We start from the raw sequence: 56,959 nt of genomic DNA, 5'->3' as shown, positions 1-56,959 counted from the left end.
GTACCGCTCAGGACTGCTTGTGCTCGATCTCGACCCGCTCGATCACCACGTCCTGGATCGGCCGGTCGCTCGGACCGGTCGGGGTGTTGGCGATCGAGTCGACCACCTTCACCGACTGCTCGTCGGCCACCTGACCGAAGATGGTGTGCCGGTTGTTCAGGTGTGGCGTGGGCGACACCGTGATGAAGAACTGGGAACCGTTGGTGCCCGGCCCGGCGTTCGCCATCGCCAGCAGATACGGCCGGTCGAAGCGCAGCTCCGGGTGGAACTCGTCGGCGAACTTGTAGCCCGGGCCACCGCGGCCGGTGCCGGTCGGGTCGCCCATCTGAATCATGAAACCGCTGATCACGCGGTGCGAGACGGTGCCGTCGTAGTACGGCCCGCTGCCCGGCTGACCGGTACGCGGATCGATGTACTCCCGGGTGCCCTCGGCCAGCTCCACGAAGTTGCGGACGGTCTTCGGCGCGTGGTTCGGGAAGAGCTCCAGCCGGATCGGGCCGGCGTTGGTGTGCAAGGTGGCGTAGACAGCCTCGGCCACGGGTACTCCTCACTCGTAGTTCAGTTCCTTGCGGATCCTCCCATGTGCCCGATCTGGCCATGCGGAGGCATTCGAAGGTGGAGGATGACGAAGGAACAACTCCCAGGAGGTGGGACCGTGTTTGGAATCGGGCGGCGAAAGACCCAGGGCCAGCTCGCCAAGGTCGAGCTGAACCAGGGCATCGGTCACCTGAGGCAGGCCGCCACGCACGCGGCGAAGGGTGCCGGCGCCACTGTCGGCCCGCGGGTCCAGGCAGCCCGGGTCGCCGTCGCGCCGACCGCGGTCCTGGTCCGGGACCGCGCCTCCAGTGGGTTCGCGTCGACCGCCGCGGCGGTCGCGCCGGTGCTGCTGGCCGTGCGCAACGCCCGGGTCGAGGCCGCCGGCAAGGCGTCGAGCGGCCGCAAGGTGATGGCCGCGAAGCAGTCCGCGATGACGAAGAAGGCGAAGAACATGAAGGCCGGAAAGAAGAAGCAGCGCAGGTCGCGGGGCATGACCGCGGGCCTGCTGGTGGCCGGCACCGTCGCCGGTCTGGCCGGTGCGATGGCCATGCGCCGCCGCCGCGAGCAGCAGGAGTGGGCCGAGTACGACCCGACCGGCACGCTCGGCGCGACGGGCACGCTCGGCGCGACGGGCACGCTCGGCGCGACCGGTCGCGACAAGCTGGAGCCGATGCGGGAGGACGTGGACACGATCGTGGTGGAGACCCCGGACGCGAGCGCGAAGGTGACGCAGGCCGGTCCGACCGGCGCCGGTTCCTCGGCGGTGGCCAAGGGCAGCAGCGCGTCGACCGCCACCTCCGGCAGCCAGCCGGTGATCCACCCGAACGACCAGGTCCCCTCCGTCGCCGAGGGCGCCCGGGACGTCTCCGGCCGCCCGGCCGACGACATCACCAAGGCTGTGCAGGCCGGCAAGAACGCCGCGAAGGCCAGCGGTCGCCGCTGACCTCGTACCGTCGGATCAGCGCCGGCACGCGGGACACCCCGCGTGGCCGGCGCTTCCGCGTGTACCGGGCGGCGGGTCCGCGGCGGCCCGCAGTGGCGCGGCGGTTACAGCCAGCCGTTGCGGCGGAACAGACGGTAGAGCGTGAAGGACGCCGCGAGCATCAGCGCCCAGACGCCGGGATAGCCGTACGTCCACTTCAGCTCGGGCATGTTGTCGAAGTTCATGCCGTAGATGCCGGCGATCGCCGTCCACACCGCACCGATCGCGGCCCAGGCGGCGATCTTGCGCATGTCGTTGTTCTGGTCGACGGTGACCTGGGCCAGCCGGGCCTGGAGGATCGAGTTGAGCAGGTCGTCGTAGGAGTTCACCTGCTCGACCGTGCGGCTGAGGTGGTCCTGCACGTCGCGGAAGTAGCGCCGCACCTCCTGCGGCACCGCGCGGTTGACCTGCGAGGTGAGCGTCATCAGCGGGCGCTGCAACGGCGCCACCGCCCGCTTGAACTCGACCAGCTCCCGCTTCATCTGGTAGATCCGCTGGATCCGGCCGCTGCTCTGCCGGTCGAAGACGTCCGCCTCCAGCACGTCGAGGTCGTCCTCCAGCCGGTCGGCCACCTCCAGGTAGAGGTCCACCACGCGGTCGGTGATCGCGTACGCCACCGCCCAGGGGCCCTGCCGCAGCAGGTCCCGCTTCGCCTCCAGGTCGGCGCGCACCGGCGCCAGCCGGCAGGCGTCACCGTGCCGGACGCTGATCACGAAGTGCGGCCCGATGAAGAGCATCACCTGGCCGGTCTCCACCACCTCGGAGTTCTCGGTCAGCTCGGCGTGCTCGCAGTAGCGGGCGGTGCGCAGCACCAGGAAGACGATCTCGCCGAAGTGCTCCAGCTTCGGACGCTGCTGGGCCTTGACCGCGTCCTCCACGGCCAGCTCGTGCAGGCCGAACGTGGCGGCGATCTCGGTCATCTCGGCCAGATCCGGCTCGTGCAGGCCGAGCCAGACGAAGCCGTCCTGCTCCTGCCGGGCGGCGGCCAGGGCCTCGGCGTACTGGGGGTGCCCGGGGCGGCGCTCGCCGTCGACGTACAGCCCGCAGTCGACGATCCCGCTGCGCTCCGGACCGGCCGGCTGGGCCGTACGCGGGGAGCCGTCGGCGTTGAGGATGCGGGACATCGCGCGTACCGGGGCCGACCAGGCGCGGGGGCGCAGTGCCCGGCTGCCGTCGGTGCCGGCGGTTCGGTCGCGTGCCACCCGGTCCGTCATCTCTCGCCCCCTTCCCCTAGAGCTGCGGCTTGCAGGTTACGCCGACCGGCGGGAAGCGCAGCGCGGGCGCGGGTGCGGGGTACTGGCGGTTGCGACGGGCGTCACGCGGCGGCGCCGGGCGGGCCGGGCCGCGTCAGGGGGGTGAGGGGCGACACGGCCCACCCGGCACCCCTTGGGGGCGGGAGTGATGCTGGGCGTGCCGCCGGCCCGGCCGGGGCGGCCGGCGGCCACCCGGGCGTACGGGCCGGTCACCGACAAAAGGTGAGCGGCACTCGCAGCATTGTGGGCTGCCGGCCGGTTCAGCGGGAGAGCCGAACCGGCCAGCAGGGCGCTTTTGTCAGAAACCCGACAGAAAATCAGCCGCGTACGGCGGCCATCGCCTCGGCCAGACGCCGCACGCCCTCGTCGATCCGGTCCGCGGTCACCGCCGAGTACGCCAGGCGCAGCGCGTGCCGGCCGCCGTCGACCATGAAGTCGCTGCCCTTCACCACGGCTACGCCGCGCTCGGCGGCGGCCGGGGCGAGCCGGTCGACCTCGACGTCCTCGGGCAGCTCCACCCAGAGGAAGTAGCCGCCGTCCGGCTCCACGAACCGGGCCTCCGGAATGTGCCGGCGCAGCGACTCGGCCAGCACCGCCGACCGCTCGCCGAGCGCCGAACGGACCGTCCGGATCGACTCGTCGATCGCGCCGGAGACGCAGAACTGGTGCACGATCGCCTGGGCCACCATGCCGGGTGAGATGTAGAGGTTGGTCGCCCGCTTCGCGATCGCCGCGATCAGCTCGGCCGGGCCGACCAGGTAGCCGACCCGCACGCCCGGGCAGACCGTCTTGGTGAAGCTGGAGGCGTGCACCACCACGCCCCGGGTGTCCATCGACAGCATCGAGGGCAGCGGCTCGCCCCGGAACCGGATGTCCGCGTACGGGTCGTCCTCGAAGATCGTGAAGTCGTACTCGGCGGCCAGGTCCAGCAGCTCACGACGCTTCTCCAGGGAGAGGGTCACGCCCGCCGGGTTCTGGTAGTTGGGGATCACGTGCGCCAGCCGCGGCCGCACCCCGGACTCCAGCAACTTGCGCAGCTCGGCGGTGTCCAGGCCGTCCGGCTGGATCGTCACGCCGTGCACCTCGCCGCCCATCTGCTTGAGGTTGAGCAGCGTACGGTCGTACGTCGGGCGCTCGACCACCACCGCGTCGCCCCGGCGGACCAGGTGGTCGAAGAGGAAGGCGTCGGCCTGCAACGAGCCGTTGGTGATCAGCACCTGGTCCGCCTCGACACCGTGCTTCTCGGCGATCCACTTCCGCAAGGGCGGGTAGCCGACGGAGGTGCCGTACGCGGTGACCCCGGCGGGGTCGGCGTCGAAGGCGCGGACGGCGGCGGCCTTGAGCCCCTCGACATCGACGATGTCCAGCGAAGGCGCGCCACGGGCGAACGAGATCAGCTGCTCGGCGGTCATGCGCAGAGCCTAGGGCCTGGCCCGGCGGGTCCGACCGCGATACACGCGAAGTTCAACATGCGGGCGGCCGGCCGGGGCACTGGTGCGTCCGGGGGATCCGAGACCACCTCGCGACTGTCTACGATCCGACGGACGCTGGCGCCGGTCCGACCGGACGCCGAAGGATGACGGGTCGCGGCAGACCCGGAGAACAAGGGATGGGGCTCGTGACCGAGGACGAGGCGGGACGGCTCGACGACCAGCGGTTCGCGCAGTGGCTGGCGACCGAGGCCGGCAGGGCGCTCACCGCGCTGCGGGACCGGCAGGGCTTCGCCGACCCGAAGGCGCTCAAGGACGCCGGCGACCGCGCGTCGCACGAGCTGATGACTGCGGCGCTGGCCCGGCTGCGGCCGGCCGACGCGGTGCTCTCCGAGGAGGAGGCCGACTCACGTCGCGCCTGGGCGGACGGCGAGCGCGCACCCCGGCACGAGGCGGACCGGGTCTGGATCATCGACCCGCTGGACGGCACGCGCGAGTTCTCCGAGGAGGGGCGGGACGACTGGGCGGTGCACGTGGCGCTCTGGCAGCGCTCCGCCGCCCCCGACGGCGCCCTGGTCGCCGGCGCGGTGGGCATGCCGGCCCGGACCACGGTGGACGGTACGCCGCTCGTGCTCGGCACCACCTGCCCGCAGCCGAAGCCGTCCGACGGCGCGATCCGGATCGCGGTGAGCCGCAGCCGCCCGCCCGCGTTCGTCGGCGAGCTGGTCGAGATGCTGGGCGCCACCGCCGTGCCGATGGGTTCCGCCGGTGTGAAGGTGTGCGCGGTGGTGACCGGTGAGGTCGACGCGTACGTCCACGCGGGCGGTCAGTACGAGTGGGACAGCGCCGCCCCGGTCGCCGTGGCGCTGGGCGCGGGCATGCACGCGTCCCGGATCGACGGTTCGCCGCTGCGCTACAACCGCGCCGACCCGCGCCTGCCCGATCTGCTGGTCTGCCGGCCCGAACTGGCCGACCAGTTGCTCGACGCGATCGCCCGGACCGGGGTCGAGATGCCCGCTTCGACCGTCACCGACAACCAGGGTGAGGCGTTCGGCTGAGTGTCAGGGTACATACGGCCAGGTGGATGAGGGTTATCGTCAGACAGGAATGCGTGGCGATCTGAGCCCCGACCACGGGCCGCCGACAGCCAGGGAGGGTCATGCCGGCCGACCGAGAGCCGCACAATGCCTTCGGGCAGCCGACCGGCCTGTGGCCGGGTCAGGACATTCCGCGCCAGATGGGCGGCCCTTCGCTGCCCTGGCCGGAGGCCGAGAGCACGCCGCCAGCACCGGCCCGGCCGGGCGGTGACCTGCCCTGGCCCGAGCGCGACCGGCACGACGCCGGTCACCACGACGGGCCAGGGCACGACCCGGCCGGCTGGGACGCCGCGCCCGGCACGACGAACGGCTGGGCGCCGCAGCAGGACGGAGCCTGGCCGCAGGGTGAGCCGCACGACGACTGGGCCACGCAGGCCGGCCCGGCGGCGGGCGGCCACACCGCCTGGAGTCCGCACGACGGATCCGGCCGGACCGGACCGGCCGGCGACACTGGTCGGGGCGCACCGGCGGGCGAGGCGGGCTGGGGGGCGGGCACCACGGCGACCGCCACCCTGACCGGACCGCCCCCGGTGGACGTTCCGCACGGACCGGCCACCGGTGGGCCGGGCCGGCCGCCCACGCCGCCGCTCGCCCCGGTGCCCGCACCGTCACCCGGCGGCTCCCGGCGGCGCTGGCGCGTCGCCATCGCCGCGGCCGTGGTCGTGGCCGTGACCGGCAGCGGGGTCGCGGTGGCCGCGCTGCGACCCGACTCGACGGACCGGCAGGCAGGCGGGACGCCGGGCTCGGTCGGGCCGGCGACCTCGATGGGCCCGGGCACGCCGGCCACCTCCGGCCCGGCGTCCCCGGGCGCCGACCAGGGCCTCGGTGGCAAGCCCTCGGCGCGTCCGTCGGCCTCCGCGGCCGCCGGCCCGGGCTTCACCGGTACGCGACTGACGCTGCCCGGCGCCTCCATCGGCGTGCAGAACGGGGAGACCTTCGGCCAGGCGCTGGCCCGGTCCGACCGGACCTTCGGCAAGCTGCGGATGGCCCGGATCTTCTTCCCCGGCCTGCCGCCGGCCTGGTCCGGCAGCCGGGCCGACGTGGTGGACCGGACCGTGGTGGTGTCGTTCAAGGCGTCACCGCAGGAGGTCAACACCGGCAAGTTCGACTCCCGTCTGACGTCCTGGTTCGCCTCGATCCCGCGCGAGCACAACGTCTACTGGTCGTACTTCCACGAGCCGGAGGACGACGTCGAGCGCGGCGCGTTCAGCACGGCGGCGTACCGGACGGCGTGGAAGCGGATCGCCGGCCTGGCCGACCGGACGGGCAACCCCAAGCTGATCAACACGCTGATCCTGATGTGCTGGACGCTCGACCCGAAGTCCGGGCGCAGCTTCGACGCCTTCTACCCCGGCGGCGACGTGATCGAGGCGCTCGGCTGGGACTGCTACAACTGGGGCGCCAAGTGGAAGCGGTACGCCCCGCCGCAGGAGATCTACGGCGCGATGATCAGCAAGTCCAAGGCGCTCGGCAAGCCGTGGGGCGTCGCGGAGACCGGCAGCGACCTGGTCCCGGGTGACTCGGGCACCGGCCGGGCGGCCTGGATCCGGTCGATGACCGGCTTCCTCAACGGCCAGCGGCCGGAGTTCGTGGCGTACTACAACCAGACGGTCAGCCAGGGCGACTTCCGGCTGCTCGACCAGCCGAGCATCCAGGCGTGGAAGTCCTTCTGCACGGCCTGACCCCGGCGACGGAACGGCAACGGGCGGGCGACCTCGGTCGCCCGCCCGTTTCGCGTACGGCTCAGATGCCCCGGCCGCGCTTGTGCAGCGTGCGCAGCACCCGGTCGGCCTGCACCGCCCGGCTCGCCACCGCCAGCGCCAGGTAGGCGCGCGGTTCCCTCGGGTTGCGGGCCAGCGTGCGCCGGGCCCAGCGGACCGCGTCCCGCCGGTTGCCCATGGCCGCCTGCGCGAAGGCGATCTGCCCGGCCACCCGCGCCTCGCCGTGCGGCACCGTGGCGAACTCCGGATAGCGGCGCAGCAGCCACTGCAGCGCGGTCGAGATGGTCTCCCAGCGCTGCGCGAAGTAGGACCGCTTGTGCCAGCGGACCAGCACGTACGGGCTCTCCACGTTCACCAGCGGGGCGTAGCGGGCGGCGCGGAGCAGGAACTCGTAGTCCTCGGCGTAGCTGCCCGGGATCTGCTCGTCCACCAGCCCGATCGCGTCGAGCAGCGCGGCCCGGCGGATCAGGAACGTGGACGGGTGCAGCTCGGTGAGCCGGTCGCGCAGCAACGCCTCCAGCGAGATCCGGGCGCGGTCCAGCGAACGGTCCACCGTACGGTCGTCGTAGCTGACCCGGATGCCGCAGCTCACCAGCGCGCCGTCCGGGTGCGCGTCGAGCGCCCCGAACTGGGCGGCCAGCTTGCCGGGCAGCCACTCGTCGTCGTCGTCGCAGAACGCCACCCAGTCGCCGGTGGCCGCCTCGATGCCGGTGTTGCGCGCGCCGGCCAGCCCGGCGGTACGGGTATTCGTGATCACCCGGATCCGGCGGTCACCCCGGTCGGTCTCCAGCGACCGGTCCGGTTCGGACTGGTCGTAGACCACGATCGCCTCGATCAGGCCCGGGTGCGCCTGGCTGAGGATCGCGTCGAGCGCCGCACGCAGCAGCTCCGGACGGTCCCGCGTCGGTACGACGACCGAGATGCTCGGCCCACTCATGCTCTCTCCACGGACTCGTCGGATCCCCGTTGGCCCAGATAGCCGTAGCGGACCCGCAGGGGAAGCGTGGCCAGGCTGACCACGGCACGGCTGCGGCGCGGCAGGCGGTCCCGCCACGCCTCGTCCCGGCGCACCGTCAACGGCCCGCCGCTGAACCGCAGCGGGTTGCCGGCGACGCTGTGCGCGCGGAACGGCGCGGCCGGTTCGGGCGCCGCTGCGGTCTCGTCGGTACCGGACAGGATGCGCAGCGCCGCCGGGTCGTCCGGCAGGCCGGCGAAGTCCCGCACCTGGCGTACGGTGCCGGCCGGGTTCGCGGTGAAGTCCTCGTACCGCAGCCGCAGCACCTTGGCCCGGGAGGCGAGCAGGTGGAACGCGGCGTTCTGCGCGGTCCACAGCTTGCTCACCTCGAACGGCGAGAAGGTCGGCATGAAGTCCTCGCCGTCGACCACCTCGGGGCGGCGCACCTGCTTGCCCCACGAGTACGCCACCGCCCGGCTGTCCCGGACCAGGTGCAGCACCCGCAGGTCGAGCCCCTCGGCCCAGCGCAGGGCGAAGGCGAGCGAGGCGTGCTTGCTGGAGTCCACCACCACCCGTGCGCCGGTCACCGACAGCGCGGCCCGGTAGATCCGGGTGTACAGGTCGGCGTAGCGGCGCACGTCGGCCAGCTGCTCCGGCGGGAGCGCGTCCTTGGCGAGCCGGGGGATGTGCCGGGTCCGGTCGACGCGGTCCTTGAGCGCCAGCACGTCGTCCCGGTCGACCGCGGCCCAGCCGCCGAACGCCTGGTCGCCGACCTGCCGCCAGAACGGGCAGGCGGTGAACCGCTCACCGCAGCCGCAGCGCTCGTCGGCGCCGAGCGCCCGCTCCCACAGGTGCACCACCTCACCGACGGCACACACGTCGGCGCTCTGCGCCAGCAGCAGTTCCAGCAGCGTGGAACCGCTGCGGCCGAGGCCGCCGACGAAGAGGACCCGCGGCGGTGCCGGATCCGGGGCGCTCATCCGCGACGCCCGACGGCTCGTTGCCGTACCCGGCGCGCCACCAGCTCGTCGATCACCGCGCCGACCCGGGCGACCGCCTCGGCGCGCGGGTCCGGGCGGCCCGGGTCGGCGGCCAGGACGAACCGGCTCGGGTCGGCCAGCCCTTCGTCCAGCGCGGCGAGCAGCTCCGCCTCGGACTCGCACAGCCGCACCATGCCGGCCGCGCCCAGGCGGCGGGAGAACAGCTGCTGGTGGTTGTCGACGTGCTCGTCGTGCGACGGGTCGCGGGGCACCACGATCGGCAGGTGGCCGTTGCGCCGGGCCTCGGTGATGGTGGCCGGGCCGCCGTGGCTGACCACGAGCGTCGACTCCGCCATCGCCCGCTGGAGTTCCTCGTGGCCGAGGAACGGGGTGGCCCCGGGCAGGGCCGGGGTGCGGCTGTGGCCGTACTGGAGGACCAGCCGGACCTCGGGCCGGGCCGCGTGCCAGCGCTCCAGCCAACCGACCAGCCGGTCGAAGCGGTGCACGTCGGTGCCGACCACGACGAGCACGTACGGTGCCGCGGAACGCCGGTCCCGCTGCTGCGGAATGTGCGCCATCAGAGCAGATTCCCCACGACGGTGGCCTCCGGGTACATCCGGCGCTGCTCGTCCCACTGCACGAGCATCGCGGAGAGGAAGGGACGGCAGAGCCGGGCGGTGAGCGTCGCGCTGTCGATCCGGTCGTACACCTCGATGTAGACCGTCGGGATCTTGCGCATCCGGGCCGCCACCACGAACGGCAGGGCGACCCCGGCGCCGGTGGTGACCACGGCGTCGACCTGGCGCCGGCGGATCACCTTCAACGCGAGGAACGCGTTGCGTACCAGGTTCTTGACGTTGCGTGTGGTGGGGTGGTGCGCCCAGACCACGTCCTCACCGGCGAGCAGCGAGCGCGCGTCCGGGGTGTCGAAGGTTACCCATGCGCGGCGCCGGTCCCGGTACCACGGTTCCAGGGCCAGGAGCTGGGCCAGGTGCCCGCCACTGGAACCCACCAGCAGGACCTGCCCCGAGTCCTCGGTTGACCCGCTCACCACAAAAGTCCTCCCGTACGCGGATGACGCGTCCGGATTTTTGTGAATGCCCCTCGGACGCGTCCTGACAACCTACTGGCGCGCCCATGGGCAACTGAAGGGGCCATTGGACGGATCCTGGCTCGCCGGTCGGCTCACCTCTCGATTCCCGCCACTGGGATGTGCACCGGCCGGTCACCGTCCAGGTCAGCCCGGTGCGCCCCGGCTGCCGGGCCGGGCCCCCAAGAGAAAGTGAGATGTGTCAGGATTCCGTCACCGCTCCGCACGAGAGCCGCCGGCGACGTCGGCTTATCCGGGGGCAGGTCAGGCCCAACACCGGGAAACCCGCCGAATGGTCAGCGCCGATCGGCCATTTCTACGCGGGCTGCCCACACCCGGGCAGGCTTACCGGAACGTGAGCAGACTTTCCCTCGTCGTTCGGATCGGGGACACTCAAGGCCACGGTCAGGTCCAGCTGTGCCGTGGACTGCCCGGCTCGGTCGAAAGGGAGCGACAGACTCTGATGCCCTCACCCCATTTGGCCGAGAGCGACGCCGACGGTCTTGCCCTGATGGCATACCTGGGCTGGCTGCGCCGCCGCTGGTGGATCCTGCTGCTCGCCGCGGTCCTCGGGCTGGGCGGTGGGCTCGCGCTGAACCAGATCCAGGAGGCGCACTACACCTCGACCACCTCGCTGCTGGTGCGCCCGCTCGGCTCGGGCGCGGAGAGCAACCCCAACGCCAAGGTCAACCTCGACACCGAGGCCCAGGTGGTCCGATCCCTGGTGGTGGCCGAGCGGGCCAAGGCGCTGATGAAGGTCGACACCGGCGCCGACCAGCTCGTCAAGTCGGTGACCGTCAAGGTGCCGCCGAACAGCCAGATCCTCCAGGTGGCGTACGAGGCGAACAGCCCCGAGGGCGCCCAGTCGGGCTCGCACGCGTTCGCCCAGGCCTACCTGGACCTGCGCAAGGCCACCGCGCAGAAGGCGCTGGAGAACGAGACCAACGCGCTCAAGCAGCAGATCGCCGACCTGAACAAGCAGTTGAGCGCGGTCGCCGGGCGCATCGCCGCGGCGCCGTCGAACTCGCCCGAGCGGGAGCGGGCCGAGGCCGAACGGAGCGTCCTGACCAACCAGCTCAACGGCCTGAACAACCGGCTCAGCCCGCTGGTCTCGGCCGGCTCCGACCCCGGCGAGATCATCTCCGACGCTCGCCTGCCGGAGCGGCCCAGCTCGCCGAACCGCACCCTCAACCTCGCCAGCGGCATGGGCGCCGGCCTGCTGCTCGGCATCGTGCTGGCGCTGGTGCTGGACCGGCTCGACACCCGGATCCGGCGCGGACGCGACATCTCCGACCGGGTCGGCCTGCCGCTGCTCGTGGAACTTCCGTCGCGGGTGCCCTCGCTGTCCGTCCTGCCGGCCACCCACCGGGCCTCCCGCGAGTTGGGCCGGCTGCGCAACGTGCTGCTGTCCGCGGTGCCCGAACCGGCACAGGGCGGACGCGGTCGCCAGCTGCTGCTCTGCGACGCGTCGGCCGGCACCGCGGCCGGGTTCGTCGCCGCCAACCTCGCCGCCTCGTACGCCCGCACCGGCCAGCAGGTCGCGCTGATCACCACCAAGCCCGACTCGGCGGTGGGCGCCATCACCGGCGTGGCCGAGGGGCGGCACAGCCTCGCCTCGGTGCTCCGCCGCGACGTGCCCCCGCTCAAGGCGCTGGCGCCGGTGCCGGGGCTCGGTCAGCTCCGGGTGCTGGTGCCGGGCGACCTGGACGCCGATGTCGAACTGCCGGTCGCCGGGCTGCTGGAGATCATGCACGAGCTGTCCGCGCGCTTCGACCACGTGGTGATCGAGACCGCGCAGCCGACGTTCGCCGTGGAGGCCCAGGCCCTGGGTCGGTACGTCGACGCGGTCATCATGGTGGCCGAGGCGGGCAAGACCCGCAGCGGCGAGATCACCGCCGCCCTGCAGCAGTTCGAGCAGGTGAACGCGCCGGTGATCGGCGCCGTGCTGGCCCCGCGCCTGCCCGTCCCGGCCGGCGGTGCCGCCCGTCCGGCAGCGTCGGGCGGTTCCGGCAACTCGGGCAACTCGGGCGGATCGAGCGCGCCCGCGGCCCCGGCCAACCGGCCCAAGCCCCGGCCGAGCCCCGGCCCGTCCGCCGAGTCGACGATGGTGCTGCCGCGTATGCAGTCGTCCCGCCCCGGCCCGGCGAAGCCGGCACCGGGCAAGGCCACCCCGCCGCCGAACCCCGGCAACCAGGGCATGCCGGGCAAGCCGGCGCCGCTCAACGGCACCGGCGGCACGTACCGCTCCCGCGGTGAAGGCGACGGCCGCAGCTACGCCCTCGACTCCGGCGAGGACCTGGGGTGAACCGCCGGCAGATGCTCCGTGCCGCGCTCGCCCCCGCCGTCGTCCTCGGCGTCGGGACGGGATGCAGCGAACCCGAACCCAAGCCCGGAAAGATCCAGGTGGCGGACCCGGGCGACGTCACCGCCTCGCCGTCCTCGGCGGCCCCGACGCAGAACCTGCCCACCGGCCCGCTGACCGGCGCGCCGATCGGCACCCCGGCCGCGGCCACCCGCCAGGCGGTCGCGGTGCCGCTGCGGGTGAGCCCCGCGACCACCCCGGCCGGCCTGGACGCCGCCGACCTGGTCTACGCCGAGTTCGCCGAGTCCGACACGCTGCACCTGACCGCCGTGTTCCACTCCAAGGACGCCGCCAAGATCGGCCCGGTCACCGAGATCCGGCCGGTCGACATCCGGTCGCTCGCGGTGCTGCGCCCGTTCGTCGGCTACGCCGGTGGCCCCACCGGCTTCCTCTCCCAGTTCGAGAACTCCGACCTCGACGGCGTCACGCCGGACGACGACGGCAAGGTCTTCTCCGGCGACTACACCTCGACAGCCGCGCTGCTCAAGGCCGCCCCGAAGGGCGGCCAGCCGCCCTCTCCGCCGATCGACCACGCCGCCGAGGGCGACGCGCTCGCCGCCCGCGACCTCGTCCCCGCCACCGAACTCTCCGTCACAGTGGCCGGCGGGCCGCCGATGGTCTGGCGGTACGACCAGGCGAAGTCCCTCTGGGCCGGCAAGGTCGGCAAGGTCACCGTGACCGCCGCCTCCGTCATCGTGCTGACGATGGAATACCGCACGCTGGATGTGCGCAAGCCGTCCCCGCGCTCACTGCCGTCGGCGAACGTCTTCGGCGAGGGCGCGGTCGTCGCGGTGTCCGGGCCGAACAGCGCGAAGGGCCGGTGGCGCAAGCCCGGCCTGGGCATGGTCTGCACGCTCGCCGACACCGGCGGCGACCTCCTGCATCCCCAGCCCGGCAACGCCTGGGTGATCTACGCACCGACCACCGCCAAGGTCTCCGTGAAATGAGCACCGCCACCCCGCCCCGCACCGCCCGCGGGACGGTCCCGGTCGGGGCGGTGTCGCCGCCGGACGGGAACCGTCTCCGGCCGGTGACGGTGCGGCCGGAGGGCTGGTCGTGGCGGCTGCCGACGGCGTGGCCGCTGATCGGGGTCTTCCTGCTGTACCCGCTGTGGTGGGTGCTCGGGGTGTCGAGCTTCGTCTTCGTCATCTTCGCGGTGCCGATGATCTGGCAGATGCGCAAGCGCGGCCCGGTGCGGGTGCCGCCCGGCTTCGGGATCTGGATGATCCTGCTGCTCTGGGTGTTCCTGTCAGTGGTCACCCTCGACCTCACCGCGCCGAACACGCTGCCGCCCGGCGGCAGCGGCAAGTACATCGGCTGGGGCATCCGGCTCGCCAACTACCTCGCGATGACCGTGACGATGCTCTACGTCTACAACCTGCGCGAGCGGGAGCTGTCCCAGCGCCGGATGGTCCGGCTGTTCGGCTTCATGGGCGTGGTCGTGGTCCTGGGCGGCTGGATCGGTTCGCTCTTCCCGAATCTCAAGTTCGTGGCGCCGCTGCGTTTCGTCCTGCCCCAGTCGATCGCCGGTCACCCGTACGTCACCTCCCTCATGGAGATCAAGTTCGCCCAGGTGCAGCAGGTGATCGAGGGGGAGGCCAGCTCGCCCCGCCCGTCCGCGCCGTTCACCTACACGAACTCGTGGGGCCAGAACACCGCGATCCTGCTGGTCTGGCTGATCGTCGGCTGGGTCGTGCTGGGCAAGCCGCTGCGCCGCACCGCCGGCGTGGCCATCGCCCTGGCGGCGATCTTCCCCATCGTCTACTCGCTGAACCGCGGCCTCTGGATCGGTCTCGGCATCGCCGCCGCCTACGTCGCGCTGCGGCTCGCGCTGCGCGGCCGGATGGTGGTGCTCGGCGGGCTCGCCCTGGCGGTCGGGCTGATCGGGGTGCTGATCGTCGCCACACCGCTCGGCCGCACCTTCGACGAACGCCTCCAGAACGGGCACAGCGACGACATCCGGACCACGCTGTCCCAGGGCGCGGTCGCCGCGGCCAACCACTCGCCGGTCCTCGGGTACGGCGGCAACCGGGCGCTGATCGGCAGCAACCGGTCCATCGCCATCGGCAAGTCCGAGGACTGCAAGCAGTGCGGCAACCGGGAACTGGGCAGCAACGGCCAGGTCTGGGCGCTGCTCGTCGGGCAGGGCTGGGTCGGCGCCATCTGCTACAACGCCTTCTTCATCTACTGCATCTGGCGCTACCGGCGCGACCACAGCGCGATCGGGATCGCCGGCACGCTCGTGCTCATCCTCATGCTGTTCTTCCAGTTCACCTACGGTGCGATGGAAGCGACACTCGCCTACGCCCTGATCACGGTCGCCCTGCTGGCCCGCAACGACCGGATCCGCCGGTCGCTCGGGCCGGCGCCACCCGAGGGCACGATCGCCGGGCTACGGGCCCGACTGGAAAAGACCGGTGACCACTGATGGTGTTCCGCGTACCCCCGGACGGCGACGGCCGCGCCGCGTACCTCGGTGAACTGGCCGGGCTGATCTGGCCCGCGCCGGCCGAGCCCAGCCTTCGCCGCGGCGGCGCCGGCTGGGTGGTGGTGCCCTCGGCGGCCCGCCCCCGGCTGCTCGTGCCGACCGGCTCGGGCCGGGCGGCGGCGAGCGCGGTCCGGCACTCCACCGAGGCGGTCGGCCGCAAGGCCAAGCTGGTCCGGCAAGGGCTGTCCACCGCGTTCCGGCTCGGGCTGGGTCCGCTGGTGTTCCGCGACCGGCTGGTGGTCGACGGCGGCGGGCTGGACGCGCACCTGACCGAGGTGCTCGGTGAGCCGGCGCTGGTGAGCCTGCACATCGGGCCGGCCCGCGCGAACCGCAAGCCGGTGCTGCAACTGCTCGCCCCGGACGGCCGGGCCCTGGGGTACGCCAAGCTCGGCGTCGACCCGCTGACCCGCGCGCTGGTGCACGCGGAGGCGGACGCGCTGCGCCGCCTCGCCGAGGTGCCGCTCGGCCCGGTGGTGCTGGCCGGGGTACGCCATCACGGCGACTGGCACGGCCACGCGCTGCTCGTGCAGGAGGCGCTGCCGGTGCGGCTGCCCCGGGCCGCCCCGGCCGCCGCCGAAGCGGCCGAGCGCGCGGCCATGGTGGCGGTCGCCGGCTGTCTCGGCGTACGCCGGCAGTCGTGGGCGGGCAGCGGGCACGCGGCCCGGCTCACCGAGGCGGTGGACGCGCTCGGACCCCGGCCGGAGGCCGGGCGGCTGCGCGCGGCGCTGAAGTCCGTCGCGGACGCCGACCCGGTGGTGGCCCTCGGCGCCTGGCACGGGGACTGGAACGGCGGCAACAGCGCGGTGCTGGCCGACGGCCGGGTGCTGGTCTGGGACTGGGAGCGGTTCGAGGCGGACGTGCCGGCCGGGTACGACGCGCTGCACCTGGCGGTGCAGGGCGCGATGAGCCACGACGGGGTGGAACCGGTCGAGGCGGCCCGGGCGCTGATCGCCGACGCCGGCCGCACCCTGGCGCCGTTCGACCAGACCGGCGGGGGCGCCGATCTGGTCGCCGTGCTCTACCTGGTGGAGCTGGCGGCGCGCTACCTGCGGGACCGGCAGGCGGAGGCGGGTGCGCGACTGGGGCACGTCGACACCTGGCTGCTGCCCGCCGTCGAGGAACACCTGGCCCGCCGGGCCGGGTGAGAGTGAGGAGTGGGGACGTGACGCTGGCCAAGGAGCAGGCGCTCCGCGCGGTGAAGTCGGTGAGCCGGACGGTCGGCCGCTTGACCGCCGGTTCGCGGATGGTGCCGGGATTCCTGATCGTGGGGGCGCAGCGCTGCGGCACCACCTCGCTGTTCAAGACGCTCTCGCAGCATCCCGGTGTGCTGCCGCCCGCGTACCACAAGGGCGTGCACTACTTCGACATGGACTACCACCGGGGGATGAGCTGGTACCTCGGGCACTTCCCCACCACCGGCAAGGCCGAGGCGGTGAAGGCCCAGATCGGGGTACGCGGGATCACCGGCGAGTCCAGCCCGTACTACATGTTCCACCCGCTGGCCGGGCAGCGCATCGCCCGGGACCTGCCCTCGGTGAAGCTGCTGGTGCTGCTGCGTGACCCGGTGGAGCGGGCCTACTCCGCGCACTCGCACGAGCTGGCCCGCGGCTACGAGAGCGAGCCGGACTTCGAGCGCGCGCTCGCGCTGGAGGAGTCGCGGACGGCGGGCGAACGGGAGCGGATGATCAGCTCCGCGTCGTACGCCAGCGAGCACCTCCAGCACAACGCGTACCTGGCCCGGGGCCGCTACATCGAGCAGCTGGAGCGCCTGGAGGCGCTCGTCGGCCGGGACCGCATGCACGTCATCGACAGCGACGACTTCTTCGCCGACCCGCGTCCCTCCTTCGACGCGGTCTGCGACTTCCTCGGGCTGCCCCGCTGGGCGGACATCGCCTTCGGCAAGCACAACTCGCGCTCCCGTTCGCCCATGTCGTCGGAGCTGCGGACCCGGCTGGAGGACCACTTCGCCCCGTACGACGAGCGGCTGGCGGCGTGGTGGGGACGCGTGCCGTCGTGGCGGCGGTGACCCGGGCGGACGCCGGCGGCACCCCGACGCTCACCGCACCACCCCCCGGGCCGGGCGCAGGGCTGGGCGGCGCGGCCCGGCAGGGCTTCGCCAACCTCGTCGGGGTCGGGTTGGCCGCGGTGGCCGGCTTCGGTCTGAACATCGTCATCGCCCGGGGCTGGTCGGTCCGCGAGGCGGGCATGTTCTTCGCGGCCACCAGCGCGTTCATGATCGCCGCGTCGGCGGCGCGGCTCGGCACCGACGTCGGCACCGTCTACTTCGTCAGCCGCCAGCGCACGCTCGACCGCCGCGACCAGATCCGGGGCACGATCCTGGTCGGGTTGCTGCCGGTGCTGGTGGTCGGCACCCTGCTCGGGCTGGCCGGCTGGCTGGCCGCACCGGCGCTGGCCCGGGCCACCATGCCGGAGGCCGGGCCGGAGGCGGTGACCGCGCTGCGCATCCTGCTGGCGTTCGTGCCGCTGGCCGCGCTCAACGACTACGCGCTCGCCGCCTGCCGGGGCTTCGGTCAGATGCGCCCGCTGCTGACCGTGGAGCGGCTCGGCCGCACGCTGGTGCAGTTCCTGGCCGTTGCGGTGGCCGCCTGGCTCGGGCTGTCCGCCACCGTCGCGCTGCCGCTGGCCTGGGTGGTGCCGTACCTGATCGCCGCGGTGGTCGCGCTGTTCTGGCTGAGCCGGCTGGTCGGCCGGGCCGGCCGGCAGGTGGTCCGGCCGGTGCCGGCGCGTGAGCTGGCCGGACCGTTCTGGCGCTTCACCGGGCCGCGTGCGGTCAGCAGTCTGGCCGCGATCGTGGTGCAGCGGCTGGACATCGTGCTGCTCAGTGCGTTGCGCGGGCCGGCCGAGGCGGCCATCTACACGGCGGCGACCCGGTTCCTGGCGCTGGGTCAGCTCTCCAGCGTCGCGCTGTCCAGCTCGGTGCAGCACCGGCTGGCCGCCGCGTTCGCCCGCAACGACCGGGCCGAGGCGGGCCAGCTCTACCAGGTCGCCACCGGCTGGCTCGTGATCCTCTCCTGGCCCGCGTACCTGATCTTCGCGGCGTTCGCCACGCCGATGCTGGCGCTGTTCGGAGGCGACTACGCCGACGGCCGCCGGGTCGTGGTGCTGCTGGCACTGACCATGCTGCTGGCCACCGGCTGCGGCATGGTCGACATGGTGCTCAACATGGCCGGGCGCACCGCGTGGACCTTCTACAACGCGATGACCGGCACCGTGCTCAACGTGGTCGGCAACGTGGTGCTCATCCCGCGTTACGGCATCCTCGGCGCGGCCCTGGCCTGGACCGTCTCCATCCTGGTCACCAACCTGGTGCCGCTGACCCAGCTCTGGTGGTCGATGCGGCTGCACCCGTTCGGCGCCGGCACCCGCACCGCGATGGCGCTCGCCGTCGTGACGCTGGGCCTGCCGCTCGGCGTGGCGACCCTGCTCGGCGTCGCGCCGCTGGTGCTCGCGCTGGTGACCGCCGCCGGCCTGGCCGCGTACGCGGCGGGTGTCTGGCGCTGGCGGCGCACCCTGAACCTCGACGCGCTGCGCGCCCTGCGCCGTGGCCGTAACCGGGCCGGGGCGGACCCGGCCGCCCAGTCCTGACCGATCCTGCGCACCGATGGGACCTTCGATGACAAGCGACTCCCCCCTCGCCCCGCACTCCGGCCTGTCCACGGTGAAGGCCGCGAAGCTCGCCGCGGTAGGCCTGCTGGCGGACCGCAAGGAACGGCGCGAGCTGGAACGGCCGGTGGAGGGGGGCAGCCGCCGGCTCACCCTGAAGGTGGAGCGGCCGATCTTCATCCTCGGCGCCCCGCGCTCCGGCACCACGTTCCTCGGCAGTTGCGTCGGCGCGCTGCCGGACGTGTCGTACCACTTCGAACCGCGCCTGACCAAGGCCGTCGCCCGCTGTGTCTACGAGGGAAGCTGGACGCCGCAGCGGGCCGCGCGCTACTTCCGCGGCTACTACGGCGCGCTGCTCGCCGCCTCCGGACACGGCGGCCTGCGGTTCGCCGAGAAGGACCCGGAGAACTGCTTCATCGTGCCGTTCCTGACCGAGGTCTTCCCGGACGCGGTCTTCCTGCACGTCTACCGGGACGGGCGGGACGTGGCGGTGTCGCACGCCGAGCAGCCCTGGCTGAACGCCGCGTCCACGGGCACCGGTCGCAGTGGGCGGGGCGGTACGCCGTGGGGCGCCGCGCCCCGGTTCTGGGTGGAGCCGGAGCGGCGCGACGAGTTCACGCAGGTCTCCGACCTGGGCCGGTCGGCCTGGATGTGGCGGCGGTTCACCAGCAGCGCGCTCACCCAGCTCGCCGAGCTGCCCGCGGAGCGGGTGCGGCACCTGCGATACGAGGATGTCGTCACCCGCCCCGCCGAGGCGGCCGAGGTCGTGGCCGACTTCCTGGAGGTCGGTGACCCGGCCGGGCGGGAGGCGCTGCACGCCCGCTTCGCCAAGGCGCGGCCGGGCTCGGTGGGGCGCTGGCGGAAGCGACTGACCGAAAAGGATCTGGCCGACGTGATGGCTCAGGCCGGGCCGCTGCTGACGCAACTCGGCTACCCCACCTGAGCGCCGCGTCACAGGTAGAGTGCCAGGGGTCGCCCGCCCGGCCCGGCGTGCCTCTCCGCCCACGCGGATTCGTCAGGGCCCCATACCGTGGCCGGCGACCGTCCTGGGGAGAGGTTGCGGTGGTACGACGGTTACGACTGACGATGGCTGCCGTGCTGGGCCTGGCCTTGCTGGCACCGGCGGTGGCGGCCTGTGACATCGGCTCCGAACGGTCCGGCGAGGAGACGACTGCCGCGCCGGCCCCGCCGACGGTGACGCCGCGGACCGCTCCGGTCCGCACCACCGGACGCGGGCCGGAGCCGCCCGAGAAGGGGGCCTGGCTCGGCACCTGGGTCAAGCCGCGGTTCCACAACGCCAGCGGGCGGGCCACGGCGTTCGACGATTTCAACCGGGCGGCCGGCGGCCAGCTCGCCATCGCGCACATGTTCCACGAGTGGAACGAGCCGTTCCCGGGCGCCACCGAACGGGCGTTCCAGGCGCAGGGCAAGCTCCAGATGATCTCGTGGCAGGGCACCGACACCCGGTCCACTGTCAGCGGCGTCTACGACTCGCTGATCCGGGAGCGCGCGAAGGACGTCAAGGAGTTCGGCGTCCCGGTGCTGCTGCGCTACCGGTGGGAGATGGACCGGCCGAACCTGGCCGCGAGCATGCACTCGCCGGAGGACTACGTCGCCGCCTGGAAGCACGTCCGCGGCATCTTCACCGAGATGGGCGTCACCAACGCGGGCTGGGTGTGGTGCCCGCACGCCGACGGGTTCGCCGAGCCGCAGCGGCGGGCCGCCGACTACTACCCCGGCGACGACCAGGTCGACTGGCTCTGCGCGGACGTCTATCCCAGCCCGGAGTGGAACAGCTTCTCCAACCGGATGGACCACTTCATGGCGTTCGCCAAGAAGCATCCCCGGCCGGTCATCATCGGTGAGTACGGCCTGACCCAGGACGGGCGGCCGGGCCAGCGGGCCGAGTGGATGCGCGAGGTCGGGCCGTACCTGAAGAAGCACCCGCAGATCAAGGCGGCCGTCTACTTCGCCGCCCGGCAGACGGAGAAACCGATCTACGACAGCACGTTCGGCAACGACCCGGAGAGCGAGCAGGTCTTCCGGGAGATGGCGACCGATCCGTACTTCCAGCCGCCGATGCCCGACCTGAGTGTTCCCGGAGGAACACCCTCCGTGTCCCCCAGGTGATCGTCGCTCGTCTTTTCGTGTGACCCGGGGCGTTTCCTCGGCCAAAAAGGCCGAACCCGGGTGGACGGGCGACGGCCGAATGCGAGAAGGTATTGCTCTCACGTCTGCGGTCGGTCGAGTGACGCCCCGCCTCACGTCGGCACCGACCACGATCGCAGCGCCTCCGACGTTTCCCCCCGGAGTAGCCTGTGGCTTCCTCGATCCTGAGACACCGCTCGGTGTCCGCCTTCGGCGCTGCCGTTCTCGGCATCGCCACCTTGTTCACACCGGTGCCGGCGCTCGCCGCGCCGGCCACGGCGCCCGCGCCCGACCACAGCACGATGGTCGGCGAGGTGCCCTCGGACAAGACGCCGAACATCAACGACGGCAATGTCGTGGCCATCCACGACGCCGGCAGCAAGGTGATCGTCGGCGGCTCGTTCACCAACGCGCAGAACCGGGGTTCCTCACCCACCCCGGTCGACCGCCGCGGACTGCTCGCCTTCGACAAGGCGACCGGCAAGATCGACAACGCGTTCGCGCCGGTGCTGGACAACGACGTCACCGCGATCATCGCCGGGCCGACCCCCGGCACGGTTTACGTCGCCGGCAAGTTCAACAAGGTCGGCGACAAGAACTTCCGTAAGCTGGCGCTGCTGAACGTCGCCGACGGCACCCCCGTCGAGGGGTTCAAGGGCCCGGCGTTCAACGGCACGGTGAACGACATCGCGCTCGTCGACGGTCACCTGCTGGTCGGCGGCATCTTCACCACGGCGACCGCGACGATCAACCGCAACGGGCTGGCCTCGCTGAACCCGACCACCGGCGCGGTGGACGACTACCTCACCGTGTCGCTCACCGAGAACCACAACTGGACCCCGACCAACAACGGGGCCTCGGCCGGTGTCGGCGTGGAGAAGCTCTCCGTCTCCCCCGACGGCAAGCACCTCGTGGTGATCGGCAACTTCAAGAAGGCCGACGGCGTCGTGCACGACCAGATCGTGCGGATCAACCTCGGTGAGAACTCCGCGACCATCGCCGACTGGAACACCGACGGCTACTCCGCGGCCTGCAAGTACACCGCGTTCGACTCGTGGGTGCGCGACGTCCAGTTCTCCCCGGACAGCAAGTACTTCGTGGTGGTCACCACCGGCGCGTCGTACCCGGGCACGCTCTGCGACTCCGCGGCCCGCTGGGAGACCTCCGCCACGGGCGGCGGACAGAAGCCGACCTGGACGAACTTCAGCGGCGGCGACACGTTCCTCTCCGTCGGCATCAGCGAGAAGGCCATCTACGTCGGCGGCCACTTCCGCTGGTCGAACAACCCGCTCGCCCGCGACAAGGCCGGACCGGGCGCGGTGCCGCGGGCCAGCATCGCGGCGCTCGACCCGGTGAGCGGCCTGCCGCTGTCCTGGAACCCGGGCCGCCACCCGCGCGGCTACGGCGTCACCGAGATGCTGGTGACCCAGGAGGGCCTCTGGCTGGGCAGCGACCAGGAGTACATCGGCAACTTCGACTACCAGCGCAAGCGGATCGCCTTCTTCCCGCTGGACGGGGGCAGCACCCCGCACTCGACCAGCACCAAGGGCCTTCCCGGCAACGTCTACCAGGCCGGCCGCGCGGCGCAGACCGAGGTGCTCTACCGGGTCAACGCCGGTGGTCCGGCCATCCCGGCCACCGACGGCGGGCCGGACTGGGCCGCCGACAGCGCCACCGAGCCCAGCCCGTACCACAACACGGGCAACCAGGTCACCAGCTACACCACGAACGCGACGTTCGACCCCACCGTGCCGGCGAGCACGCCGGCCACGCTGTTCAACACCGAGCGGTGGGACGAGGCGACCGCGCCGGACATGCAGTGGGACATCCCGGTCGCGGCCGGCACCCGGGTCGACGTCCGGATCTACATGGGCAACCGCTGGTCCGGCACGAGCAAGCCGGGCGCCCGCAAGTTCGACGTCAGCGTCGACGGCGTGCTCAAGCTGAACGACTTCGACCCGGTGGTTGCGGCCGGCGGGACCGACCGCGGCACCATGCAGTCCATCTCGGTGGTTAGCGACGGCGTGGTCGACATCGACTTCGGCCGGGTGCTCCAGAACCCGCTGCTGCACGGCATCGAGATCGTCAAGACCGCGCCCACGCCGGACGCCTCGGACGTGCTCTACCGGGTCAACGCGGGTGGCGACCAGCTGGCGGCACCGAGCGGCCCGGCCTGGGCCGCGGACACCGCCGCCGCGCCGAGCACCTACCACAACGCCGGCAACCAGGTGACCAGCTACACCACGAACGCCTCGCTCGACGGCACGGTGCCGTCGGGCACGCCGGTCGAGCTGTTCAACGCGGAGCGGTGGGACGAGTCGCCCGCACCGGACATGCAGTGGGACTTCCCGGTCCCGGCCGGCACGCCGGTGCAGGTGCGTCTCTACCTGGCGAACCGCTGGGCCGGCACCGCCACCGCCGGCAAGCGCAAGTTCAACGTGACCATCGACGGTGTGGTCAAGCTGAGCAACTTCGACCCGATCGCCGCGATCGGCGCCACCAACCGGGGCACCATGCGCGCGTTCCCGATCACCAGTGACGGCAACATCGACATCGACTTCGGTCGCGTCCTGGAGAACCCGCTGGTGCAGGGCATCGAGATCGTCAAGCTGCCCCCGGTGCCGCCGGCCACCACCGTCGACAGCATCACCAAGCGCACGTACGACGGTGCGACCTCGGCCGGCAACGCGATGTCGGTGCCGAACGCGGACAACACCCGCTGGTCGGGCGTCAAGGGCGCGTTCTGGGTCGGTGGTGACCTGTTCTACGGCGTCGGCGGCGACCTCTACAAGCGCTCGTTCGACGGCAGCGAGTTCGGCACCACCAAGAAGATCGACCCGTACCACGACGCCAAGTGGGACACGGTCGTCACCGGCTCCGCGCCGGAGGGCTCCACGTACGCCGGCATGACCGGCAACTTCTCCGCGGAGCTGCCGAACGTGACCGCGATGTTCTACAAGAGCGGCCGGATCTACTACTCGCTGGCCGGTCAGAGCACGCTGTTCTGGCGCGGCTTCGCGCCGGACACCGGCACCGTCGGCGCCGAGCGCAGCACGGTCACCGGCACCACCGCCTTCGCCGACGCGGGCGGCCTGTTCCTGGACGGCGACACGCTCTACGTCGTCTCCCGGAGCACCGGCAACCTGTCCACGATGGCGTGGTCGGACGGCGTGCCGGCCGGCTCTGCCACGGTGCGCAGCGGTCCGGGCGTCGACGACGTGGACTGGCGCGGCACCTCGGTCTTCGTCGGCCCCTGACGGGCGGGCACGACCGAAGCGGAACACAGAAGACGATGGCCCGGCCGATATCGGCCGGGCCATCGCCCTTTCTCCGGCGCCGGTCGCGCCGGACCGGATCAGGTCCGGGTCGGCGCGTGCTGCCCCGCCCAGACCCGCATCAGGTCCCGTACCGAGATCACTCCCGCCACCTCCCGCCCGTCGAGCACGACCAGGTGACGGAACCCGCCGCGGGCCATCGCGGCGGCTGCCTCCTCTACCGTCCAGTCCGGGCCGGCGTAGACGACGTCCCAGGTCAGGTGTGCGCCGGTGCGCTCGACATCCGGGTCGAGCCCGGCTCCGATCGCCTTCAGCACATCGCGTTCGGTCATGATCCCGACCCCCTCGGAGTCCGGGTCGATCACGACCGCCGACCCGACACCGCGGGCCGACATCATCCGGGCCGCCTGCCGGAGCGTGTGCTCCGGCCCGACCACGAGTACCTCGCTGGACATCGCTTCCCGTACCTGCATCACACATCACCCCTGTGGGACGGCGACTGAGTACGGACATGGTGGGCCCTCGATGCGTACCGGGACAAGGACGGGCATCGCCGGAGACGGCGCGGATGGCTACTGTCGGAGGGTGCCCACCGAGCCCCTCCGCTGCGCCGGCGCGCTGATCGTCGACGACGACGGCCGCATCTTCATCCAACGCCGGTCCCCCGAGCGGCGCCTCTTTCCGAACTGCTGGGACATCGTCGGCGGCCATCTGGAGCCGGGCGAGGAGATCGACGACGCGCTGCGCCGGGAGGTCACCGAGGAGACCGGCTGGGCCGTGTCGCACGTGCTCGGCCTGGTCGGCGAATACCGGTACACCGCCGACGACGGGCTGACCCGGGTGGAGACCGACTTCCTGATCCGGGTGGACGGCGACCTGAGCCGGCCCCGGCTGGAGGAGGGCAAGCACACCGAGTTCCGCTGGCTGGCCGAACGTGACATCGCCCTGCTCGACGAGCACCGGGACGTCAACGACGGGCTCATCCGGCGGATCGCGGAGGACGGCTTCGCCGCGCTGCGTTCGATCGGGCTGACGGGCTGAACCACTGCGGGCCGGTGGCCGACGATATCCTCGCCGGGTGGAATCGGGTCGAGAAGAGGAGCGTGTCGGCATGATCGGGATGGTGCTCGCCGCGGGTGCGGGGCGCCGGCTGCGGCCGTACACGGACACCCTGCCCAAGGCCCTGGTGCCGGTCGACGGGGAGACCACCATCCTCGACATCTCGCTGCGCAACCTCGCCGAGGTGGGGCTGAACGAGGTCGTGATCGTGGTGGGCTACGCGGCCGACGCGGTGCGGCAGCGCCAGGCCGCCCTGGAGGAGAAGTACGGCGTCACGCTCACCCTGGTCCACAACGACAAGGCGGAGGAGTGGAACAACGCGTACTCGCTCTGGCTGGCGCGTGAGCACTTCTCCCGGGGCGTGCTGCTCGTCAACGGCGACACCGTGCACCCGGTGAGCGTGGAGAAGACGCTGCTGGCCGAGCGCGGCCCGGGCATCCTGCTCGCCGTCGACACGCTCAAGCCGCTGGCCGAGGAGGAGATGAAGACCACCTTCGACGCCGCCGGCCAGCTCACCCGCATCACCAAGCTGATGGACCCGGGCGAGGCGTACGGCGAGTACATCGGCGCGACGCTCATCGAGCCGCAGGTGGCGGTGCCGCTCGCCGACGCGCTGGAGGCGACCTGGCGGCGTGACCCGAACCTCTACTACGAGGACGGCTACCAGGAGTTCGCCGAGCGCGGTGGCGAGGTGCGGGCGGCACCAATCGGTGACGTCTCCTGGGTCGAGGTCGACAACCACGCCGATCTGGCCCGGGCGCGGGAGATCGCGTGCCGCTACTAGCCCGCAGCGTCCTCACCCCGCTGCACATCGACGTGCGGCGGGGCGCGGTGGCCGACCTGGCGGCGATCCTCTCCGACGGGCGGATCTCCGCCGGTGGCGACGTCGCTGTGGTGGTCGGGCCGGGGCAGGGCGAGCGGATCGCCGAGCTGATCCGGCCGTCGCTGCGCTCGGCCGACGTGTTCACAGTGGCCGGGGGCACGCTCGACGCCGCCGACGACCTGGGGGCGAAGCTGCGCACCCGGTCGTACGACGCGGTGGTCGGCATCGGCGGCGGCAAGACCATCGACGTGGCCAAGTACGCCGCGACCCGGCGCGGCCTGCCGATGGTGTCGGTGGCGACGAGCCTTGCCAACGACGGCATCGCCTCCCCGGTCGCCAGCCTGATCACCGAGGGCCTCAAGGGCTCCTACGGCGTGCACATCCCGATCGCGGTGATCGTGGACCTGGACTTCGTGGAGGCCGGGCCGGAGCGGCACAACCGGGCCGGCGTCGGGGACGTGGTCAGCAACATCAGCGCACTGGCGGACTGGGAACTGGCCCGGCGGGTACGCGGTGAGCGGGTCGACGGGTTGGCCGCCTCGCTGTCGCGCGCCGGTGCCGAGGCGGTGCTCAACCACCCGGGCGACATGAGCGACGACGGCTTCGTCACGGTGCTCGCCGACGCGCTGATCTCCAGCGGCCTGGCGATGGCGATCGAGGGCACCAGCCGGCCGTGCAGCGGCGGCTGCCACGAGATCATGCACGCGATCGACGCGCTGTTCCCCGGCACCGCCTCGCACGGCGAGCTGGCCGGGCTCGGCGCGCTGTTCTGCACGTACCTGCGCGGCGACGAGCGCCGGTTCGCCGAGATGGCGGCCTGCCTGACCCGGCACGGGCTGCCCCGCCTGCCCGCCGAGGTCGAGCTGACCGACGACCAGTTCGTGGAGGCGGTGCAGTTCGCACCGGCCACCCGGCCGGACCGCTACACCATCCTCGAACACCTCGCGATGTCGGCTACCGAGACGCGGGAGCGGCTGGCAGACTACGCCGGTGCCCTCCGCGACCACATTGGCTGAGCCCCGTCCCACCGTCGCCGACTTCCACCGGGTCAACCGGGGAGGTGGCCTGTTCAGCGAGTCGATCAGCCAGTGGATCGGGGCGGCCTTCGCGCTTGCGGCCCAGCGCCTGGGGCTGCGCCCGACCGCGCTGACGCTGACCAACCTGGTGCTGGGGCTGGCCGCCTCGGTCACAGTGGTGGCGCTCGCCGACGACGTGGCCGCCGGCACCGTCCCGGCCTGGGTGGTCGGGCTGGTCGCCCTGGTCGCCTGGCAGATCGCGTACGCGCTGGACTGCGCCGACGGTCAGCTCGCCCGGGTGACCGGTCAGGGCAGCGCGGCCGGCGCCCGGATCGACGTGCTCTGCGACGTGGCCGCCCAGATCGCGCTGGTGGCCGCCATCGGCGCGACAGCCGTGGCGCAGCGCCCGTCCACGCCGGTCTGGCTGGTGGCGGTGTTCGCCGGCACCTGGATGGTCAACCTGGTGACCTCGGTGATGCAGTCCGGGCCGAACGCGGCGAGCATGGTCACCTCGACCTCGCTCCCGGTACGACTGGTGAAGCTGGTGCGCGACTACGGCGCGGTGATCTTCGTGGCCGGCCTGGTGCTGGCCTTCGCGCCCGCGCTGGCGCTCTGGCTGATGGTCGCGTTCACTGTGGTCAACGGCGGCTTCCTGCTGGCGAGCATCGCGTTCTCCGCCCGCGCCTCCCTGCGCTGAACCCCTCCCGCCCTCTTTCGCGCCCGCCATCCCCGTCGATCTTGCAGTTGCCGCCCCTCCGGAGGGAGTTCCGCCCCTTTTGTCGGGGCCGCAAGTGCAAGATCGACGCGGGGTCAGGTGAGCGAGGCGTAGACGTCGATCAGGCGCTTGGTGATCACGTCGGGGTGGAAGGTGCGCTCGTAGCGGGACCGGGCCGCGGCGGCGAGTGCAGGTGCCTCGGCGGCGGCCAGCGGCAGCGCGGCGGCGAGCGCGTCCACCTCCGGTGCCACCACCCAGCCGGCCTCGCCGCGCTGCACCCCGGAGGGCAACGCGACCCGCCCGTCGCCCGGCGCCGCGGTGGCCACCTCGGCCGGGCCGGTGCCGGCCGGCTCCCGCGGCCCGTCCGCGCCCACCAGGTACGGGATGCCACCGAGCGCGGTGCCGAGCACCGGCCGCCCCGCCGCCAACGCCTCGATGATCACCGTGGGCAGCACGTCGTGCCAGGTGGAGGTGGCCAGCACCACGGAGCTGTCGGCCAGCGCCGCGCGTACCCCGGAGCGGTCGAGCTGGCCCAGGTAGTGCACGTCGGGCCGTTCGGCGGCGGCCGCCTCGGCGAGCGGGCGCAGCTCGCCGTCACCGGCGATGCGCAGCGGGCCGAGCGCGCCCACCGGGTGCCGCCGCCACGCCGAGAGCAGCAGGTCCAGGCCCTTCTCGGGGCTGAGCCGCCCCATGAAGAGGAATCCGTTCCCGGCCGGCGCCGGGGTGCCCGGGTCGGGTACCGCGTTCGGCTTGACCACGATCCGCTCGTCCGGGATGCCGTAGTCGCGCAGATGATCAGCCACAGCCGTGGTGAGCGCGACGAACCGGTCCACCGACTTCCAGGTGGGGCGGTGCACGGCGAGCGTGGTCGCCATCAGCGCGCTCTGCGCCCGGGAGTTGCGGTAGCAGCGGTGCACGATCGCCGGTACGCCCAGCGTCCGCCCCCGGCAGTCCTGGCAGATCACGCCGTCGCGGAAGTAGAGGCCCGAGGAGCAGACCTGCCGGTAGTTGTGCACGGTCTGCACCACCGGCACGCCGCGCCTGTGCGCGGTCCGCACCACCCAGGGCGAGAGCAGGGGGTACGGGTTGTGCAGGTGCAACACGTCCGGCCGGTGCTCGGTGAGCAGGCGGTCCAGGTCGTGCTGGGCCTTCGGGGCCCAGATCGGCGAGATCGGCAGCAGCGCCTTGGCCGGCCTGGACATCGACGGGATCTCGTCGGAGCTGCGCAGGAACGGCAGCACCTCCACGCCGGCGGCGGTGAGCTGGGCGATCTCCGCGTCGACGATCGTGTTCTCGCCGGAGGGCTGGGCTTCCCGGTACCGGTTGTGCGCCACCACGATTCTCACGGGAAAGAAGGCTACCGTTGTACCGTGCCCGAACTTCCGGAGGTGGAAGCGCTCGCCGGTTACCTGCGCGAGCGTGCGGTGGGCCGCCGCGTCGAGCGGTTCGAGGTCGCCGCGATCAGCGCGCTGAAGACGTACGACCCGCCGCCGAGCGCGGTCGCCGGCCGCGCCGTCGCCGGCGCCGGCCGGTACGGCAAGTTCCTGGACGTCCGGTTCGACGAGGGACTGCACCTGGTGGTCCACCTGGCCCGGGCGGGCTGGCTGCACTACCGGGAGGCGTTCCCGTCGGCGACCCCGCTGCGGCCCGGCAAGGGCCCGATCGCGGTGCGGGTACGCCTCGACGACGGCTCCGGCTTCGACCTGACCGAGGCCGGCACCCAGAAGAAGCTGGCCGCCTACCTGGTCACCGATCCGGCGCAGGTGCCGGGCGTGGCGAAGCTCGGGCCGGACGCGCTGGAGGCGGACCTGCCCACATTCGCCGAGCGGCTGCGCAGCCGCCGGGGCCAGGTGAAGGGCGTGCTGACCGACCAGTCGGTGCTGGCCGGGGTGGGGAACGCGTACTCGGACGAGATCCTGCACGCGGCGCGGCTCTCGCCGTTCGCGATCACCGACCGGCTCACCGACGACCAGCTCGTCGGTCTGCACGCGGCGACACGCACGGTGCTCGGCGACGCGGTACGCCGGTCGATGGGGCAGCGAGCCGCGGAACTGAAGGGCGAGAAACGCTCGGGGCTGAAGGTGCACGCCCGCAAGGGACTGCCGTGTCCGGTCTGTGGCGACACCGTACGGGAGGTCTCGTTCGCCGATTCGAGCCTCCAGTACTGCCCCACCTGTCAGACCGGCGGCAAGCCGCTGGCTGACCGAAGGTTGTCCCGGCTCGTACGGTGAGTAATGGCATTCGCCGGTTACCGAGCGGAATCGACCCGCGATCACCGAAGGTCCGGTCCGCCCCTCTACCCGAGCCGTCATCCATCGGTATAGTGGCTCGGTCCCCGGCTTCACAACTGATTCGGAGCCGGCCAGATCTCACCGAACACCGACGGCATGGCTTCTTCGCGGGGCCGGTCCGGGCCGGGCCCGCGTGGGAGACTGGGACGGTGAGCGACCCGGGCCCTCACACCGAGTGAGGGTGCGGGTCATGCGGGAGGACATGGGTTGAGGTGACGACAAGCCTCCAGCGCCCGGTAACCGACAGAGGCCGGAGCAAGAGCGTGCGGCACGTCGACAGCTTTGAGATCCAGCCGCCGACTCCGCCGTCGCACAACGGCGTACCCCGGTCGGCGTGGGCCCGCGCCCGGCGCCGGGTCTCGCGGTGGCACCGGCCCTACATCGTGTTCCTGCTGCTGCTCGACTTCGGCGCGGCGGCCCTGGCCAGCTTCCTGGCCGTGCAGATCTTCGAGCAGGCCGACTCCGGCTTCCGCAACTCGCCGCAGGTCTGGTTCTACACCGTGGCGTTCGTGCTGCTGCCGCTCGGCTGGCTGCTCTTCCTCTGGGGCAACCGGGCCTACGACCGGCGCTACCTGGGGCTCGGCCCGGACGAGTTCAAGCGGGTGATCCGGGCCGGCGTCGCGGTGGCGGCGGGGGTCTCGTTCATCGCCTTCGCCACGAAGACCTACTCCCTGTCCCGGTGGACGGTCGGCTTCGCGCTGCTCGGCGCGATGTCGCTGATCCTGCTCGGCCGCATGATCGCCCGGGCCTGCCTGCACACGCTGCGCCGCCGCGCCGGCCACGCCGGGCACCGGATGGTGCTCGTCGGCACGCTTCCGGAGTGCCTGGAGGTCTACACCACAGTCACCCGGAACCCGTCCGTCGGCCTGGTGCCGGTGGCCATCCACCTCACCGACGGGTATGCCGCCGCGCGCGGCCTGGAGACCCCGGTCCCGGTGTACGCGGGCCGCGACGTCCTGGCCCTGGTGCGTGAGGTCGGCGGCGACACGATCGCGGTCTGCGGCTCGGCCAGCGCCGAGCCGGGCGAGCTGCGCCGGCTGGCCTGGCAGCTGGAGGGCTCCGGCGTCGACCTGGTGGTCGCGCCCCAGCTCACCGACATCGCCGGCCCCCGGGTGCACATCCGCCCGATCGAGGGCCTGCCGCTGCTGCACGTCGAGGAACCGACCCTGTCCGGGCCGGCGCTGCTGGCCAAGAACCTGATGGACCGGGTCGCCGCCGGGCTGGGCCTGCTGCTGCTGGTTCCGCTCTTCCTCGCCATCGCCGTCGCCATCCGGATCTCCGACCCCGGACCGGTCTTCTTCCGCCAGCCCCGCGTGGGCCACGAGGGGCGGACGTTCCGGGTCTGGAAGTTCCGGACCATGTACGTGGACGCCGAGGAGCGGCTGGCCGGCCTGGTCGACCGGAACGAGACCGACGGCATGCTGTTCAAGATGAAGCAGGACCCCCGGGTCTTCCCGGTGGGCCGCTTCCTGCGTGCCACGTCGCTGGACGAGCTGCCCCAGCTGATCAACGTGCTCTGGGGCGAGATGTCGCTCGTCGGCCCGCGCCCGCTGCCCGCCGACGACGGCGACTTCCTCGGCGACGTGCGGCGCCGGCTGCTGGTCCGGCCGGGCATGACCGGTCTGTGGCAGGTCTCCGGCCGCTCCGACCTGTCCTGGGACGAGGCGGTCCGGCTCGACCTCTACTACGTCGACAACTGGTCGCTGGCATACGACCTGAGCATCCTGTGGCGGACCGTGGGCGTGGTGCTGGCCCGCAAGGGCGCGTACTAGCGCTACCGGGCCGGCACCCGGCAGGATCGCTGCGTGGGTGGCAACCTCTCCGCCGTCTTCGCCGTCGTCTCGCTGGTGACCGCGCTGGCCGCGGCGCTCTGGGCGGTGCTGCGGCTGCGCGGTCGGCGAGGCATCGCCACCGCCACGCAGCGGGCCACGTACGAGGTGCTGCACACCGCAGGGCTCGCCGCCGAGCCGTTGCGCGCCGGCCTGACCGCGGCGGACGCGGCGAAGGCCGTACGCCATCTGCGGGCCCTCGTGGGCGCGGCCGGGCTGGCGCTGACGGACCGGGACGTGTTGCTCGCGGTCGACGGGCAGGGCGCGCACCACGGCGACCAGCTGGTCGCGGCGGCCCGGCGCGCCGCCGACAGCGGGCGCTCGACCGTGCTCGGCGAGTCGGACCTGCGCTGCGACCTGGTCGACTGCCCGGTACGCGGCGCGGTGGTGGCGCCGCTGCGCGCGGACGGGCGGGTGGTCGGGGCGCTGGTGGCGGTTGCCGACGAGCGCCCGGCCCCGGGTCTGGTGCAGGCGACGCTGGAGACCGCGCACTGGGCGGGTGACCAGCTCGCGCTGGCCGAGCTGGAGTCGTCGCGGGAACGGCTGGCGCGGGCCGAGGTACGCGCGCTGCGTGCCCAGATCAGCCCGCACTTCATCTACAACGCGCTCACCGCGATCGGCTCGTTCGTGCGCACCGACCCGGAGCGGGCGCGGGAGCTGATCCTGGAGTTCGCCGAGTTCACCCGCTACTCGTTCCGCGCGCACGGCGAGTTCACCACGCTCGCCGAGGAGCTGCGCTCGATCGACCGCTACCTGACCATCGAGCGGGCACGTTTCGGCGAGCGGCTCCAGGTGCGCCTCCAGATCGCGCCGGAGGTGCTGCCGGTGACGCTGCCGTTCCTCTGCCTACAGCCGCTGGTGGAGAACGCGGTCCGCCACGGGTTGTCCCGCAAGCCGGGCACCGGCATGGTGAGCATCGAGGCCCGGGACGCGGGCGCGGAGTGTCACATCACGGTGGAGGACGACGGGGTGGGGATGGATCCGACAACGCTTACCGCCGGTATCGCCGAGGTGTCCGGCGCGGCCGGCGACCCGGCCGACGACCCGGGGCAGCACGTCGGCCTCTCGAACGTCGACGAACGGCTCCGGTCGGTCTTCGGGGACGGTTTCGGCCTGGTCGTGGAGACCGGGCTGGGTTCGGGTACGAAGGTCAGCATGCGCGTACCGAAGTTCCACCCCGGCGTCCGGGCGTCGTCGTGACCGTCACCGGCACCGGATTCCTCCGGGTGCTGGCGGTGGACGACGAGCCGCCCGCGCTCGACGAGCTGGCGTACCACCTGCGCGCCGACCCCCGGGTGGCCCGGCTGCACACGGCCGGGGACGCGACCGAGGCGCTGCGTGTGCTACGCGACGACGACGTGGACGTGGTGTTCCTCGACATCCGGATGCCGGGGCTGGACGGCATGGAGCTGGCCCGGGTGCTGCGCCGCTTCGCCCGTCCGCCGGCGATCGTGTTCGTCACCGCGTACGACGACGGCGCGGTGGACGCGTTCGATCTGGGCGCCACCGACTACGTGCGCAAGCCGGTACGCGCCGAGCGGCTGGCCGAGTCGCTGCGCCGGGTGATCGGCTCCCGGGTGGTGCCGTCGCATCCGGCCGCGCTGGGCCGGGCGGAGGAGGATCCGACCATCCCGATCGAGCTGGCCGGCACCACCCGGATGCTGCCCCGCTCGGCGGTGCGGTGGGTGGAGGCGCAGGGTGACTACGCGCGGCTGCACACGGCGGAGGGGTCGCACCTGGTCCGGGTCTCGCTGGCGACGCTGGCCGAGCGCTGGGCCGACGCCGGGTTCGTCCGGATCCATCGCTCCTACCTGGTGCAGCTGCGGCTCATCGCCGAGCTGCGGCTGGTCAACTCGGGCTACGTGGTGGTGATCGACGGGTCCGAGCTGCCGGTGAGCCGCCGGCACACCCGGGAGCTGAAGGACAAGCTGGTCCGTGCCGCGAAACAGGACTGGAGTCGCTGAGGGACGGGGGCGCCGACGGCACTGACGTACAATGTACGGCAGACCGTACGACAGGGTGGAGGACCACATGTCCGACGACCGCTTCGACGCCGCTACCGAGTTCGACCGCCAGCTCGACCGCCTCGTCCAGCTCGGCTACCCGGCGCTGGCCGGGCAGACCGAGGAGGAGTTCCGCGCGTTGCTCACCCCGCTGCGCGACCCGGCCGTGGCCGGTGCCGCCGAGCTGGCCGGCCCCACCGACGCGCGGGTGCCGTTCCTGCTGGTGACCACGCGGGAGCTGGTGCCCGTGGCGGAACGGATCGCGCTCACCACGCTCGCCGGCAAGCGCAGGACCGGCGTCCTCGACCGGAACTTCCCCGCCGACGACCTGCCCACCTTCGACCCGATCAAGGAGCTGGAGGTGCCGCCCGGGCCCGCGTACCTGCTCCTCGACGTGGACCGGGGCGAGGAGTACCGCAACGTGCCGCCGTCGGCCGCACTCGAGGACATGACCGCGAAGGACCGGCTGCCGATCACCATCGACGAGGGACTGGCATTCGTCACGCTGCACCCGCAGGCGCTGGCGAGCAACAGATGCTTCTCGCTCGTGGGGTCACGCTGCGGCGACCGGCGGGTGCCGGCGCTCTGGATCAGCCAGGGCGCGCCGAAGCTCGGCTGGTGCTGGTTCGGCAACCCGCACACCTGGCTCGGCTCGGCGACCGCGAACCCGGTACGGGTGGGGCTGGACTGACCGGTGGCCGGGGCGGGGCCGGCAACGGTCCCGCCCCGGCGCGGTCAGGAGGACGCGAGCAGGATCCGGGTCCAGACCTGCCCGTCAGGCGTGAGGACCAGATGGTCCGCCTCACCGTCCCGGCCGTCGTCCCGGCCGAACAGCCACGCGTAGCCCGGCGCGACACTCACCGAGGCGACCGGCATGCCGCCCGCCCGGGCCACGGCGAGACTCCGGCCGTCGTCGCGGCTGACCCGTACCTCCGCGACCCGGTCGTCGCCCGCACCGGTCTGGGTGACGGCCAGCAGGGATCCGTCCGAACCGACTGTCAGATCCCAGTGCTCCACCCTCGGCAGCCCGGTCACCGTGGTGGACCAGGTCGTCCCGCCGTCCTGGGTCCGCTCCAGCGTCACCGCACCGTCCGCGTCCGCGACGATCTGGTAGCCCACCCGCCGGTCCACCCCGGCCAGTCCCAGAACCGTCTTCCCCGGGGCCGGGGTCCAGGTCGTCCAGGTCACTCCCCGGTCGGCGCTACGCGCCCCGACCGTCGTTCCGTTGATCCCGTACGTGGTCCAGATACTGCCGTCCGACGCGGGGTAGAGGACGGCGAGCGGCAGCGGCGACGGCGGCTGCCCGCTGAGCCGGTAGACGTCCCCCGTCGACGGGTCCACCGCGAGCGGCTCGGTAACCGCCGGCGACGCCAGTCCACGCGGGACGGGCCGGGCGGCGGGCGGGAAGGCCCGTACGGCGGTGATCGCCTGCTCGGCGTCCCGCCAGGTGCGGCCGTAGTCGGTGGAGAGGCGACGCACCCCGTCGTCGTGGACCAGATAGGTGCTGTCGCTCAGGACGGCGTACTCCAGGCTCGTACCGCTGCGGGCCGGACCGGGCTCGCAGTCGGCGGCCCGGTAGCGCGCATCGTCCCAGTCGGTCCAGGTCCGGCCCCCGTCGGCGGTCCGGGCGAAGCGCAACACGCACGTCTCGACCCGTACGTCCACCCCGGAGGCCGGGCCGGTCAACGTGAAGTCGCCGGCCCTGCCCGGCAGGGCCGGCCCGGGCGGATCCGCCGATCCGAACTGTGCGGACCGGCTCGCCAGCGGCGTGGCGACCAGGGCCGCCAGCACCACCAGGGCGGTCGCGCCCAGGCCACCGGACCGGCGCCGGCGGGAGTGGGCCACGGACCGCAGCTCGTCGAGCGGCGGCTGCCGGACGCTGGCGGCGACGGTGTCGACGTCGAAACCGGAGAGCCTACGATCGGACATCGATCCTCCCGTTGCTGGGGCTGTCGATGACGTCGGAATCCGTGAGCAGCGCCGCGAGGGCCCGCCGCCCACGGGAGAGCCGGGACTTCACGGTGCCGGCGGAGACGCCGAGGGTGGCCGCGATCTCCTCCACCGGCAGGTCGACCAGGTAGTGCAGAGCCAGCGCGGTTCGCTGCCCCTCGGGCAGTTCCCGCATCGCGGCCAGCAGGGCCAGGTGTTCCGGCGACCGGTCGGCGACGGCGGGCGGAGGACCGATCCGGAGCAGCAGCCGGTCGAGGACCCGCCGACGCCGATGCCGGCTGCGGGCTACGTTCACCGCGACCCGCCGCAGCCACGCCTCCGGGTTCTCCAGCCGGGCGAACCGCCCGGGCGCGACCAGCGCCTTGGTGAACGCCTCCTGGACCGCCTCCTGAGCCTCGCTCAGGTCACCGGTCACCGCATAGAGCTGGACCACCAGCCGGCGGAAGGACCCCGCGTACAGCTCCGCGATGAGATCACCGTCGGGCACCGTCACCCCCTCTCCCCACCTGTCCACTCACGGGACGGCGGGAAGGTTCCGGGGGGGCGCTCAGAAGATCTCGCCGACCGGCAGGACGAGAGGGAACGGCTGGTCGGCGCGGTACACGTCGGCCGGGGCGAGGGCCGGGCCCCCGCGTTCCAACGCCTCCTCACCGGCGACGAAGACGTCCGGCAGGAAGTAGGACGAGCGGTTCGCGCTGACGCCGACGTCCTGCCCGACTAGCAGACCGGGCGGCGCCTGCCGGTCGAGGAGCCGGCGGAGGCGGTTCGCGATCGCCCCGTGCCGGACGTCGGCGTGTGGGGACACGAGCAGGCTCCCGTCGAAGATCTCGTAGTCCTGGCCGTCCTCGGGGAGATCCTGGAGGTCGTCGACCGTCCAGACGTCGCCGCTGCCGGGCCGTGCCGGGCTGGTCACTGTCACACCTCCTCTCTGCCGGCTCACCCTGACACCCCGTCCGGTTGTCCACAACGACTCCACGCCATCCACCGGGTTATCCACAGTCGTGAGGCGTTATCCACAGGTTGTGCACAGGGCTCGGAACCGTGCTCTTGACATTCCCGCTGAGCGGGCGAGACTGCCGGGGGTGACCGGAGCCGAGGAACAGCAACCTTCGGGGCGGCCCGTCGGGGCCGCCCCGGTTCCCGGCCCGCGCGCGTCCCCACCCACCGCCGAGACGGGAGGCGCGCCGGCGCCGGCCGTCGCGCCGAAGCGGACCCGGATCGTGCTGGCCGAGATCTCCCGTACGGGCGACCCGGCCGACCGCGCCCGATCCGAGCTGACCCAGCAGACCCCGGTCGGCGAGACGCTCGTGCAGGGGCTGATGCGCGCCCAGCTCTCCCTCGCGCTGCGGCTCAGCCTGCTGGTGCTGATCGGCCTCGGCGGCCTGCCGTGGCTGTTCGCCATCGCACCCACCGTCGGCCGGGTCACCGTGCTCGGCGTCAACCTGCCGTGGCTGCTGCTGGGCGTCGTGTCCTTCCCGTTCCTGATCGTGGTCGGCTGGGCGTACGTGCGGCTGGCCGAACGCAACGAGCAGGACTTCGTCGACCTGATCCGACGGCCGGAACGCTGATGTCCAACGGCTACGTGGTCCCGGCGATCGTCGCCGTCACCCTGGTCACCGTCGGCATCGGCTTCTACGGGCTGCGGCTGGCCCGCACCACGTCGGACTTCCTGGTCGCGTCCCGGGCGGTCAGCCCGACGTGGAACGCCGCCGCGATCGGCGGCGAGTACCTGTCGGCGGCGAGCTTCCTGGGCGTCGCCGGGCTGATCCTCAAGTACGGCGTGGACGTGCTCTGGTACCCGGTCGGCTTCGCCGCCGGATACCTCGCGTTGCTGCTGTTCGTGGCCGCGCCGCTGCGCCGGTCCGGCGCGTTCACGCTGCCCGACTTCTGCGAGGTGCGGCTCGGCTCGCGCCGGCTGCGGACGCTCGCCACCGTCTTCGTCATCTTCATCGGCTGGCTCTACCTGGTGCCGCAGTTGCAGGGCGCCGGTCTGACGCTGGCCACGCTCACCGGCTCGCCGTACCCGCTCGGCGCGCTGCTCGTCGCCGTGGTGGTGACCGCGAACGTGGCGCTGGGCGGCATGCGGGCGATCACGTTCGTGCAGGCGTTCCAGTACTGGCTGAAGCTCACCGCTCTCGCCGTACCCGCGATCTTCCTGGCATTGCAGTGGCAGGCCGACGCCCGCCCGGCGGTGACCCCGCCCGACGGGCCGACGTTCCGGACCGCGACCACCGTCGTGGTCGAGCACCGTGCGACGCTCACCCTGCCCGACGGCGACATCCGGGAGGTACGCCCCGGCGACCGCCTCGAGTTCGCCGCCGGTGACCCGGTGCCGGAGGTGTCCGGCGCGGCGACCGGCGCCACCGAATGGCTGCTGCCGGACACGGCGGGCGAGGACGACCGGGGACTGTTCGCCACGTACTCGCTGATCCTGGCCACGTTCCTCGGCACCATGGGCCTGCCGCACGTGCTGGTCCGCTTCTACACCAATCCCGACGGCGCCGCCGCCCGCCGCACCACGCTCGTGGTGCTGGCGCTCGTCGGCGTCTTCTACCTGCTGCCCACCGTCTACGGCGTGCTGGGCCGCATCTACACACCACAACTGCTCGTCAGCGGCCAGACCGACGCGGTGGTGGTGCTGCTGCCCGGGGCGGCGCTCGGCGACGGCACCACCGGCCGGCTGCTCGCCGCGCTCGTCGCCGCCGGCGCGTTCGCGGCGTTCCTGTCCACCTCGTCCGGCCTGCTCACGAGCGTGGCCGGGGTGATCTCCACCGACGTGCTGGGCCGAGGCTCGGTACGCGGCTTCCGGATCGCCACGGTGATCGCCGGCGGGGTGCCGGCGGTGCTCGCCCTGAACGTCTCCGGGCTGGACGTCTCGCAGGTCGTGGGGCTGGCGTTCGCGGTGGCCGCGTCGAGCTTCTGCCCGCTGCTGGTGCTCGGCATCTGGTGGCGCGGTCTGACCGACCTGGGCGCCGCCGCCGGGGTGCTGGTCGGCGGCGGCGCGGCCGTCGGCGCGGTGCTGCTCACCGTGCTCGGCCCGCCGCTGACCGGCTGGCCGGCGACGCTCACCACCCAGCCGGCCGCGTGGACCGTGCCGCTCGCGTTCACGGTCATGGTGGTGGTGTCGATGGCGAGCCGGCGGCGGCTGCCCCGCGACGTCCGCGCCACCATGCTCCGCCTGCACACCCCGGAGTCGCTGCGCCTGTGAGGCGGTGCGCCGCCCGCACAACCGCTCAGCAGCTGTCGGTGCCGGCGCAGAGGCGGTTCACCACCCAGCCGGGCGTCGGTGATCCGACTCGTACCTCTCAGGGATGACGCGAGATCATCCTGGCGTCCGAGCAGCCGCTGGCCGGAGCCCGATACGGTCGGACCATGACCGATCAGCACCCGGCGCTCTCCCTTCGTGGTCTGGCCAAGCGCTTCGACACCAAGGTCGCTGTGGCGGGCGTCGACCTCGCCGTGCCGACCGGCTCGTTCTACGGCCTGCTCGGACCGAACGGAGCGGGCAAGACCACCACCCTCTCCATGGCCGTCGGCCTGCTGCGGCCCGACGCCGGTGAGGCGCGGGTGCTCGGGTACGACGTCTGGGCCGACCCGGTCCGGGCCAAGAGCCTGCTCGGCGTGATGCCGGACGGCGTACGACTCTTCGACCGGCTGAGCGGGGCGGAACTGCTGGCGTACCACGGTCTGCTGCGCGGCATGGACCCGGCGGTGGTCGACCAGCGGGCGGCGGAGCTGCTCGACGTGCTGGCGCTCTCCGACGCCGGCCGCACGCTCGTGGTCGACTACTCGGCGGGCATGAAGAAGAAGATCGGGCTGGCCTGCGCGCTGCTGCACGGTCCGCGCCTGCTGGTGCTGGACGAGCCGTTCGAGGCGGTCGACCCGGTCTCGGCGGCGCTCATCCGCGACATCCTGCACCGGTACGTCGGCGGCGGCGGCACGGTGATCTTCTCCAGCCATGTGATGGAGGTGGTCGAGCGGCTCTGCTCCCACGTGGCGATCCTGGCCGAGGGCCGGATCAAGCAGGTCGGCACGCTGGCCGAGGTGCGCGGCGACCGGTCGCTGGAGGACGTCTTCGTGGAGGTGGTCGGCGGCCGGACCGCGACCGGCGAGGAGCTGTCGTGGCTGTCCCGGTGACCGTCCCCGAGCGTCCGGCCCGGCGCGTGTCGCCCTGGCACTTCGTCCGGCTCAAGCTGCGGGTGCTCGGCAACAACTTCCGGGGCCAGACCTGGCGGGTCGCGCTGTTCGTCCTCGGCCTGCTGTTCGGGCTCTGGTTCGCCGCCGTCGGGTTCTTCCTGCTGGCCGCGCCGGGGCTGGCCGGTGAGTCCCGGTACGCGCTGATGATCGCCGCCTTCGGCGGTGGCGTGCTGACGCTCGGCTGGCTGCTCCTGCCGCTCGTCTTCTTCGGCGTGGACGAGACGCTCGACCCGGCCCGGTTCGCGCTGCTGCCGCTGTCCCGCCGCACCCTGGTCACCGGCCTGCTGGCCGCCGCCCTGGTCAGCGTGCCGGCCCTGGCGACGGCGATCACGGCGGCCGGGCTGGTGGTCACCGCCGGCGCGCTCGGCGGATGGGCCGCCGCCCTGGCCGGCGCGCTCGGCGTGGTCCTCGGGCTGCTCGTCTGCCTGGCCGGCGCCCGCGCGATCACGAGCGCGTTCGCGACGATGCTGCGCTCACGCCGGGTACGCGACCTGGCCGCCGTGCTGCTCGCGGTGCTGGCCGCCCTGCTCGGGCCGTTGCAGTTGCTGGTGCTCGCCGCGGTACGGCAGACCGACTGGGACCGGCTGGACGGCGTGGCCCGGGTGGTCGGCTGGACGCCGTTCGGCGCACCGTGGACCGCCGGTGTCGACGTGGCGGAGGGCCGGGCCGGCGCCGCCGTGGTGAAGCTGCTGATCGCGGTCGCGACGCTCGGCGTACTCCTGCTCTGGTGGTCGCGGTCGCTGGAGTCGGCGATGGTGGGCACGGCGAGCAGCGGCCCCGCGCGGACGCCGCGCGGCGTGGCCGGTGGTGCGGTCGCGCAACTCTTCCCCCGCGCGGTGGGCTGGACCCGGCGGGACCGGTTCGGCGCGCTCGTCGCCCGCGAGTGCCGCTACTGGTGGCGGGACGCCCGGCGACGGGCCAACCTGATCACCGTCGCCGTGGTCGGTGTGTTCGTGCCGCTGATGGTCAACCTCGGCGGCCCCGCGTTCCTGTCCGAGGGCGGCGCGGCGTTCGAGCAGGCCACCGCCGACTCCTCGCCGGCGCTGGTCAGCCTCACCATGATCTTCGTCGGGGCGCTCGCGTCGGTGACGCTCGCCAACCAGTTCGGCTTCGACGGCAGCTCGTACGCCGCGAACCTGGTCGCTGGTGTGCCCGGCCGGGTGGAGCTGCGGGCCCGGATGGCCGCGTTCTCGATCTACGTGGTGCCGATGCTCGTCGTGATCGCGGTCGCGCTGGCGGTCGTCCTCGGCCGGCCCGAATGGCTCGGGGTCATGGGTGGCGCGTTGTTCGCCGCGTACGGCTGCGGGCTGGCGATCAACGCGTTCGTCTCCGTGCTCGGCGCGTACTCGCTGCCCGAGTCGAGCAACCCGTTCGCCATGAACAGCGGAGCCGGATTCACCAAGGGCCTGCTCACCCTGGTCTCCATGGTCGGCTCGGCTGTGGTGGCGGTGCCGTTCGTGGTGGCCGCCGCGCTACTGGGCGACGTGTGGCTCTGGCTGGCGCTGCCGGTCGGCCTGGCGTACGGCGGAGGCGCGGCACTGCTCGGCGCGTACATGGCGGGAGACACGCTCGACCACCGGCAGCCGGAGCTGCTGGCCGCTGTCACGCCGAGGCGCTGATGCCTGTCGTCGAAGCGGTCACCACGGTCCCGGTCCCGCCGGAGCTGGCGTTCGCCGTCTCCCAGACCACCGCCCCGGTGCGGTACCGCTGGGATCCGTTCGTCCGCGAGCAGCACTTCGTCGACGGCGCGACGCGGCCCGGCCGGGGCGTGCGCACGTACACCCGGTCCCGGCACGGCCTGGTCATGGTCAGCGAGTACGTCTCCTGGTCGCCGCCGACCAACGTCGGCATGAAGATGGTGCGCGGACCGTGGTTCTTCGAGCGGTTCGGCGGCGGCTGGCGCTTCGCGCCCGGCCCGGAGCCCGGCACCACGATCGCGACGTGGCGGTACAACTTCCGCTGCCGGCCGGCGTTCCTGCGGCCGGTCGCCGAGCGGATCGGGGGGTGGTTGCTCGGGCGCGACATCCGCCGCCGCATCGCCGGGTACGCGGCCGGCTGCGCCGACCCGGAGGTGCTGGCCGCCGCCCGCCGCCTGCTCGCCGACGACTGATCCGCGCGCCCCGGGCTGCCGTCAGGCGGTGCGGCGCATCGCCGCGTAGACGTGGTGGCCGTCGCCGACGCTGGTCATGGTGACCAGCTCCCAGCCGTAGTTCGACAGGTGCTCGACCGCTTCCATCAGCGGCTGGAACGCCCTGCGGCCCCAGGTGTTGTTCGCCCTGACCAGCAGGTGCCGGTGTGGATAGGCACGCAGGTCGACCTGACCGCCCAGGATGGCGTCGGCGGCGACGACCCGTTCCTGGGCGAGCTGCTGCGGTGGGATGAGAGCCATGCCCGGCAGGGTAGGGCGTTCCGTCGAACCTCGCCCGGGGACGGGCGGCACAATGTTTCACGTGAATCCAGAGCCGGGCGCGCAGATCCACTCCACCGATCCGTTCGCGGCGCCGGCCGCGCAACGCTCGCCGGTACGCCGGCTGCGCGGACGGCTGGCCGCCCCGGTGACGCTCTGGACCGCGCCCGGTCCGGAGGGGCTGACCGTCTCCTCCACGCTCGTGGCCGAGGGCGAGCCGGACCGCCTGCTGGGCCTGATCGACCCGGAGTCGGACCTGTGGGCGGCCATCGAGGAGGCGGGACGGTTCGCGGTGGCCCCGCTGGGCCCGCAGCACCGGCAGCTCGCCGACCGCTTCGCCGGCCTGTTCCCGTCACCCGGCGGTCTGTTCGCGCTGGACACCTGGACCGAGACGCCGTACGGCCCGGTGCCCTCGGACGCAGGCGGCTGGGCGGGCTGCCGCCTCACCGCCGCCCGCGAGTACGGCTGGAGCCTGCTGGTCGAGGCCACGATCGAGTCGGTGGACCTGCCCCGGGACACGCCCCCGTTGCTGCACTACCGAGGCCGCTACCACGACCTCCCCGGCTGACCCCCTTGCTCCGACGATCATGAAGTTGACCGCATTCGGCGTCCGATTTGTCGCCGCCAACTTCATGATCAACCGGGTTGGGGTGACCGGTTAGCGGAGTGACGTGAGTCACTGGGCGCAGTGGGAGTGCCGTTCGGCGCAGCCGTTCGCCGCCCGGCGGCGGAGCCTTCCCGGGCCGGGAGCGCGCTCTCTACCGTGCGCGAAACTTCCCCCACGCCTGCGAAGGTGGTGATCCACAGATGTCCACGGACACACCCGCGTCCGCACCCGCCGAGTCGGCGGCGGAACGGTACCTCGCCGTCCAGCGGTCGGACGAGTTCGCCGGGTTGCGTCGCGCGCTACGCGGCTTCGTCTTCCCGATGACCGTCGCGTTCTTCCTGTGGTACGCGCTCTACGTCATCCTCTCCGCGTACGCGCGGGGATTCATGGGCACGAAGCTCATCGGCAACATCAACGTCGCCCTGGTCTTCGGCCTGCTCCAGTTCGTCTCCACGTTCGTCATCGCCTGGCTCTACTCGCGGTTCGCCAGCCGCCGGATCGACCCGGTCGCCGACCGGATCCGCGACGAGATCGGGGAGGTGACCCATGAACACGGTCCTCGCGGCTGAGGCGGGCAGCACGACCGCCCGGAACCTCACCATCACGCTGTTCCTGGTCTTCGTGGCGATCACGCTGGCGATCACCGTCTGGGCCAGCCGGCAGACCAAGACCGCCACCGACTTCTACGCCGGCGGCCGGTCCTTCTCCGGCTTCCAGAACGGCATGGCGATCGGCGGCGACTACATGTCGGCGGCGTCCTTCCTGGGCATCGCCGGCATCATCGCGCTCTACGGCTACGACGGCTTCCTCTACTCGATCGGCTTCCTGGTCGCCTGGCTGGTGGCGCTTCTGCTCGTGGCCGAGCTGCTGCGCAACTCCGGCCGGTACACGATGGCGGACGTCCTGGCGTTCCGGATGCGGCAGCGGCCGGTCCGGACCGCGGCGGCGGTCTCCACCATCACCGTGTCGATCTTCTACCTGCTGGCCCAGATGGTCGGCGCCGGCGCGCTCGTCGCCCTGCTGCTCGGCATCAAGCCGGACACCACGTTCCTCGGCATGGACGCCGACACCGCCAAGGTCGCCACCATCATCATGGTCGGCGCCCTGATGATCATCTACGTGACGGTCGGCGGCATGAAGGGCACCACCTACGTGCAGATCGTCAAGGCGTTCCTGCTGATGGGCGGCGCGCTGGCGATGACGCTTCTGGTGCTCGCCAAGTACAAGTTCAACCTGTCCTCGCTGCTCGGTGACGCGGCCAGCGCCTCGGGCAAGGGAGCGGCGTTCCTCGAACCCGGATTGCGCTACGGCGTGGAGACACCCGGCGACGCGCTGAAGACGTTCTACAGCAAGATGGACCTGCTCTCGCTGGGCATCGCGCTGGTCCTCGGCACGGCCGGCCTGCCGCACATCCTGATCCGCTTCTACACCGTGCCGACCGCGCGGGCGGCCCGCAAGAGCGTGCTCTGGGCGATCGGCATCATCGGCACGTTCTACCTGCTCACCCTGGCGCTCGGCTTCGGCGCGGCGGCGATCGTCGGCGGGTCGGAGATCACCGCGCAGGACAAGGCGGGCAACACCGCCGCGCCACAGCTCGCCGAGAAGCTGGGAGAGCAGTTCCTCGGCGGAGACCTGGGCGGCGCGACACTGCTGGCGATCATCGCAGCGGTCGCGTTCGCCACCATCCTCGCCGTGGTCGCCGGGTTGACGTTGGCGTCGTCGTCCAGCCTGGCGCACGACTTCTACGCCAACGTGGTGAAGAAGGGTGAGGCGTCGGAGCGGCAGGAGGTGACAGTCGCCCGGATCTCCGCGCTGGTGATCGGCGCGGTCTCGATCGTCCTGTCGATCTACGCGCAGAACCTGAACGTGGCGTTCCTGGTCGCGCTGGCGTTCGCGGTCGCCGCCTCGGGCAACCTGCCGGCGATCCTCTACAGCCTGTTCTGGAAGCGGTTCAACACGTCGGGCGCGGTCTGGGCGATCTACGGCGGCCTGCTCGCCGCCGTGGTGCTCGTCTTCTTCTCGCCGGTCGTCTCCGGCGCGCCGACGGCGATGTTCCCCGACCACGACTGGCAGTGGTTCCCGCTGTCGAACCCGGGCATCATCTCGATCCCGTTCGGCTTCCTGTGCGGCTGGCTCGGCACGATCCTGTCCAAGGAGAGCGACGAGGAGAAGTACGCGGAGCTGGAGGTGCGCTCGCTCACCGGAGCCGGCGCCCACTGAGCATCACTGTCGAGCGGGGCCCCTGCCTTACGCGGGGGCCCCGCCTCGCGTGTATAGGCTGACCGCCATGAAGGTCGCTCCCCGCTTCGGAACCGGACACCGCATCCTCGTCACCGGCGGCGCCGGTTTCGTCCCGTCCCACCTGGTCGACCGGCTCGTCGAGCGCGGGTGCGACGTCGTGGTGCTGGACAACTTCGTCACCGGGTCCAAGGACAACGTCGCCCACCTGCTGGACCGGCCGACCTTCACGCTCGTCGAGGCGGACATCTCCGACGGCCTGCCGAACCACCCGGCGATGGCCGAGCGGTTCGACGCGATCCTGCACATGGCGTCCCCGGCCAGCCCCACCGACTTCGAGAAGCTGCCGGTCGAGATCCTCCGGGTCGGCTCGGTGGCCACGCTGGCGCTGCTGGAGCGGGCCACCGACGACGGCGCGCGGTTCCTGATGGCCTCCACCTCCGAGGCGTACGGCGACCCGAAGGAGCACCCGCAGCGCGAGACGTACTGGGGCAACGTCAACCCGATCGGCATCCGGAGCGTCTACGACGAGGCGAAGCGCTTCTCCGAGGCGGCCACCATGGCCTACCACCGCAGCCGGGGCACGGACACCGCGATCGTGCGGATCTTCAACACGTACGGTCCCCGGATGCGCCCGGACGACGGCCGGGCCATCCCGACGTTCATCTCCCAGGCGCTGCGCGGCGAGCCGATCACGGTGCACGGCACCGGCAACCAGACCCGCTCGATCTGCTACGTCGACGACCTGGTGCGCGGCATCCTGCTGCTGCTCGACTCGACCGAGACCGGCCCGATCAACTGCGGCACCGAGCACGAGATGTCGATGCGGCAACTTGCCGAGACGATCGTGTCACTCACCGGAAGCACGTCCGAGGTGAGTTACATCACTCGCGCTTCCGACGACCCGGAGATGCGCCGCCCGGACCTGACCCTCGCCCGCGAACTGCTCGGATACGAGCCGAGCGTCACGCCCGAAGACGGCCTCCGACGCACGATCGAGTACTTCCGCGGGCGGCTCGGGTACTGAACCCGGCGGGGACGCGGCTGACATCGGCGCGCGTACGAGGGCGTCGGTGGCCCGGCCGACCTACCCTCGGTTACATGTCAGCGACCTCGTCTGCCGGCGCCCCGATCCCCCGACACCTGAGCCGGGGCGCGGGCCGCGCCCAGGTTCCGGGCTCCGACCGGGCCGCCACCGGGCGCGCCCGGCCCTCGGAAACCAGGTGGTACCCCGCACACGACGAGGCGCCCCGCTCGGGCGGTCCCGGCGGTCCGGTGGGGCCGACCGGCCCCGGTGGTCCTGGGGGCGACGGTCCAGGCGGGTCCGGCCGGCGGGGCCCCCGGCCGCGCTGGGGGCGCATCGGCCTGGTGGCCGGCGTGGCGGTGCTGGTGCTGGCGCTGCTCGGCGGCCTCGGCGCCTGGTTCTACGCCCGCAACCTGGACGACGACCTGGCCCGCACCGACCCGTTCGCCGGGATCACCGGGGGCCGGCCGGCCAAGCAGGTCGACGGCGCGTTCAACATCCTGCTCGTGGGCAGCGACTCACGGGATCCGGACGCCCCGGTCGACGGGAGCGGCAAGTGGCGTGCGGACACCGTGATCGTCATGCACATCCCGGCCGACCACAAGAGCGCCTACCTGGTCTCGGTGCCGCGTGACCTGTACGTGCCGATCCCGGAGAGCGCGGGCGCGTCCTGCGACTCCGGTTCGCGCAACAAGATCAACGCGGCGTTCGCGTTCGGTGGTCTGCCGCTCGCGGTGAAGACCGTCGAGTGCTTCACCGACGTACGGATCGACCACGTCATGGCCATCGACTTCGGCGGCTTCAAGGAGGTCACCGACGCCCTCGGCGGGGTGGACCTCAAGGTCGAGCGGACCGTCACCTCGATCCACAAGCCGTACCGGACGTTCACCAAGGGCGTGAACCACATGAACGGCGCCGAGGCGCTGGACTGGGTCCGGCAGCGCAAGCAGTTCCCGGACGGCGACTTCGCCCGGATGCGGCACCAGCAGGAGTTCCTGAAGGCGCTGATGGACAAGGCCGCGAGCACCGGCACGCTCACCAACCCGAAGAAGTTGAACGACTTCCTCAAGGCGGTGACCGCCGCCGTCACGGTCGACCAGGGATTCTCGTTGACCGACATGGCAGTGCAGTTCCGCAGCCTGCGGGGCGAGAACCTGACGTTCGTCACCAGCCCGCACCTGGGCGGCCAGACCATCGACGGGCAGTCCGTGGTGGTCTCCGACCGGGAGAAGGCGCTGGCGATGTACAAGGCCATCGCCGCGGACCGGATGGCCGAGTGGATGCAGGCCAACCAGAAGGGTTCGGGCGACAGCGCGGGCGGCTGACGCCGGCACGACATGACCGGTCTCTCGCGCTAGGACCTCGCCACCACGGAGGCCAACCGCCGACCGGCTCCTTACCCCTGCCCGTTCGGTCACAACCAAAAGGTGTTGGCCGGTATTGACGGGAATTGCGCCCCTACGAGGTCGCGAGAACGGGAACAGATACGTAAAGTGGTCCCGCCCCCGATCACCGAGCTGGAGCACGCATGTCGGTCCAGACCAGCCGTCGCCCGCAGTCACCGGCACCCGGATCATCCGGGCGGGTCCCTCCGGTCATCCCCACACAGCCCGGTTCCGGCGGTCGCGGCCCGGGCGGTGGCAAGAAGAAGCGCACCAAGCGCAAGGACCCGCTCTGGGCGAAGCTCACGCTTGTGCTCGGCGCGGTGCTGATGGTGACCAGCGGCGTCGCGATCGTCGGCAGCAAGGCGGTCATCGGCCAGGCCACCGACAACATCGCCCAGCGCAACCTGCTCGGCGGAGCGGGCAAGAGCGAGGCCGAGGGCGGCAACAGCCTCGAAGGCCCGATCGACATGCTGCTGCTCGGTGTGGACGCCCGCGAGCGCTGGGCGGCCGACGACGTCCGGTCGGACACGATCATCATCCTGCACATCCCGGCCAGCCACGACCAGGCGTACCTGATCTCGATCCCCCGGGACACCGAGGCGCGTATCCCGGCGTTCGAGAAGAGCGGCTATCGGGGCGGCACCGACAAGATCAACGCGGCCTTCTTCCACGGCGCCCAGAACGGCGGCGGCTGGGAGGGCGGCGCCCAGTTGATGGCCAAGACGATCAAGTCGATGACCGGCATCGGCTTCGACGGCGCCGCGATCATCAACTTCGGCGGCTTCAAGAGCGTGATCGACGCGCTCGGCTCGGTGCGGATCTGCGTCAGCCACGAGGTCAAGTCGCACCACATGTCGTACGTCGACGGCAAGGCGATGTGGAACGCCGACGCGAAGAAGACCGGCAAGCCATACAAGGCAGTGGTGCACAAGAAGGGCTGCCGGGAGATGGAGGGCTGGGAGGCGCTCGACTACTCCCGCCAGCGCTACGGCCTGCCGAACAGCGACTACGACCGGCAGCAGAACCAGCAGCAGCTGATCAAGGCGATGGCCAAGAAGGCCACCGAGGGCGGCATGCTGACCAACCCGCTCAAGCTGAACTCGCTGATGAAGGCCGCGGGCAAGGCGTTCGTCCTGGACACCGGCGGCGTGCCGATCGCCGACTTCATCTTCACGCTCAAGAACCTCAACGGGAACGACCTGGTCACCCTGCGGACCAACGGGGGAACGTTCGCCGGCAACAGCAACGGCCGGGAGACGTTCAACGAGACGACCATGGACATGTTCCAGGCGGTCAAGAACGACAAGCTGGCCGACTTCGTGGTGAACAACCCGGACGTCCTGTCCACCCGGAAATGACCCGCTGACCTGCGCGAAAGCGGTAACGGTCGGCCGATCCCCCCGTAGCCTGACGTGAGCGGGTCTCATGTCGCGGCTACGGGGGGATCGTCACGTCCAGGCCAGCACGGAACCGACGCGGGCGGGGTGGACCCGCCCGCTGGGCCCGGTTCCTGCTCGGCACCGGCCTCGTACTGGTCCTGCTGGCCACGCTCGGCGTCGCCGGGCTGCACTGGCTCACCTCGCGCTACGACCGCACCGTCGCCAAGGAGCAACTGCTCGACCCGGCCGCCCGGAACAAGCGGACAGACCTGGACGGCGCGCTCAACTACCTGCTGATCGGCTCGGACCACCGGCCCGGCGCGAACCCGGAGGACCAGCGCTCCGACAGCATCCTGATCGTGCACGTGCCCGCCGGGATGCGGCAGGCGTACCTGATCTCCGTGCCGCGCGACCTGCTGGTGGCGCTCCCCGCGGCGCCCGGCTTCCCCGGCGGCCAGGACAAGGTCAACGCCGCGTACGAGCACGGCGGCGGCGGTGAGGGCGGCGCACGGCTGCTCAGCACCACCCTGAGCCGGCTCACCGGAATCCGCTTCGACGGCGCGGCACTCGTCGACTTCTCCGGCTTCAAGCAGGTGATCGACCAGCTCGGCGGCATCCGGATGTGCGTGGACACGCCGGTGCGCTCGATCCACACCCGGCAGCAGTTCGACACCGGCTGCCAGCAGATGGACGGCGCGCGGACGCTCGACTACGTGCGGCAGCGCTACGACCTGCCCGGCGGCGACTACGACCGGCAGCGGCACCAGCAGCAGATGCTGCGGGCGGTGCTCGACCGGGCGGGCGAGACGCGGCTGCGCAGCGACCCGGTCAAGCTGGACCGGGTGCTCCGCGCGGCCGGCGGGGCGCTGACCGTGGACACCAACGGCGTACCCCTGGACGAGCTGCTGTTCGCGCTGCGCGGCCTGCCCGCGGACGCCCTGCGCGGGGTCCAGGTGCCCTCCTACCCGCAGACCATCGACGGCGTCTCGTACGTGGTGCTGGACAACGGCGGCGGCGGACTGTTCACCGCGCTGCGCGACACGCGCGTGCCGGAATGGGCCGGCGCCAACCCGCGCTGGGTCAACCGGCTCTGAGCGACGAGGACGACTAGGCTTGGTGACCGTGTTCGGAGCCTCACTACCCAGCGTCCCCGCGTCGGCCGTGCCCGACGACGTCTACCTGCTCGACGTCCGGGAGGACGACGAGTGGGCCGCCGGCCACGCGCCGGCCGCCCATCACCTGCCGATGACCGAGCTGCCCGCCCGGCTCGCCGAGATCCCGCAGGACCGCGACGTGGCGGTGATCTGCCGGGCCGGTGGCCGCTCCGCCCAGGTGGTCGGCTACCTGCTGCGCAACGGCTGGGACCAGGTGCGCAACGTCGACGGCGGAATGGGCGACTGGGCCGCCGCCGGCCGCCCGGTGGTCACCGACGACGGGCAGCCGGGCCGGGTCGCCTGAGTCGGTGACGCGGCCATGACCGTCCCCCTGGTCTTCGCCCATCGCGGCGCCTCGTACGACCTGCCGGAGCACACGCTCGCCGCCTACCTGCGCGCTCTCGACGAGGGCGCGGACGGGCTGGAGTGCGACGTCCGGCTGACCCGCGACGGGCACCTGGTCTGCGTGCACGACCGCCGGCTGGACCGCACCAGCAACGGCCGTGGGCTGGTCAGCGCGCGGACGCTCGCCGAGCTGGAGGCGCTCGACTTCGGCTCCTGGCATCGTGCCGCGACGCTGGCCGAGGACGACGCGCCGCTCGACGAGTCGCACACCCGGCTGCTCACGCTGGAGCGGCTGCTCGACGCGGTGCTGGCCGCCGGGCGGCCGGTCCGGCTGCTGATCGAGACCAAGCACCCGTCCCGCTACCGGGGCGAGGTCGAGCGCCGCCTGGTCGAGATGCTGCGCCGGTACGGGCTGGCCGAGCCCCGCCCGGACCATCCCGTCCAGGTGACCGTGATGTCGTTCTCGCCGCTCGCCGTACGCCGGATCCGGGAACTCGCGCCGGCGCTGCCCACGGTGCTGCTGCTGGAGGTGCTGCCGCGCCTGCTGCCGCTGGGCCGGCTGCCGTTCGGCGCCCGGATCGCCGGCCCCGGTGTGGCCCTCGTCCGGACCCGCCCACGGCTGGTCCCCGCGCTGCGTGCCGCCGGCAACTCGGTGTACGTGTGGACCGTCAACGAGCCGGAGGACCTGGAACTCGTGCTCGAAGCCGGCGTGGACGGGGTGATCACGGACCGGCCGGCCCACGCGCTGGCCCGGTTGGGCCGGTGAGCCCCGTCGATCGGTACCGGGGACGGTCGACCGGCGGGGGGTGTCCCGGACGCGGACGGCGCGGCACACTCGGGACATGCCGGAGCGAACCGATTACCCCGCCTTCATCGCCGGCCACACCGCAGTGATCAACATGATCAACTCGGGCGAGTCCGGTCTCGCCGTGCTCACCCGTCTGCTCCGCGAGGTCGAACCGACGGTCGGCGCGGCCGGCCTGGTCTTCGTGGAGTTCACCTCGGCCGGGGGCCGGGTGATCGCGGCGACCGGCAGCGCCGAGTTCGTCCTCGGCCGCCCGCTGCCCGCCAGCGACCCGGCCACCGTCTGCCTGCTCGCCGGCCCGCCGGTGCGGGAGTTCCGGGTCGACGCGATCCCCGGTGCGCTCGCCGACGAGGTCGCCGGCCGGGGCCTCTGCCGGATGATCGTGGCACGCGCGGAGATCGGCGGGCTCACAGTCGGCAGCCTGCACGCGCTCTACCGGCTGGGCGAGCCGCTGCAACCCGCGCAACGCGCCGTCATCGGCTACATCGCCGCATGCGTCGCCCACATGTACGGCGACCAGACCGGCCTGCCCGTACACGGGGACGGCCCGGTCGTGGCGGCGCTCGCCGACGGGCTCGCGGTGGTGGACCGGGACGGGCGGGTCCGGCTCTGGAACCCGGCCGCGGTCCAGGTGACCGGCCGGCCGGCGGAGGAGGCGCTGGGCCGTCCGCTGCCGTTCCCGCTGCCGCCGCCCGGCCAGGTGCTCGACCACCGGCTGCCGGACGGCCGCTGGCTGCGGATCACCTCCGGCGAGCTGCCCGGCCCGAACGCGTTGCGGGTGGTCAGCTTCCGCGACACCACCGACCAGCAGCGGCGCGACCACGACCGGGACCTGTTCGTCGCGGTGACCAGCCACGAGCTGCGTACCCCGGTCACCGTCATCAAGGGGTACGCGGACACGCTCACCGACCACTGGGACTCGCTGAGCGACGCCGACCGGAGGCAGGCCGCCCGGATCATCGGCCAGCGCGCGAACGAACTGGCCCGCCTGGTCGACCGGCTGCTGACCGCCGCCACGGAGAACCGGCCCGGCGGTGAACCGGCCGCGCCGTTCGACCTGGTCGACGCCCTGCGCGCGGCGGTGGTCGACCTGCCGGCCGACGTCCGGCACCGGGTCGTGCTCGACCTCCCCGCCGACCTGCCCAAGGCGCTCGGTGACCGGCACAGCCTCGCCACGGTGCTCACCGAGCTGGGCACCAACGCCGGGAAGTACTCGCTGCCGGACACGCCGATCGAGATCACCGCCGAGGCGAACGAGCGGACCGTCTCGTTCCGGGTGGCCGACCGGGGCATCGGCATCCGGCCGGAGCACGTGGAGCGGGCCTTCGACCGGTTCTGGCAGGGCGAGTCCGGCGACCGCCGCCGGTATCCCGGTGCCGGGCTCGGTCTCTATCTCGTCCGCCAGATCGTTGAACAGCAGAATGGATGGGTATCCCTCCGGCCCAGAGCCGGTGGCGGTACGGTCGCAGAGGTGCGGCTGCCCCGGGGTTGACCGGGGCGCTCACGGGCGGGGAAGGAACGACGTGTCGACTGGTCCGGCCGAACGGTCGTGGTGCGTGGTGGTGCCCCACGACGCCACCGGCGCGCGCCTGGCCCGGCACCGGCTCGCCGACGAGCTGACCGATGTCGTACCCCCGGTCCTGGTGGCCGACCTGGTCGCGGTCCTCGCCGAACTGGTCGGCAACGCGGTCCGGCACGCCGACGCGCTGCCCGGCGGCGTCGTCCGGGTCGCCTGGCGGCTGCGGGTGACCGAGCGGGGGCCGAGTGTCGAACTCCGGGTCACCGACGGCGGTTCCGGCGCCGGCCCGTGCATGCGTACCGCCTCGCCGGACGCGGCGGACGGGCGGGGACTGCACATCGTCGCCGGGCTGGCCAGCGGCTGGGGCGTGGAGCGCGACGGGCTGGGCCAGAGCGTGTGGGCCCGGTTCGACCCGGTCCCGGTGCAGCGGACGGACCTGGTCGCCGCCGGCTGACCGACGCGGCGGGCGGGTCCGGCACCCACCGCCGAGGCCCGGCATCTAGGCTGTCTCGCCATGAGCGAGCGGAGCGGAGCGGGCGCATGAGCAAGCGTCGGAAGAACCAGCGGGCCGTCGAGGCCACCCCGAAGCGGGAGAAGGTGCGCGACGTCTTCGTGCCCCGGCCGTTCGAGGGCCTCGCCGACGAGCCGGAGTGGATCGCCCTGCGCGAGCTGGTCCCGGCCGCGTCCGCGCCGCTGCGGCTGACCCCGGAACTGGTCGAGGAGTACGGCGACCGGCCGGTCACGCTGGCCACCGTGCTGCCGATGGCCGCCCCGGCGATGACCAAGCCGGACGGGCGGGTCTTCATCGGCCTGCAACGGCACCAGCAGTCCGGCGACGTCTCCCGTGACCTGGCCGACGCGCTGATCTCCGCGCTGCGGACCGAGCCGGGCGGCCAGGTGAGCGTGCCGCCGCTGCCCGGGCCGGGCCCTCGCCTCCAGGACATCCTGGTGGACGGCCCGCTGGAGATCAGCATGCACGACGGGTTCGACTTCTGGCTCGACCCGGGCGCCGCCGACGACCCGAACGTCCAGGCATCCCTGGAGCGGGCCAACTCGGCGATCTACCCGACCGTGAAGCTGGCCGCGGCGCGGGCCGCGTACTGGTGCCAGGTGCCGGAGAAGGCCCACGTGCGCCTGGTCCTGCCGGACGACGAGGACGCCGCACTGGACGCCTTGTCCCGGCTCGCCGCCGCGGGCGCGCTGACGCTCGGCGACGACACGAAGTTCGCGGGCATGTTCCGGGCGCACGGCCGCCTCGCGCCGGTCTGGGACCTGCCGGAGGACACCCCGGCCGCCGAGTGGGAGGCGCCGGTGGCGGAGTTCGCCAAGCGCTACGCCGAGGCGGTCGCGGAGCGGGAGCCGCTCGACGCGGCCGGCCGACGGGTCCGCCAGGGGCTGCTCGGCCGCCAGCTGACGCTGCGCTGACGTCTCCGGGTCAGGCGCGCCCGCCCTTCTCCCGCACCAGCGGGCAGGACATGCAGCGCGGGCCACCCCGCCCGGAGCCCAGCTCCGACCCGGCGATGGCGATCACCTCGATGCCGGCGCGTTCCAGTTGCGCGTTGGTCTCCACGTTGCGCTCGTAGCCGACGCAGAGCCGGGGCGCGAGCGCGAGCGTGTTGTTTCCGTCGTCCCACTGCTCGCGTTCGGCGGTGACCGGGTCGAGGCCGGTGTCGATCACCCGGAGCTGGTCGAGGTCCATCGCGTCGGCTGCGGCCCGCAGGAACGGCGCCGGGCCGTCGACCCGCAGGTCGTCGCCGTCCGCGCCGGCGATGACCGTGTACGCGGACAGTTGGTCGGCGACGTTCGCGTACATCAGTACGGCGTCGACGTCGACCATGGTGCAGATCGTGTCCAGGTGCATGGTGGCGCGCTCCTGCGCGATCGGCACCACCAGGATGGTGTGCGCCAGCCCGGCCGCGAACACCTGCCGGGCCAGCCGTTCCGCACCGGCCGGGGTGGTGCGCTCGCCGACGCCGACGGCGAGCACCCCCGGCGCGAGCAGCAGCACGTCGCCGCCCTCCAGGTGCTCCAGCCGCGGGTGGTAGACGAACTCGGTGCCGACGAAACGCGGGTGGTAGCGGTAGATCGCGTCGGTGAGCGTGGTCTCCCGCCGCCGGGCCGGCATGGCCAGGCTTGTCACACCGACCCGGTCGCCGATCCAGACCGACGAGTCGCGGGTGAACAGCAGGTTGGGCAGCGGGTCGATGACGAAGTCGTGCCGGTCCATGAGCGTCCAGACCAGACCGCCGGGGCGGTCGGCGCCGATCCGCAGTTCCTCGTGTGCGAGCCCGGCGGTGAGCACGTCGGCCAGTCCGGCCGGATCGAGGTAGGTCAGATGGTCGGCGACGCGGCGCCGCAGGGTGTGGCCGAGCCGGCGGGACCGCAGCACCTGGTCGGTCAGCTCGGCCCGGGCGTCCGGCACGGCGAGCGTCTCGACCAGCAGGTCGGCCAGGTAGAGCACCTCGACCCCGCGGGACCGCAGCGCCGCCGCGAACCCGTCGTGCTCCTCCTGCGCGCGTCCCACCCATGGGATAGCGTCGAACAGGAGGCTGTCGTTGTTCCGTGGGGTGAGGCGGGCCAGTTCCGGTCCCGGGCGGTGCAGCAGCACCGTCCCGAGGCGGGCGACTTCGCTGTCCACATAGTGGGTCACCCTCGCAGCCTAGGGCAGGCTTACGCACCATCCGGAAAAGAAGTGTGAATGAATATGGCATTCATCCGCACTCACTCCGGCGGTCCAACTTGCCGAGCCCCCGGGGGCGCAACGTAGGGTAGTGGAGACATAACTTCGAGAGACCTTTTGCCGGAGGTCGCGATGACTGTCTTTCCCGCTCGTCAAGCCGTACCGAGCAGGGCACTGCCGCCCCGCACGGTGCCGCACTCCCGGGTCGAGCCCACCTCGGTGCTCGAGCCGGCCCGACCGACTCCATTGGAGTGGGCCCGGCGTCGCCGGGCGGAGCGGGGGGCCCGCCGGTTGGAAGCGGCCGGGGCCCGCGCCCTGGGCCAGCTCGACCATCTCGGTCCCGCCTGGCACGTCATCGAGTGGCCCCGGACGGACCCGGCGGACATGCTGCTCGACCGCGCCCGCGACGACCGGGCCGGGTTCCTGGCCATCGGTCCGAGCGGCCTGTTCGCGGTCACCATCGCCGACCACGGCCGGGCCCGGGTGCTCGTGGCCGGAGACGTGGTCCAGATCAACGGCAAGCGCCCGCCGTACGTGGCGGAGGCGCGCCGGGACGCCAAGCGGGCCAGCAAGGCCCTCTCCGACGCGGTCGGCCTGCCGATCCCGGTGAGCCCGGTGCTGACGTTCGTCGGCTCCGGGGTGATCAGCGTCTACGGCCTGCCGAAGGACTGCCTCATGGCCACCCACCGCGAGCTGGACCGCCTGCTCGTGGCCGGTGGGAACCGGATCAGCCCGGCCACCGCCGAGAAGCTCTCCCGCGTCGCCCAGGCGCCGGCGACGTGGTTCAACGGCACGTACCGTCCAACCGCCGACTACCGGTGGTATGACGAGGGCCGAACGGCCGCTGACAAGCGGGCCGCCCGCCGGTAACGTCTCCGGCGACGCCACGCGGCCCACGGCACCGCCCCCGACTGGTTCCGTCGGTCCGCGCCGTCGCCGGCCGCCCGGCAGCCGATGCTTCCGCCGCACCGACCGGCTAGCGTGGACAGACCGTCGGTGTACATAGGAGGCGCGGTGGCCCACGTCGAACTCTCACTCTCGGACGTGTTCGCGCCCGCGGCATCCACCGAGCAGGAGTCCGACAACTTCGGGCAGTGGTCCGGCATGGTCTCCCGGGCCGCCGAGCCGTGCCTGCTGATCGACGAGGGCACCACTGTCGTGGCTATCTCCTCGTCCGGCTGCGACCTGCTCTGCCTGGGTGCCCCGGAGGACGTGATCGGCCTGCCGCTGCTGGAGGGCGGCCTGCGCCTGGTCGACTTCACGGCGAGCCCGAGCGAGCTGACCGAGCAGGAAACCGACAAGATCCCGCCGCTGCTCGCGCTGCACTCCGGGCGGCTCGCCCGCGGCCTGCTGCGGGTGCAGGGGCCCGGCTCCGACGCCGGCCGGACGGTCGACGCCATCTCCACGCCGGTCCTCACCGACGGCGCGGTGGTCGGCTCGCTCACCTTCCTCTCCGCGGTCTAGCTCTCCGCGGTCCGACCCGGCGCGCTTCACCCCGGCGCGCTTCACCCCGGCGCGCTTCACCCCGGGCCGGTCCTGCTCCTACTATGGCCTCGGCCCCACCACACGACGACATCCCTCGATGCCCGAG

At 72.5% G+C, this 56,959-nt stretch carries 54 protein-coding genes; 40 read left to right on the top strand and 14 right to left on the bottom strand.

What is annotated here, in order from left to right; all coding sequences use genetic code 11:
- Window positions 1-7: 7 nt before the first annotated feature.
- Window positions 8-538 (bottom strand): peptidylprolyl isomerase, encoded by a 531-nt coding sequence (locus F8279_RS02630; protein WP_091413296.1) that lies wholly within the window; start codon window positions 536-538, stop codon window positions 8-10.
- A gap of 84 nt (window positions 539-622) precedes the next feature.
- On the opposite strand from F8279_RS02630, the gene F8279_RS02625 reads away from it, so the two are divergent.
- The gene (locus F8279_RS02625) at window positions 623-1,480 is read left to right on the top strand and encodes a hypothetical protein (protein ID WP_091413298.1); all 858 of its coding nucleotides are present in this window, start codon (window positions 623-625) and stop codon (window positions 1,478-1,480) included.
- Between the two features lie 104 nt (window positions 1,481-1,584).
- Here the strand turns inward: F8279_RS02625 and corA are convergent, their stop codons facing one another.
- Together corA and F8279_RS02615 are read right to left on the bottom strand one after the other, a co-directional pair.
- Complete coding sequence (gene corA / locus F8279_RS02620) at window positions 1,585-2,733, bottom strand: magnesium/cobalt transporter CorA (RefSeq protein WP_091413300.1); 1,149 nt, start codon at window positions 2,731-2,733, stop codon at window positions 1,585-1,587.
- Between the two features lie 356 nt (window positions 2,734-3,089).
- Window positions 3,090-4,184: a PLP-dependent aminotransferase family protein gene (locus tag F8279_RS02615; protein WP_091413302.1), complete on the bottom strand. Its 1,095-nt coding sequence runs from the start codon at window positions 4,182-4,184 to the stop codon at window positions 3,090-3,092.
- 197 nt (window positions 4,185-4,381) lie between these two features.
- On the opposite strand from F8279_RS02615, the gene F8279_RS02610 reads away from it, so the two are divergent.
- Together F8279_RS02610 and F8279_RS02605 are read left to right on the top strand one after the other, a co-directional pair.
- The gene (locus F8279_RS02610; protein ID WP_091413304.1) at window positions 4,382-5,260 is read left to right on the top strand and encodes a 3'(2'),5'-bisphosphate nucleotidase CysQ; all 879 of its coding nucleotides are present in this window, start codon (window positions 4,382-4,384) and stop codon (window positions 5,258-5,260) included.
- 101 nt (window positions 5,261-5,361) lie between these two features.
- Window positions 5,362-6,981, top strand: a complete 1,620-nt coding sequence (locus F8279_RS02605) for a hypothetical protein (RefSeq protein ID WP_091413306.1) — start codon at window positions 5,362-5,364, stop codon at window positions 6,979-6,981.
- Window positions 6,982-7,042: 61 nt separating this feature from the next.
- On the opposite strand, the gene F8279_RS02600 is transcribed toward F8279_RS02605, so the two are convergent.
- The 4 genes from F8279_RS02600 to F8279_RS02585 are packed head-to-tail and all read right to left on the bottom strand — an operon-like array spanning window position 7,043 to window position 10,009.
- Complete coding sequence (locus tag F8279_RS02600) at window positions 7,043-7,957, bottom strand: glycosyltransferase family 2 protein (protein ID WP_091413308.1); 915 nt, start codon at window positions 7,955-7,957, stop codon at window positions 7,043-7,045.
- Window positions 7,954-8,955 carry a sulfotransferase gene (locus F8279_RS02595; RefSeq protein WP_091413309.1) on the bottom strand — a complete coding sequence of 334 codons (1,002 nt, stop codon included), beginning with the start codon at window positions 8,953-8,955 and terminating at the stop codon, window positions 7,954-7,956. The genes F8279_RS02600 and F8279_RS02595 overlap by 4 nt, the downstream gene beginning before the upstream one ends.
- The gene (locus F8279_RS02590; protein WP_091413311.1) at window positions 8,952-9,533 is read right to left on the bottom strand and encodes a glycosyltransferase; all 582 of its coding nucleotides are present in this window, start codon (window positions 9,531-9,533) and stop codon (window positions 8,952-8,954) included. The genes F8279_RS02595 and F8279_RS02590 overlap by 4 nt, the downstream gene beginning before the upstream one ends.
- Window positions 9,533-10,009, bottom strand: coding sequence for a polysaccharide biosynthesis protein (locus F8279_RS02585; RefSeq protein WP_013289269.1), 477 nt, complete (start codon window positions 10,007-10,009; stop codon window positions 9,533-9,535). The genes F8279_RS02590 and F8279_RS02585 overlap by 1 nt, the downstream gene beginning before the upstream one ends.
- A 499-nt stretch (window positions 10,010-10,508) precedes the next feature.
- Here F8279_RS02585 and F8279_RS02580 point away from each other — a divergent pair, with 499 nt between their 5' ends.
- The 9 genes from F8279_RS02580 (at window position 10,509) to F8279_RS02540 (ending at window position 23,924) form a co-directional block, all read left to right on the top strand.
- The gene (locus tag F8279_RS02580) at window positions 10,509-12,350 is read left to right on the top strand and encodes a Wzz/FepE/Etk N-terminal domain-containing protein (protein ID WP_151498968.1); all 1,842 of its coding nucleotides are present in this window, start codon (window positions 10,509-10,511) and stop codon (window positions 12,348-12,350) included.
- The gene (locus F8279_RS02575) at window positions 12,347-13,354 is read left to right on the top strand and encodes a DUF3048 domain-containing protein (RefSeq protein WP_091413316.1); all 1,008 of its coding nucleotides are present in this window, start codon (window positions 12,347-12,349) and stop codon (window positions 13,352-13,354) included. Before F8279_RS02580 ends, F8279_RS02575 begins: the two co-directional genes overlap by 4 nt.
- Window positions 13,351-14,835 carry an O-antigen ligase gene (locus tag F8279_RS02570; RefSeq protein WP_151498967.1) on the top strand — a complete coding sequence of 495 codons (1,485 nt, stop codon included), beginning with the start codon at window positions 13,351-13,353 and terminating at the stop codon, window positions 14,833-14,835. Before F8279_RS02575 ends, F8279_RS02570 begins: the two co-directional genes overlap by 4 nt.
- A complete protein-coding gene (locus F8279_RS02565) occupies window positions 14,835-16,040 on the top strand; it encodes a hypothetical protein (protein ID WP_151498966.1) in 1,206 nt (401 codons plus the stop codon). The genes F8279_RS02570 and F8279_RS02565 overlap by 1 nt, the downstream gene beginning before the upstream one ends.
- Window positions 16,041-16,057: 17 nt before the next feature.
- Entirely contained in the window at window positions 16,058-16,921 is an 864-nt protein-coding gene (locus F8279_RS02560) for a sulfotransferase (protein WP_151498965.1), read from the top strand.
- Window positions 16,888-18,501, top strand: coding sequence for a polysaccharide biosynthesis C-terminal domain-containing protein (locus tag F8279_RS02555; protein WP_151498964.1), 1,614 nt, complete (start codon window positions 16,888-16,890; stop codon window positions 18,499-18,501). The genes F8279_RS02560 and F8279_RS02555 overlap by 34 nt, the downstream gene beginning before the upstream one ends.
- Before the next feature lie 28 nt (window positions 18,502-18,529).
- Window positions 18,530-19,462, top strand: a complete 933-nt coding sequence (locus F8279_RS02550; RefSeq protein ID WP_151498963.1) for a sulfotransferase — start codon at window positions 18,530-18,532, stop codon at window positions 19,460-19,462.
- Window positions 19,463-19,605: 143 nt separating this feature from the next.
- Window positions 19,606-20,649, top strand: a complete 1,044-nt coding sequence (locus F8279_RS02545) for a glycoside hydrolase family 26 protein (RefSeq protein ID WP_091413328.1) — start codon at window positions 19,606-19,608, stop codon at window positions 20,647-20,649.
- Between the two features lie 218 nt (window positions 20,650-20,867).
- The gene (locus tag F8279_RS02540) at window positions 20,868-23,924 is read left to right on the top strand and encodes a malectin domain-containing carbohydrate-binding protein (protein WP_225853088.1); all 3,057 of its coding nucleotides are present in this window, start codon (window positions 20,868-20,870) and stop codon (window positions 23,922-23,924) included.
- Between the two features lie 98 nt (window positions 23,925-24,022).
- Here F8279_RS02540 and F8279_RS02535 read toward each other — a convergent pair whose 3' ends face one another.
- A complete protein-coding gene (locus F8279_RS02535; protein WP_091413331.1) occupies window positions 24,023-24,415 on the bottom strand; it encodes a cyclic nucleotide-binding/CBS domain-containing protein in 393 nt (130 codons plus the stop codon).
- Between the two features lie 112 nt (window positions 24,416-24,527).
- Here F8279_RS02535 and F8279_RS02530 point away from each other — a divergent pair, with 112 nt between their 5' ends.
- The 4 genes from F8279_RS02530 to F8279_RS02515 all read left to right on the top strand — a co-directional run bounded on the left by F8279_RS02530 (window position 24,528) and on the right by F8279_RS02515 (window position 27,537).
- Window positions 24,528-24,983, top strand: coding sequence for an NUDIX domain-containing protein (locus tag F8279_RS02530; protein WP_225853087.1), 456 nt, complete (start codon window positions 24,528-24,530; stop codon window positions 24,981-24,983).
- Window positions 24,984-25,053: 70 nt separating this feature from the next.
- Window positions 25,054-25,785, top strand: coding sequence for a sugar phosphate nucleotidyltransferase (locus F8279_RS02525; RefSeq protein WP_091413335.1), 732 nt, complete (start codon window positions 25,054-25,056; stop codon window positions 25,783-25,785).
- A complete protein-coding gene (locus tag F8279_RS02520; protein WP_091413337.1) occupies window positions 25,773-26,840 on the top strand; it encodes an iron-containing alcohol dehydrogenase family protein in 1,068 nt (355 codons plus the stop codon). The genes F8279_RS02525 and F8279_RS02520 overlap by 13 nt, the downstream gene beginning before the upstream one ends.
- Window positions 26,815-27,537, top strand: a complete 723-nt coding sequence (locus F8279_RS02515; protein ID WP_091413339.1) for a CDP-alcohol phosphatidyltransferase family protein — start codon at window positions 26,815-26,817, stop codon at window positions 27,535-27,537. Before F8279_RS02520 ends, F8279_RS02515 begins: the two co-directional genes overlap by 26 nt.
- A 113-nt stretch (window positions 27,538-27,650) precedes the next feature.
- Here F8279_RS02515 and F8279_RS02510 read toward each other — a convergent pair whose 3' ends face one another.
- Window positions 27,651-28,901 carry a glycosyltransferase family 4 protein gene (locus F8279_RS02510; protein ID WP_091413342.1) on the bottom strand — a complete coding sequence of 417 codons (1,251 nt, stop codon included), beginning with the start codon at window positions 28,899-28,901 and terminating at the stop codon, window positions 27,651-27,653.
- A gap of 24 nt (window positions 28,902-28,925) precedes the next feature.
- On the opposite strand from F8279_RS02510, the gene F8279_RS02505 reads away from it, so the two are divergent.
- The 5 genes from F8279_RS02505 to F8279_RS02485 all read left to right on the top strand — a co-directional run bounded on the left by F8279_RS02505 (window position 28,926) and on the right by F8279_RS02485 (window position 34,369).
- Window positions 28,926-29,786, top strand: coding sequence for an Fpg/Nei family DNA glycosylase (locus F8279_RS02505; protein WP_091413345.1), 861 nt, complete (start codon window positions 28,926-28,928; stop codon window positions 29,784-29,786).
- Between the two features lie 323 nt (window positions 29,787-30,109).
- A complete protein-coding gene (locus F8279_RS02500) occupies window positions 30,110-31,618 on the top strand; it encodes a sugar transferase (protein WP_091413347.1) in 1,509 nt (502 codons plus the stop codon).
- A 33-nt stretch (window positions 31,619-31,651) separates the two neighbouring features.
- The gene (locus tag F8279_RS02495) at window positions 31,652-32,875 is read left to right on the top strand and encodes a histidine kinase (RefSeq protein ID WP_091413352.1); all 1,224 of its coding nucleotides are present in this window, start codon (window positions 31,652-31,654) and stop codon (window positions 32,873-32,875) included.
- Complete coding sequence (locus F8279_RS02490) at window positions 32,872-33,639, top strand: LytTR family DNA-binding domain-containing protein (protein ID WP_091413355.1); 768 nt, start codon at window positions 32,872-32,874, stop codon at window positions 33,637-33,639. Before F8279_RS02495 ends, F8279_RS02490 begins: the two co-directional genes overlap by 4 nt.
- A 67-nt stretch (window positions 33,640-33,706) precedes the next feature.
- Window positions 33,707-34,369, top strand: coding sequence for a DUF5701 family protein (locus F8279_RS02485; RefSeq protein ID WP_225853086.1), 663 nt, complete (start codon window positions 33,707-33,709; stop codon window positions 34,367-34,369).
- Between the two features lie 44 nt (window positions 34,370-34,413).
- Here F8279_RS02485 and F8279_RS02480 read toward each other — a convergent pair whose 3' ends face one another.
- The 3 genes from F8279_RS02480 to F8279_RS02470 are packed head-to-tail and all read right to left on the bottom strand — an operon-like array spanning window position 34,414 to window position 36,541.
- Entirely contained in the window at window positions 34,414-35,607 is a 1,194-nt protein-coding gene (locus tag F8279_RS02480; protein ID WP_091413359.1) for a hypothetical protein, read from the bottom strand.
- A complete protein-coding gene (locus tag F8279_RS02475; RefSeq protein WP_225853085.1) occupies window positions 35,594-36,121 on the bottom strand; it encodes an RNA polymerase sigma factor in 528 nt (175 codons plus the stop codon). The genes F8279_RS02480 and F8279_RS02475 overlap by 14 nt, the downstream gene beginning before the upstream one ends.
- 54 nt (window positions 36,122-36,175) lie before the next feature.
- Window positions 36,176-36,541: a Uma2 family endonuclease gene (locus F8279_RS02470; RefSeq protein WP_175438578.1), complete on the bottom strand. Its 366-nt coding sequence runs from the start codon at window positions 36,539-36,541 to the stop codon at window positions 36,176-36,178.
- A 304-nt stretch (window positions 36,542-36,845) separates the two neighbouring features.
- On the opposite strand from F8279_RS02470, the gene F8279_RS02465 reads away from it, so the two are divergent.
- From F8279_RS02465 to F8279_RS02445, 5 genes are all read left to right on the top strand, one after another.
- Entirely contained in the window at window positions 36,846-37,196 is a 351-nt protein-coding gene (locus F8279_RS02465) for a hypothetical protein (RefSeq protein ID WP_175438621.1), read from the top strand.
- Window positions 37,196-38,836, top strand: coding sequence for a cation acetate symporter (locus F8279_RS02460; protein ID WP_091413366.1), 1,641 nt, complete (start codon window positions 37,196-37,198; stop codon window positions 38,834-38,836). The genes F8279_RS02465 and F8279_RS02460 overlap by 1 nt, the downstream gene beginning before the upstream one ends.
- Window positions 38,837-39,000: 164 nt before the next feature.
- A complete protein-coding gene (locus F8279_RS02455; RefSeq protein WP_091413368.1) occupies window positions 39,001-39,765 on the top strand; it encodes an ABC transporter ATP-binding protein in 765 nt (254 codons plus the stop codon).
- Window positions 39,750-41,444, top strand: a complete 1,695-nt coding sequence (locus tag F8279_RS02450; RefSeq protein ID WP_091413370.1) for an ABC transporter permease — start codon at window positions 39,750-39,752, stop codon at window positions 41,442-41,444. The genes F8279_RS02455 and F8279_RS02450 overlap by 16 nt, the downstream gene beginning before the upstream one ends.
- A complete protein-coding gene (locus tag F8279_RS02445; protein WP_091413372.1) occupies window positions 41,444-41,935 on the top strand; it encodes an SRPBCC family protein in 492 nt (163 codons plus the stop codon). The genes F8279_RS02450 and F8279_RS02445 overlap by 1 nt, the downstream gene beginning before the upstream one ends.
- Before the next feature lie 21 nt (window positions 41,936-41,956).
- On the opposite strand, the gene F8279_RS02440 is transcribed toward F8279_RS02445, so the two are convergent.
- On the bottom strand, window positions 41,957-42,214 hold the full coding sequence (locus F8279_RS02440) for a hypothetical protein (RefSeq protein WP_047890511.1): 258 nt from the start codon (window positions 42,212-42,214) through the stop codon (window positions 41,957-41,959).
- Between F8279_RS02440 and F8279_RS02435 the strand changes: the two genes are divergently transcribed.
- The 12 genes from F8279_RS02435 to F8279_RS02380 all read left to right on the top strand — a co-directional run bounded on the left by F8279_RS02435 (window position 42,213) and on the right by F8279_RS02380 (window position 54,113).
- Complete coding sequence (locus tag F8279_RS02435; RefSeq protein ID WP_225853084.1) at window positions 42,213-42,800, top strand: flavin reductase family protein; 588 nt, start codon at window positions 42,213-42,215, stop codon at window positions 42,798-42,800. The two genes, F8279_RS02440 and F8279_RS02435, sit on opposite strands and share 2 nt — an antisense overlap.
- 239 nt (window positions 42,801-43,039) lie before the next feature.
- Window positions 43,040-43,408 (top strand): DUF485 domain-containing protein, encoded by a 369-nt coding sequence (locus F8279_RS02430; RefSeq protein WP_091413375.1) that lies wholly within the window; start codon window positions 43,040-43,042, stop codon window positions 43,406-43,408.
- A complete protein-coding gene (locus tag F8279_RS02425) occupies window positions 43,386-45,059 on the top strand; it encodes a cation acetate symporter (protein ID WP_091413377.1) in 1,674 nt (557 codons plus the stop codon). The genes F8279_RS02430 and F8279_RS02425 overlap by 23 nt, the downstream gene beginning before the upstream one ends.
- A gap of 67 nt (window positions 45,060-45,126) precedes the next feature.
- Entirely contained in the window at window positions 45,127-46,104 is a 978-nt protein-coding gene (locus F8279_RS02420; protein ID WP_091413379.1) for an NAD-dependent epimerase/dehydratase family protein, read from the top strand.
- Between the two features lie 74 nt (window positions 46,105-46,178).
- Window positions 46,179-47,426, top strand: coding sequence for an LCP family protein (locus F8279_RS02415; RefSeq protein WP_151498961.1), 1,248 nt, complete (start codon window positions 46,179-46,181; stop codon window positions 47,424-47,426).
- 203 nt (window positions 47,427-47,629) lie between these two features.
- On the top strand, window positions 47,630-48,844 hold the full coding sequence (locus F8279_RS02410) for an LCP family protein (RefSeq protein ID WP_091413384.1): 1,215 nt from the start codon (window positions 47,630-47,632) through the stop codon (window positions 48,842-48,844).
- A 179-nt stretch (window positions 48,845-49,023) separates the two neighbouring features.
- Entirely contained in the window at window positions 49,024-49,959 is a 936-nt protein-coding gene (locus F8279_RS02405) for an LCP family protein (RefSeq protein WP_175438622.1), read from the top strand.
- 28 nt (window positions 49,960-49,987) lie between these two features.
- Window positions 49,988-50,323, top strand: a complete 336-nt coding sequence (locus F8279_RS02400; RefSeq protein ID WP_091415937.1) for a rhodanese-like domain-containing protein — start codon at window positions 49,988-49,990, stop codon at window positions 50,321-50,323.
- 15 nt (window positions 50,324-50,338) lie between these two features.
- The gene (locus F8279_RS02395) at window positions 50,339-51,130 is read left to right on the top strand and encodes a glycerophosphodiester phosphodiesterase family protein (protein WP_091413388.1); all 792 of its coding nucleotides are present in this window, start codon (window positions 50,339-50,341) and stop codon (window positions 51,128-51,130) included.
- 76 nt (window positions 51,131-51,206) lie between these two features.
- Window positions 51,207-52,661: an ATP-binding protein gene (locus tag F8279_RS02390; protein WP_091413390.1), complete on the top strand. Its 1,455-nt coding sequence runs from the start codon at window positions 51,207-51,209 to the stop codon at window positions 52,659-52,661.
- A gap of 31 nt (window positions 52,662-52,692) precedes the next feature.
- Window positions 52,693-53,142, top strand: coding sequence for an ATP-binding protein (locus tag F8279_RS02385; RefSeq protein WP_151498960.1), 450 nt, complete (start codon window positions 52,693-52,695; stop codon window positions 53,140-53,142).
- A gap of 86 nt (window positions 53,143-53,228) precedes the next feature.
- On the top strand, window positions 53,229-54,113 hold the full coding sequence (locus F8279_RS02380; protein ID WP_091413394.1) for a DUF5926 family protein: 885 nt from the start codon (window positions 53,229-53,231) through the stop codon (window positions 54,111-54,113).
- A gap of 10 nt (window positions 54,114-54,123) precedes the next feature.
- On the opposite strand, the gene F8279_RS02375 is transcribed toward F8279_RS02380, so the two are convergent.
- On the bottom strand, window positions 54,124-55,338 hold the full coding sequence (locus F8279_RS02375; protein WP_151498959.1) for an arginine deiminase: 1,215 nt from the start codon (window positions 55,336-55,338) through the stop codon (window positions 54,124-54,126).
- A gap of 162 nt (window positions 55,339-55,500) precedes the next feature.
- Here F8279_RS02375 and F8279_RS02370 point away from each other — a divergent pair, with 162 nt between their 5' ends.
- The gene (locus F8279_RS02370) at window positions 55,501-56,238 is read left to right on the top strand and encodes a hypothetical protein (protein WP_091413399.1); all 738 of its coding nucleotides are present in this window, start codon (window positions 55,501-55,503) and stop codon (window positions 56,236-56,238) included.
- A 144-nt stretch (window positions 56,239-56,382) separates the two neighbouring features.
- Window positions 56,383-56,832, top strand: a complete 450-nt coding sequence (locus tag F8279_RS02365; RefSeq protein WP_091413401.1) for a hypothetical protein — start codon at window positions 56,383-56,385, stop codon at window positions 56,830-56,832.
- Window positions 56,833-56,959 lie beyond the last annotated feature (127 nt).

It is taken from the genome of Micromonospora sp. AMSO1212t, assembly GCF_008868145.1.
Lineage (GTDB): Bacteria > Actinomycetota > Actinomycetes > Mycobacteriales > Micromonosporaceae > Micromonospora > Micromonospora tulbaghiae.
This window is presented reverse-complemented; position numbering and strand designations above follow the sequence as displayed.

Excerpts from the sequence above, each read along its gene's own strand:
- F8279_RS02625 (WP_091413298.1), top strand. The coding sequence starts at position 623 with ATGACGAAGGAACAACTCCCAGGAGGTGGGACCGTGTTTGGAATCGGG.
- corA (WP_091413300.1), bottom strand. The coding sequence starts at position 2,733 with ATGACGGACCGGGTGGCACGCGACCGAACCGCCGGCACCGACGGCAGC.
- F8279_RS02615 (WP_091413302.1), bottom strand. The coding sequence starts at position 4,184 with ATGACCGCCGAGCAGCTGATCTCGTTCGCCCGTGGCGCGCCTTCGCTG.
- F8279_RS02610 (WP_091413304.1), top strand. The coding sequence starts at position 4,382 with ATGGGGCTCGTGACCGAGGACGAGGCGGGACGGCTCGACGACCAGCGG.
- F8279_RS02605 (WP_091413306.1), top strand. The coding sequence starts at position 5,362 with ATGCCGGCCGACCGAGAGCCGCACAATGCCTTCGGGCAGCCGACCGGC.
- F8279_RS02600 (WP_091413308.1), bottom strand. The coding sequence starts at position 7,957 with ATGAGTGGGCCGAGCATCTCGGTCGTCGTACCGACGCGGGACCGTCCG.
- F8279_RS02595 (WP_091413309.1), bottom strand. The coding sequence starts at position 8,955 with ATGAGCGCCCCGGATCCGGCACCGCCGCGGGTCCTCTTCGTCGGCGGC.
- F8279_RS02590 (WP_091413311.1), bottom strand. The coding sequence starts at position 9,533 with ATGGCGCACATTCCGCAGCAGCGGGACCGGCGTTCCGCGGCACCGTAC.
- F8279_RS02580 (WP_151498968.1), top strand. The coding sequence starts at position 10,509 with ATGCCCTCACCCCATTTGGCCGAGAGCGACGCCGACGGTCTTGCCCTG.
- F8279_RS02570 (WP_151498967.1), top strand. The coding sequence starts at position 13,351 with ATGAGCACCGCCACCCCGCCCCGCACCGCCCGCGGGACGGTCCCGGTC.
- F8279_RS02565 (WP_151498966.1), top strand. The coding sequence starts at position 14,835 with ATGGTGTTCCGCGTACCCCCGGACGGCGACGGCCGCGCCGCGTACCTC.
- F8279_RS02550 (WP_151498963.1), top strand. The coding sequence starts at position 18,530 with ATGACAAGCGACTCCCCCCTCGCCCCGCACTCCGGCCTGTCCACGGTG.
- F8279_RS02545 (WP_091413328.1), top strand. The coding sequence starts at position 19,606 with ATGGCTGCCGTGCTGGGCCTGGCCTTGCTGGCACCGGCGGTGGCGGCC.
- F8279_RS02535 (WP_091413331.1), bottom strand. The coding sequence starts at position 24,415 with ATGCAGGTACGGGAAGCGATGTCCAGCGAGGTACTCGTGGTCGGGCCG.
- F8279_RS02525 (WP_091413335.1), top strand. The coding sequence starts at position 25,054 with ATGATCGGGATGGTGCTCGCCGCGGGTGCGGGGCGCCGGCTGCGGCCG.
- F8279_RS02485 (WP_225853086.1), top strand. The coding sequence starts at position 33,707 with ATGTCCGACGACCGCTTCGACGCCGCTACCGAGTTCGACCGCCAGCTC.
- F8279_RS02480 (WP_091413359.1), bottom strand. The coding sequence starts at position 35,607 with ATGTCCGATCGTAGGCTCTCCGGTTTCGACGTCGACACCGTCGCCGCC.
- F8279_RS02460 (WP_091413366.1), top strand. The coding sequence starts at position 37,196 with ATGTCCAACGGCTACGTGGTCCCGGCGATCGTCGCCGTCACCCTGGTC.
- F8279_RS02455 (WP_091413368.1), top strand. The coding sequence starts at position 39,001 with ATGACCGATCAGCACCCGGCGCTCTCCCTTCGTGGTCTGGCCAAGCGC.
- F8279_RS02445 (WP_091413372.1), top strand. The coding sequence starts at position 41,444 with ATGCCTGTCGTCGAAGCGGTCACCACGGTCCCGGTCCCGCCGGAGCTG.
- F8279_RS02435 (WP_225853084.1), top strand. The coding sequence starts at position 42,213 with ATGCCCGGCAGGGTAGGGCGTTCCGTCGAACCTCGCCCGGGGACGGGC.
- F8279_RS02440 (WP_047890511.1), bottom strand. The coding sequence starts at position 42,214 with ATGGCTCTCATCCCACCGCAGCAGCTCGCCCAGGAACGGGTCGTCGCC.
- F8279_RS02430 (WP_091413375.1), top strand. The coding sequence starts at position 43,040 with ATGTCCACGGACACACCCGCGTCCGCACCCGCCGAGTCGGCGGCGGAA.
- F8279_RS02425 (WP_091413377.1), top strand. The coding sequence starts at position 43,386 with ATGAACACGGTCCTCGCGGCTGAGGCGGGCAGCACGACCGCCCGGAAC.
- F8279_RS02420 (WP_091413379.1), top strand. The coding sequence starts at position 45,127 with ATGAAGGTCGCTCCCCGCTTCGGAACCGGACACCGCATCCTCGTCACC.
- F8279_RS02415 (WP_151498961.1), top strand. The coding sequence starts at position 46,179 with ATGTCAGCGACCTCGTCTGCCGGCGCCCCGATCCCCCGACACCTGAGC.
- F8279_RS02410 (WP_091413384.1), top strand. The coding sequence starts at position 47,630 with ATGTCGGTCCAGACCAGCCGTCGCCCGCAGTCACCGGCACCCGGATCA.
- F8279_RS02395 (WP_091413388.1), top strand. The coding sequence starts at position 50,339 with ATGACCGTCCCCCTGGTCTTCGCCCATCGCGGCGCCTCGTACGACCTG.
- F8279_RS02390 (WP_091413390.1), top strand. The coding sequence starts at position 51,207 with ATGCCGGAGCGAACCGATTACCCCGCCTTCATCGCCGGCCACACCGCA.
- F8279_RS02380 (WP_091413394.1), top strand. The coding sequence starts at position 53,229 with ATGAGCAAGCGTCGGAAGAACCAGCGGGCCGTCGAGGCCACCCCGAAG.
- F8279_RS02370 (WP_091413399.1), top strand. The coding sequence starts at position 55,501 with ATGACTGTCTTTCCCGCTCGTCAAGCCGTACCGAGCAGGGCACTGCCG.